The 56974-nt window shown below is 51.4% G+C and carries 51 protein-coding genes and 1 tRNA gene (1 of these 52 only partly in view); 29 read left to right on the top strand and 23 right to left on the bottom strand.

The features are described 5' to 3' along the window. Window positions 1-347 precede the first annotated feature (347 nt). The 5 genes from VGS11_10195 to VGS11_10175 form a co-directional block, all read right to left on the bottom strand. On the bottom strand, window positions 348-908 hold the full coding sequence (locus VGS11_10195) for a DUF367 family protein (protein HEV2120457.1): 561 nt from the start codon (window positions 906-908) through the stop codon (window positions 348-350). 203 nt (window positions 909-1111) lie between these two features. After that, on the bottom strand, window positions 1112-1849 hold the full coding sequence (locus VGS11_10190) for an RAD55 family ATPase (GenBank protein HEV2120456.1): 738 nt from the start codon (window positions 1847-1849) through the stop codon (window positions 1112-1114). Between the two features lie 132 nt (window positions 1850-1981). Continuing rightward, window positions 1982-2686, bottom strand: coding sequence for an RAD55 family ATPase (locus tag VGS11_10185; GenBank protein ID HEV2120455.1), 705 nt, complete (start codon window positions 2684-2686; stop codon window positions 1982-1984). Beyond that, window positions 2683-3729 (bottom strand): UbiA family prenyltransferase, encoded by a 1047-nt coding sequence (locus VGS11_10180; protein ID HEV2120454.1) that lies wholly within the window; start codon window positions 3727-3729, stop codon window positions 2683-2685. Before VGS11_10180 ends, VGS11_10185 begins: the two co-directional genes overlap by 4 nt. Window positions 3730-3966: 237 nt before the next feature. Beyond that, on the bottom strand, window positions 3967-4605 hold the full coding sequence (locus VGS11_10175; protein HEV2120453.1) for a hypothetical protein: 639 nt from the start codon (window positions 4603-4605) through the stop codon (window positions 3967-3969). 326 nt (window positions 4606-4931) lie between these two features. On the opposite strand from VGS11_10175, the gene VGS11_10170 reads away from it, so the two are divergent. Next, window positions 4932-5687, top strand: a complete 756-nt coding sequence (locus tag VGS11_10170; GenBank protein HEV2120452.1) for an ATPase domain-containing protein — start codon at window positions 4932-4934, stop codon at window positions 5685-5687. Window positions 5688-6882: 1195 nt separating this feature from the next. On the opposite strand, the gene VGS11_10165 is transcribed toward VGS11_10170, so the two are convergent. Beyond that, window positions 6883-7074: a cysteine-rich CWC family protein gene (locus VGS11_10165; GenBank protein ID HEV2120451.1), complete on the bottom strand. Its 192-nt coding sequence runs from the start codon at window positions 7072-7074 to the stop codon at window positions 6883-6885. Between the two features lie 279 nt (window positions 7075-7353). Here VGS11_10165 and albA point away from each other — a divergent pair, with 279 nt between their 5' ends. Next, a complete protein-coding gene (gene albA / locus VGS11_10160) occupies window positions 7354-7683 on the top strand; it encodes a DNA/RNA-binding protein AlbA (GenBank protein ID HEV2120450.1) in 330 nt (109 codons plus the stop codon). Window positions 7684-7972: 289 nt separating this feature from the next. Here albA and VGS11_10155 read toward each other — a convergent pair whose 3' ends face one another. Further along, entirely contained in the window at window positions 7973-8203 is a 231-nt protein-coding gene (locus VGS11_10155) for a hypothetical protein (protein ID HEV2120449.1), read from the bottom strand. A gap of 227 nt (window positions 8204-8430) precedes the next feature. Here VGS11_10155 and VGS11_10150 point away from each other — a divergent pair. From VGS11_10150 to VGS11_10140, 3 genes are all read left to right on the top strand, one after another. Further along, window positions 8431-8518: transfer RNA gene (locus VGS11_10150), tRNA-Leu, on the top strand. A gap of 129 nt (window positions 8519-8647) precedes the next feature. Continuing rightward, window positions 8648-9079, top strand: a complete 432-nt coding sequence (locus VGS11_10145; GenBank protein ID HEV2120448.1) for a hypothetical protein — start codon at window positions 8648-8650, stop codon at window positions 9077-9079. Between the two features lie 150 nt (window positions 9080-9229). Then, window positions 9230-9760, top strand: a complete 531-nt coding sequence (locus VGS11_10140; GenBank protein HEV2120447.1) for an OsmC family protein — start codon at window positions 9230-9232, stop codon at window positions 9758-9760. 79 nt (window positions 9761-9839) lie between these two features. Here the strand turns inward: VGS11_10140 and VGS11_10135 are convergent, their stop codons facing one another. After that, on the bottom strand, window positions 9840-12233 hold the full coding sequence (locus tag VGS11_10135; protein HEV2120446.1) for a M1 family metallopeptidase: 2394 nt from the start codon (window positions 12231-12233) through the stop codon (window positions 9840-9842). 206 nt (window positions 12234-12439) lie between these two features. On the opposite strand from VGS11_10135, the gene VGS11_10130 reads away from it, so the two are divergent. Continuing rightward, entirely contained in the window at window positions 12440-13216 is a 777-nt protein-coding gene (locus VGS11_10130) for a dienelactone hydrolase family protein (GenBank protein ID HEV2120445.1), read from the top strand. Beyond that, window positions 13194-13505, top strand: a complete 312-nt coding sequence (locus tag VGS11_10125) for a DUF6295 family protein (GenBank protein ID HEV2120444.1) — start codon at window positions 13194-13196, stop codon at window positions 13503-13505. Before VGS11_10130 ends, VGS11_10125 begins: the two co-directional genes overlap by 23 nt. A gap of 62 nt (window positions 13506-13567) precedes the next feature. Here VGS11_10125 and VGS11_10120 read toward each other — a convergent pair whose 3' ends face one another. The 3 genes from VGS11_10120 to VGS11_10110 all read right to left on the bottom strand — a co-directional run bounded on the left by VGS11_10120 (window position 13568) and on the right by VGS11_10110 (window position 15946). After that, window positions 13568-14068: a mechanosensitive ion channel domain-containing protein gene (locus tag VGS11_10120; protein HEV2120443.1), complete on the bottom strand. Its 501-nt coding sequence runs from the start codon at window positions 14066-14068 to the stop codon at window positions 13568-13570. A 51-nt stretch (window positions 14069-14119) separates the two neighbouring features. Next, on the bottom strand, window positions 14120-15307 hold the full coding sequence (locus VGS11_10115; GenBank protein ID HEV2120442.1) for an MFS transporter: 1188 nt from the start codon (window positions 15305-15307) through the stop codon (window positions 14120-14122). 66 nt (window positions 15308-15373) lie between these two features. After that, the gene (locus VGS11_10110; GenBank protein HEV2120441.1) at window positions 15374-15946 is read right to left on the bottom strand and encodes a PadR family transcriptional regulator; all 573 of its coding nucleotides are present in this window, start codon (window positions 15944-15946) and stop codon (window positions 15374-15376) included. A gap of 101 nt (window positions 15947-16047) precedes the next feature. Here VGS11_10110 and VGS11_10105 point away from each other — a divergent pair, with 101 nt between their 5' ends. Both VGS11_10105 and VGS11_10100 read left to right on the top strand, forming a co-directional pair. Beyond that, window positions 16048-16527: a chromate resistance protein ChrB domain-containing protein gene (locus VGS11_10105; protein HEV2120440.1), complete on the top strand. Its 480-nt coding sequence runs from the start codon at window positions 16048-16050 to the stop codon at window positions 16525-16527. A gap of 138 nt (window positions 16528-16665) precedes the next feature. Next, on the top strand, window positions 16666-17460 hold the full coding sequence (locus VGS11_10100) for a YncE family protein (GenBank protein ID HEV2120439.1): 795 nt from the start codon (window positions 16666-16668) through the stop codon (window positions 17458-17460). A 125-nt stretch (window positions 17461-17585) separates the two neighbouring features. Here the strand turns inward: VGS11_10100 and VGS11_10095 are convergent, their stop codons facing one another. Then, entirely contained in the window at window positions 17586-19796 is a 2211-nt protein-coding gene (locus VGS11_10095; GenBank protein HEV2120438.1) for a protein kinase, read from the bottom strand. A 99-nt stretch (window positions 19797-19895) separates the two neighbouring features. Here VGS11_10095 and VGS11_10090 point away from each other — a divergent pair, with 99 nt between their 5' ends. The 3 genes from VGS11_10090 to VGS11_10080 are packed head-to-tail and all read left to right on the top strand — an operon-like array spanning window position 19896 to window position 22557. Beyond that, window positions 19896-20639 carry an FHA domain-containing protein gene (locus VGS11_10090; GenBank protein ID HEV2120437.1) on the top strand — a complete coding sequence of 248 codons (744 nt, stop codon included), beginning with the start codon at window positions 19896-19898 and terminating at the stop codon, window positions 20637-20639. 47 nt (window positions 20640-20686) lie between these two features. Further along, entirely contained in the window at window positions 20687-21421 is a 735-nt protein-coding gene (locus tag VGS11_10085; GenBank protein HEV2120436.1) for a metallophosphoesterase, read from the top strand. Then, the gene (locus tag VGS11_10080; protein HEV2120435.1) at window positions 21418-22557 is read left to right on the top strand and encodes a VWA domain-containing protein; all 1140 of its coding nucleotides are present in this window, start codon (window positions 21418-21420) and stop codon (window positions 22555-22557) included. The genes VGS11_10085 and VGS11_10080 overlap by 4 nt, the downstream gene beginning before the upstream one ends. Before the next feature lie 8 nt (window positions 22558-22565). Here the strand turns inward: VGS11_10080 and VGS11_10075 are convergent, their stop codons facing one another. Both VGS11_10075 and VGS11_10070 read right to left on the bottom strand, forming a co-directional pair. Further along, window positions 22566-25727 (bottom strand): FtsX-like permease family protein, encoded by a 3162-nt coding sequence (locus VGS11_10075; protein HEV2120434.1) that lies wholly within the window; start codon window positions 25725-25727, stop codon window positions 22566-22568. A 199-nt stretch (window positions 25728-25926) separates the two neighbouring features. Further along, window positions 25927-26640, bottom strand: a complete 714-nt coding sequence (locus VGS11_10070) for an ABC transporter ATP-binding protein (GenBank protein HEV2120433.1) — start codon at window positions 26638-26640, stop codon at window positions 25927-25929. Window positions 26641-26785: 145 nt separating this feature from the next. On the opposite strand from VGS11_10070, the gene VGS11_10065 reads away from it, so the two are divergent. Continuing rightward, the gene (locus VGS11_10065) at window positions 26786-27196 is read left to right on the top strand and encodes an ester cyclase (protein ID HEV2120432.1); all 411 of its coding nucleotides are present in this window, start codon (window positions 26786-26788) and stop codon (window positions 27194-27196) included. 21 nt (window positions 27197-27217) lie between these two features. On the opposite strand, the gene VGS11_10060 is transcribed toward VGS11_10065, so the two are convergent. Further along, complete coding sequence (locus VGS11_10060; protein HEV2120431.1) at window positions 27218-27877, bottom strand: TMEM175 family protein; 660 nt, start codon at window positions 27875-27877, stop codon at window positions 27218-27220. Between the two features lie 87 nt (window positions 27878-27964). Here VGS11_10060 and VGS11_10055 point away from each other — a divergent pair, with 87 nt between their 5' ends. From VGS11_10055 to VGS11_10025, 7 genes are all read left to right on the top strand, one after another. Beyond that, on the top strand, window positions 27965-28417 hold the full coding sequence (locus VGS11_10055) for a peroxiredoxin (protein HEV2120430.1): 453 nt from the start codon (window positions 27965-27967) through the stop codon (window positions 28415-28417). Between the two features lie 76 nt (window positions 28418-28493). Further along, window positions 28494-28796, top strand: a complete 303-nt coding sequence (locus tag VGS11_10050) for a TfoX/Sxy family protein (GenBank protein HEV2120429.1) — start codon at window positions 28494-28496, stop codon at window positions 28794-28796. Window positions 28797-29038: 242 nt separating this feature from the next. Next, entirely contained in the window at window positions 29039-29491 is a 453-nt protein-coding gene (locus VGS11_10045) for a VOC family protein (GenBank protein ID HEV2120428.1), read from the top strand. 147 nt (window positions 29492-29638) lie between these two features. Then, entirely contained in the window at window positions 29639-30181 is a 543-nt protein-coding gene (locus VGS11_10040) for a winged helix-turn-helix transcriptional regulator (GenBank protein HEV2120427.1), read from the top strand. Window positions 30182-30231: 50 nt separating this feature from the next. Then, the gene (locus VGS11_10035; GenBank protein HEV2120426.1) at window positions 30232-30555 is read left to right on the top strand and encodes a hypothetical protein; all 324 of its coding nucleotides are present in this window, start codon (window positions 30232-30234) and stop codon (window positions 30553-30555) included. A 122-nt stretch (window positions 30556-30677) separates the two neighbouring features. Continuing rightward, window positions 30678-30887, top strand: a complete 210-nt coding sequence (locus VGS11_10030; protein ID HEV2120425.1) for a hypothetical protein — start codon at window positions 30678-30680, stop codon at window positions 30885-30887. A gap of 62 nt (window positions 30888-30949) precedes the next feature. Next, window positions 30950-31783 (top strand): class I SAM-dependent methyltransferase, encoded by an 834-nt coding sequence (locus VGS11_10025; protein ID HEV2120424.1) that lies wholly within the window; start codon window positions 30950-30952, stop codon window positions 31781-31783. Between the two features lie 66 nt (window positions 31784-31849). Here the strand turns inward: VGS11_10025 and VGS11_10020 are convergent, their stop codons facing one another. The 3 genes from VGS11_10020 to VGS11_10010 all read right to left on the bottom strand — a co-directional run bounded on the left by VGS11_10020 (window position 31850) and on the right by VGS11_10010 (window position 46156). Beyond that, a complete protein-coding gene (locus VGS11_10020) occupies window positions 31850-32698 on the bottom strand; it encodes an SDR family oxidoreductase (GenBank protein HEV2120423.1) in 849 nt (282 codons plus the stop codon). Window positions 32699-32778: 80 nt separating this feature from the next. Next, window positions 32779-33906 (bottom strand): bifunctional DNA-binding transcriptional regulator/O6-methylguanine-DNA methyltransferase Ada, encoded by a 1128-nt coding sequence (gene ada / locus VGS11_10015; protein ID HEV2120422.1) that lies wholly within the window; start codon window positions 33904-33906, stop codon window positions 32779-32781. A 91-nt stretch (window positions 33907-33997) separates the two neighbouring features. Beyond that, on the bottom strand, window positions 33998-46156 hold the full coding sequence (locus tag VGS11_10010; protein ID HEV2120421.1) for a hypothetical protein: 12159 nt from the start codon (window positions 46154-46156) through the stop codon (window positions 33998-34000). Between the two features lie 125 nt (window positions 46157-46281). Between VGS11_10010 and VGS11_10005 the strand changes: the two genes are divergently transcribed. Continuing rightward, on the top strand, window positions 46282-46833 hold the full coding sequence (locus VGS11_10005; GenBank protein ID HEV2120420.1) for a hypothetical protein: 552 nt from the start codon (window positions 46282-46284) through the stop codon (window positions 46831-46833). A gap of 206 nt (window positions 46834-47039) precedes the next feature. Here VGS11_10005 and thsB read toward each other — a convergent pair whose 3' ends face one another. Further along, window positions 47040-48704, bottom strand: a complete 1665-nt coding sequence (gene thsB / locus VGS11_10000) for a thermosome subunit beta (GenBank protein HEV2120419.1) — start codon at window positions 48702-48704, stop codon at window positions 47040-47042. Between the two features lie 96 nt (window positions 48705-48800). On the opposite strand from thsB, the gene VGS11_09995 reads away from it, so the two are divergent. Both VGS11_09995 and VGS11_09990 read left to right on the top strand, forming a co-directional pair. Beyond that, the gene (locus VGS11_09995; GenBank protein HEV2120418.1) at window positions 48801-49565 is read left to right on the top strand and encodes a class I SAM-dependent methyltransferase; all 765 of its coding nucleotides are present in this window, start codon (window positions 48801-48803) and stop codon (window positions 49563-49565) included. Beyond that, the gene (locus VGS11_09990) at window positions 49553-50341 is read left to right on the top strand and encodes a kanamycin nucleotidyltransferase C-terminal domain-containing protein (protein ID HEV2120417.1); all 789 of its coding nucleotides are present in this window, start codon (window positions 49553-49555) and stop codon (window positions 50339-50341) included. Before VGS11_09995 ends, VGS11_09990 begins: the two co-directional genes overlap by 13 nt. A gap of 401 nt (window positions 50342-50742) precedes the next feature. On the opposite strand, the gene VGS11_09985 is transcribed toward VGS11_09990, so the two are convergent. Continuing rightward, window positions 50743-50934 carry a hypothetical protein gene (locus tag VGS11_09985; protein ID HEV2120416.1) on the bottom strand — a complete coding sequence of 64 codons (192 nt, stop codon included), beginning with the start codon at window positions 50932-50934 and terminating at the stop codon, window positions 50743-50745. A 155-nt stretch (window positions 50935-51089) separates the two neighbouring features. On the opposite strand from VGS11_09985, the gene VGS11_09980 reads away from it, so the two are divergent. Further along, window positions 51090-52061 carry an aldo/keto reductase gene (locus VGS11_09980; GenBank protein ID HEV2120415.1) on the top strand — a complete coding sequence of 324 codons (972 nt, stop codon included), beginning with the start codon at window positions 51090-51092 and terminating at the stop codon, window positions 52059-52061. On the opposite strand, the gene VGS11_09975 is transcribed toward VGS11_09980, so the two are convergent. Beyond that, entirely contained in the window at window positions 52058-52426 is a 369-nt protein-coding gene (locus tag VGS11_09975) for a MarR family transcriptional regulator (GenBank protein ID HEV2120414.1), read from the bottom strand. The two genes, VGS11_09980 and VGS11_09975, sit on opposite strands and share 4 nt — an antisense overlap. Before the next feature lie 134 nt (window positions 52427-52560). On the opposite strand from VGS11_09975, the gene VGS11_09970 reads away from it, so the two are divergent. Both VGS11_09970 and VGS11_09965 read left to right on the top strand, forming a co-directional pair. Further along, entirely contained in the window at window positions 52561-53232 is a 672-nt protein-coding gene (locus tag VGS11_09970; GenBank protein ID HEV2120413.1) for an ankyrin repeat domain-containing protein, read from the top strand. A gap of 122 nt (window positions 53233-53354) precedes the next feature. Continuing rightward, window positions 53355-53501, top strand: a complete 147-nt coding sequence (locus VGS11_09965; GenBank protein HEV2120412.1) for a CxxC-x17-CxxC domain-containing protein — start codon at window positions 53355-53357, stop codon at window positions 53499-53501. Window positions 53502-53792: 291 nt separating this feature from the next. Here the strand turns inward: VGS11_09965 and VGS11_09960 are convergent, their stop codons facing one another. After that, window positions 53793-54380 (bottom strand): hypothetical protein, encoded by a 588-nt coding sequence (locus VGS11_09960; GenBank protein HEV2120411.1) that lies wholly within the window; start codon window positions 54378-54380, stop codon window positions 53793-53795. A 133-nt stretch (window positions 54381-54513) separates the two neighbouring features. Here VGS11_09960 and VGS11_09955 point away from each other — a divergent pair, with 133 nt between their 5' ends. Beyond that, window positions 54514-55803, top strand: a complete 1290-nt coding sequence (locus VGS11_09955) for an ammonium transporter (protein HEV2120410.1) — start codon at window positions 54514-54516, stop codon at window positions 55801-55803. 146 nt (window positions 55804-55949) lie between these two features. Here VGS11_09955 and VGS11_09950 read toward each other — a convergent pair whose 3' ends face one another. Beyond that, a complete protein-coding gene (locus VGS11_09950; GenBank protein ID HEV2120409.1) occupies window positions 55950-56477 on the bottom strand; it encodes a methyltransferase domain-containing protein in 528 nt (175 codons plus the stop codon). Here VGS11_09950 and VGS11_09945 point away from each other — a divergent pair. Then, window positions 56391-56687, top strand: a complete 297-nt coding sequence (locus tag VGS11_09945) for a hypothetical protein (protein HEV2120408.1) — start codon at window positions 56391-56393, stop codon at window positions 56685-56687. The two genes, VGS11_09950 and VGS11_09945, sit on opposite strands and share 87 nt — an antisense overlap. 92 nt (window positions 56688-56779) lie before the next feature. Beyond that, window positions 56780-56974, top strand: partial view of a hypothetical protein gene (locus VGS11_09940; GenBank protein ID HEV2120407.1) — the beginning only. The gene runs 324 nt beyond the window's last position; the window shows 195 of its 519 coding nt (coding positions 1-195); the start codon lies at window positions 56780-56782; the stop codon falls past the right edge of the window.

The raw sequence follows: 56974 nt of genomic DNA, 5'->3' as shown, positions 1-56974 counted from the left end.
TGCGACTCGCATGGCTTAGTCTCATCCCGATAGCAGTTGGGTCCGCCAGGATCAAGCGGAGTCTAGAACGATTGGAGTTTCGGACGCCATAATATGTACAGGAATCGGCTGGAGTTTAGCAGGTGGCTACGAGCCTATCTTAGACCTAAACGTTCCAGGGTATTTGACTGCCCGGGTTTCTTTGGGTCCGCATGATCTTTCGCCCACAGTGGAGGTCAATCGGTCATACACAGGCGTAACGCCCTAAGCGTCGGATTGACGCCGCCGCCGGGACCGTGGGCTACTATTCGACCTGCTATGCTACCAAAAAGGGGTACGAGACGAACAGCCGATTTAAACATTTACCCTCACCGCGAACCAAAAAATTCCCCTTCCAAAACCGAGATCTCTGAAGTTTTTGCACCTGCATAACTTTCCAGCGGATCTTGATTTAGCGAGAGAAAAGTTTCTCCCCACTTGAACAACGACAGAATGGCTTCTGCAGGTTTCCGATAACCCGTTAGAATGAGCGCTGCGGCAAGAGCTTCAGCAGTGCTTAGTCTGCCCGGAATCCCATAGTTTGTAGGATTCCCAGCCAGAAGAATAGGAAGTCTACGATTATCACCTGGAATGTTTCGATCGAAGATGTTTTCCGACAAGTTCCAAGAACAATCCAGCGCGACCAGCCCGTTCCGTTGGACAGGTTCTTTATCGTCGAGCGAGAGTGTCTTGCTGCTCGTTGGGTTCAATACGATGGCGGAGGAGGGGATTCGTTGCAGGTTCGGGAGGCTCTTTATCAACCGAAATTTTCTGAGTCTAGCGGCGGTGCACTTTTTCGGATCGTCCTGATGGAAGTCATACACCATGAGTGTTGGAAATGATGAGAGGGCTATTCGGGCAGTGCGCGGTAGGACGGATTCTCCAGGCAAAATTCATCGCAAACGAATTGATCTCTAGAGAAAGGGGCTCAAGTGCTAGTTGGACCTTTCTCTTTGACGAGGGATATCCTAAAGCCTGGGGCAAGATCTAACAACGCGGCAATCTCTTCACAAGAAATTTTGGATTATGATTCAGAAGTTCTGCAGCCAACGCCAATTCGTTAGTTCTATTGTCGGAGAAGTTGGAGCTGAAATCAGATAGGTGGAGCTGTGCTGATGACTATTCCTTGCGGTGTCATCTCGTAATAGTATCCTCTAGACGGGATCTGCGTCTTTCCCAGCTTTACCAGTCTTAGCGTTCCTCCCCTGCTGATACCTTCAGGCGTCTTTCTTCGCTCAAGCTCTAGAACGACGTCGGCGAAGTTGACCATGGCGTTCTCGATTGATTCATCAAGAACTTTGGTGTGAAGAGTTGCGACTCCGATGGCCTTTGCGAAGCGAGTTGCATATTTCAGAACTTGGCCGAACTGGAAGACTCTCTTTGCCTCCACCATGAGGAAGAAGGGCGTTAGTGAATCCATGATAACGAACTGTTTCTTTCCCAGATGTTTGAGTGTGAAGCTTCTGCCTTGAGCGACAAGGTCTGAGAACTTGAAAGTGCTATCTACAATTCTCTCTGGTTCTTCAACCGGATACGCTTCTGCTAAGCGTTCAACACCGAGAGCGAAGATATCGATGAAAGCCAGACGCCCTTCTTCTTCGTACTTCGGGACGTTGATGCCATAGGAGGAGACTCCTTCTCTAACGTCCTCAGCGGACTCGTCTATTGCATAGTAAAGTACCCGAAAATCCTTTTCGAGCATGTTGACTGCGAGCTGTCTGACTAGCGAGGACTTACCGCTGCCTACAGCCCCGATCAGGCCGACAGCTGAAGGCCTTGGAAGACCACCGGACAAGAGGTCGTCTAGAACCTTGATGCCAGTAGGCTCCACTGTCGTCACCTTATGACGCCCTCCGTTTAGCGTCATTTAAGCGGATTGTACCTTTCATCTGCGATAAGGTTAACACTGACTGTCTGTTGAAATTGAAAGCGAGACAGACCCCTGTCGACATCTTCACTTGCGTCAGTAGATTTTCACCGCTCTATCGGGTCCAATGAGAAGCCGGAACCACTTGGTCTCGTGCGCCCCTCTGTAACTGTATACTCTGACGAAACGCCGAAGCTCACCATCCATCTCGTCCAATTTCAAGTCGATCACCCCATCGAAGCTGGAGCGGACTTCGTTGTAGAATGAGTTGCTGTGAATTCCAAGTTCGATCGCGTAAGCACCTATGTTCCCGTGTTTCTTCATGCGGGCTAAGTGCGACTTCATGAATCGTATAGAGAGATCTTCCGAATTGTAGGAGAGGAGAGTTGACAGCGAGTCGAAGAGAACAAAGGATCGATCTCCGGCTGCTTCAGCCGCACTGGACAATACGACGCTGACTGATGCGACATCTGATGCATTGTCTATCTGGAATCTCTCCTGAGAGCGTTCTCCTAGAAGCCACGAGTACATATCGACGTAGATTATCTGGTCCACTCTTCCCGGTGCCAGTCCCATCGCACGGACCTGTTCTTTGATCAGTGAGACGGGATTGTTTGTTATGACGTAGAGACACCTCAAACCCGCTTCAACCGCTTCTTTGAGCAGACTCTGGCAGATGGTGGTCTTTCCTGCGCCGGGTGGTGCTAGAAGGGCAAAGTTTAGACCTGTAGTAATAGGGGTGATGACTAGGCCCTTGAGGAGGTCGAAGGATAGCTCCTTGTTGGCGAGAGCATTCTTCAATGGGTTTTCCTCTTCTGTTTCTCCCAGTCTCTGGACTCGACCCGAGAGTGGACGCTGACCTTGGCAACCGTCAGAGTCCAGACGTATGCGACAAGCACCATCACGAGCGATAGGAGGGTGGGAGATGTCAGGACAAGTGTGAATAGCACGAAGGATATCGCGTAAAAGAAGCCAAGAGTATGAGCCTTCTCAAGGCCGGCTGTGTCCTTGGCCCTCAGCATTTCGGTGATGACGAAAGCAAGCAGCGGGACCAATACAAGGTCCACAATGTAGATCGGCGCCAGAAGTCCTACCGATTCGAGCGCCATGAGAAGGATAAATGGTGTGGAAAGTAGTATGCTGCTGAAAAGAACAGCCTTCTTGACGTTCTTGAAGATGGTGGCCGAGGTCCTGATGCCCGCCTTCATGTCACCAAAATAATCCGGCAAATTCTTGACTGTCCCGTACGTGAACATGAACCATGTTAGGAGCCAAAGCATTGGGTTGAGAAGATCAAGAGACCCTCTAACACTGAGACCTCCAAGAAATGGGAGACCTAGGGCACCGGAGAAAGAGGCGAGACTACCAAATGGTTTTGCCTTGAATCTTAGAGGAGGCAACGAATAGAAGATGGAGTTTAGGATGCCGACGCCTAGAACCAGCGTGAAAAGGGACCCTAGGTAAACGGAAAGGGCGACTGCGCTGGAATAGAGTATTACAAGAAAGGCAGTGATTTGTCTCGAGCCGATCTGACCAAGCCAGAATAGGCGTTGGGGTTGATTTGTTGCGTCTTCCCTTCTATCTGCATAAGCGTTTATGATATTGGTTGCACACGTCACCAGAGATGCGACTGCTATGCCGATACCTATCTGAGATAGTTGCCCTCCGCCAACTACCGCATAACCTAGAATAAAGCTGAAAGACGGAAAGACCCACGTCCTCGGACCAGAAAGTCTAAACAGTATCGATAATGTGTGGGGGATAATTGGAACGCTTCCGAGCCCCGGGAGACTCGGGCCCTGCATCGTGTCGTATTGTTTGTTTCGTGTTTTTCTGTGGGGCACGCTCTCCACCGAGCAACTGAAGGCCTAGGCTGGAAGTTTGAGGCCTGAAGCACTTGGCCTTTCTCTATGGGCTAAGCAGGGTGTAACTAGGATTTCAGCAGACCAGTAACGTCTAGATCCCAGTGTGTCCCTGATGGACAAGGAATTTGGAAGGCGCCCGCTGAAAGTTTCCGCAGTTGCTTTCTCAGCATATTGGAACTCTATTGGTCGGGCCCGAAACTCAGCGAAGCAACCACTCTATCCACTAGGATCTCTTTGCTTTGACATTCGGTTAAGCTGCAGCCAGTACCCCCACCCGATCAAACCGAGTGAGAAGATAAGACCTGCAATACTGCCAATGATAAAAAAGACGAAGAAGCCGAGCGCGAGCGGGACAGCGAGGATGACCATCCAGAGAGACAAGCGTGGAACAATGGCTGTAGGCGGAATAATAGCTGAACGAAGCGTGGCAATAGCAAGGAGGAAAAAGCCGAAGCCATAGATAACCGTGATAAGTCCGACCGTCAACAACAAGGGATCGTGGAGCGAGCCTCCGAGATCTAGGAGTGATGGTGCCTGCGCTGCTATCAGAGGACCGATGACTGTGCCGACGACTAATAATTCGCCAGGCCTGTTAGCTCCACCAATGAAGGCTAGGAGGAAACCCGCTGACCCCAGGCGGCCTAGTTTCCCGGAGTATTGGCTGTAGAACCCAGCCGTTCCTAGAAGAATTAGCACCCAGGCAACCGCCCCTACGAAATGTGCCGGTGCCCAGATGCTGTTTAGGATAAATTGAGGTGTCTCTCCCAAGGGGTGAGCGAGGTAGTGTATGGCAAGAAGAAGCCCTCCAAGCATGAGTGTGGGTCCGCTCCAGCGGGTGAGGCTCGGAAGGGCCATGCGCGCGTCAGCCATGGAATCTAACATAAACTTTCAGTCACCGAACGCAAACTTTTCCGACCACTGGGGCAAGCGAGTAATGCGTCGAGTAATATAGAAAGATGTGATCGGTTAGAATTATCTCATCTTGCAGCCTGGCGCACGACCGACGTCTTTGGGTCTACGCGGATTTGTATTGTGGCTTCATCTGGAAATAGTAACTCTGGCGAGGACAGCGCGGTAACAATAGGGTTCAAGACAGGTTCTAAGGGTCTTGAATCCGAAGCGATTTATACCATGTTGAAAGTATCTGCTTCAAAGTTCGAATCTGAGGATGAACAATAGCAATGCCTATGGTTGATAGAACTCCAACCGGTATTCCGGGCCTTGACGAGATCCTGACTGGTGGTTTTCCACGGGGACGAGTCATACTGCTCGTTGGTGGCCCTGGTACTGGTAAGACGATCCTGACTTCGCAGTTCTTGATGAACGGGATCAAGATGTACGGCGAGAACGGCGCGTTCGTCAGCTTGGACGAGACGAAGGCGCACTTCTATCGCGAGATGAACCTGTTCGGCTGGAAGTTTGAGGATCTTGAGAAGGGGAAGAAGTTCGCTTTCATCAACGCATCACCGTTGCGACACATGCCAGGTGAAGTCAAGATTGGCAGGACCTCGATCGGCCGTAAGGATTTCTCGATCCTGAGCCTTATCGAGGGAATCAAGACTCATACGGAATTGATCAATGCGAAGAGAATCGTTGTTGACCCTGTCACATCTCTGATCTTCCAGTATCCGGAGATGGTTGAGCGGAGGACGGCGATTTTGGATCTTGTCGACGCACTCGTGAAGACCGGCGCAACTTGTCTAATGACGACAGAACTGCGCGCTATGGGACCGACGGTTGAGCGTGCGGTGCAACTTGAAGAGTACTTGGCTCACGGGGTTATGATCTTGTCCAATGCAAAAGTGGGCAAGACGTACAACCGGGTCATGCAAGTGGAGAAGATGAGAGAGACAGCTATCGACATGCAACCACGTCCATACAAGATCTCGACCAGTGGAATCGAAGTGTTCCCGAAGGAAACAATATTCGTCGACTAGCCGCTCCGTCGAGTCCGTGAAGGGCCCTCCTAGACAGGGCCCAAATCCTGACGATTGGCCTCCCGAGGATCATTTTCCCACATGGTCCAAGAGTGCCGCCCTTGCGACGCGGGACTCGGTCGCTAAGACCCCTATTTTCCAGAAACCATTTCCCGTTTGGTGCTGATTCCAATCGAGTGTTGCCGATCAAACCCTAACCTGAGCTTGGATCGGTCGGGAATTGTCCGCGTTTCCAGCGTGAAACAGCAGCTGTTCCAGAACTGCCTGTTCAGATCTTGAATCAGGGCTGAAAATGGGCGAATTCTTCTTCTCATGCAGGGCTTATTTTCCCTTCACGATTCCGCTCTCTACTGAGACCATCTTCAGGGACCCCTTCCCCAATTAACGAAGAGCGATGGGCCTCAAACAAATGATGTTTTGAGGAACGTCTCGCCCGTCCAACGGAAAGCGGGAAGTTCTGATCTCCAACTAATACCAACCCGTCTATTCACCGCGTTGGACAATAGTTCACTGCGGAGAGATTATGCCGGTAAGGAACATTACCAAGATGCAGCCGTCGAAAGTTTTGCAACTGGATTATTTTCAGGCCCCGCTGGGAAGGAAACTATCGAAACGGTCGGTGGGTGTGACAGGCTTTTTCGAAGAGCAATTGTGAAGAGGAAGAGCTCCGATGAGTTGGATCGGAAATCATCTCGCAAAAACCATGCGGATCATCAGGAAGATCTTCCCATAACATTCACCCCGAGACGACTAGAATCGCTCAGCCCGACACAACTGTCTAAAGGAAGAAAAATCTGCCTGCGATGTGCGGGTTGGCACAACGAACTGGTCCGGTAGGAAATATTTTGTCAGTAGAGATCATGTCTCCAAGAAAACAGGAGAATTCTTAAGCAAACACAATGGTGACTATGGAGTCGGGTGAACAAGCCGACGAACGCTAAGAAGAAAAAGTCGAAGAAGAAAGGCGGCATGTAGGACCAGAACCGTAACTCCTCACCCCAAGCCTTTCTTCTTTTTCTCTCCTTATCATCCGATGACGAGGTGGGCCTTCAAAGAAGGTTTGTCTTAGCGGAAGTCCAGGTGTTCTGCCAGATTTCAAGCGAAGGCCGAGAAAGAACCATGCCCGGTTCTAGCCACCATGCCTTGAGAGTCATAACAAAAATGAGACTAAGCCGCGAGCCTAGCAAAGTAGGTTCTATCTTTGTACTTCAGAAGGACAATCGGGACAAATACAATCCGAAGCCCGCCCAGAGAGTTCGGTTAATTGTTCGCGCGAAAGCTTCATGGAGCGACACCAACAACCAAGGAGACCCTTACACGCGAAGCTTGAGCCGCACAACTCACACTGTTTTGTCTCGGACAAAAGCCCTCGCTTTAGGATGCTCATTTTGATACTTAAGAAAGCAACCGCAGAGAATTCATTGCTCAGCAATTCGATTTCTTTCGCCATTTCCGTGGATAGGTAGGCGCTTTGGAAAAGCTGGGCTCAAATTTGGGGATTGAGCTGGTTCTGAGTGATTTCGGATAGCGCTGACTTAAGCCCCAGCAAAGTGTTTGTTGATTCTTACCTTTTCTGAGAGAGAAAAAAAAGGGTAGGCTCATAAGGGAGGTCGGCGCATAATGCCGTTTGCGTACAGCGTACTACCGATATCTCGGGGGTGAACCAATGTCAGAAGAACCAAAGAAGGCAGAGAGGGCTCCTACCCAAATGCGCAGAACCGATATCCCAGCGGACACTATACTGATCGGCAAGAAGCCGATCATGGCCTATGCTACGGCAGTCATGATGCACTATAACACGGGCGCCAAGAAGCTGACCCTAAAGGCTCGTGGACGAGCCATCAGCACTGCCGTCGACGTGGCCGAAGTGGTGAACAACCGCTTCTTCCAAGGCGGCTTAGCCAAGAATGTACACTTGGGTACGGAGATCGTCGGTGAAGGCCAGGATGCACGCAACGTCTCCACGATAGAGATCATCCTAGAGCGAACCAAGTAGACAATGGAATATCGCATCCTAGAAGGTGTGAAACTCCCACTTTTTAGAAGCACTTTTTGCTTCTCCCTACGAAGGAAGGGATGGTTGAGTAGTGTTGAACGTGGATCTCTTCGCGCTTCACGAAGGACGGGGCGCGCGAAAATCGACCTCCCTAGGGGATCGAGGGCTTTCAAGTAGATTTGGTTCAGAAACGTATGGATATGCCGTTGTCAGACGTTTAACGTCTTCATCATCCCCTATTGGTTCTTGGGGCCGGACGTTTTTCTACGCCGAGTTAGAAAGCAAGGGATCAAAACGCTCCTTGAAACGCCCTAACTGTTACGTGCAACGTTACCGGATCTAGCCCGGTTGGGCGCTGTTGGCGGCCGCCATCTGTTCTACGCATTTTCGCGTCCTGTCCGACGATTAACGCCACCCCTGACAATGCCAGGGTCTTTTGTAACAACATGAGTTTAGCGAGTCGAGCCATGTCGGAGAACATTTTCCGGTCGTCACGTCTGTTTGGGGATGATTCAGCCACAAGAAGAATTTAGTCTGAGACCAAATCTGCAGAGAGGATTCTCCATAAAAGAAACAAGACTGTAGGAGCGACGCTTTTCCGATTTGCCAAGAAGTATCAGAGATCGCACCGACACCGATCTCGGCGTTGGCTCCTAAAATGATTTGGAAGGGCTGCTTCTCTCACGCAGCTAAAGGCGCCGCCAACTCAAGCCTTTATCAAACCAGATTCCTTTCTCTCGTTTGTACGCGGGGGTTGCCAAGACAGGTCAAAGGCGCAGGGCTCAGGACCCTGTCCCGTAGGGGTTCGTGGGTTCAAATCCCACCCCCCGCACCAAGCAAAATCGGCCATATGACAAAGATTCTTGCATTTCGTTAATTCTAGACGATGACTCGACACAACGAAAACCGCGACGTGGTAGCGGCGTCAACAACTCTATTATGAAGAGGCGCATACTGATCAGGAATGAGTTCTTTCGATAACGCGGTCGAGTCTTACGAGAAGCAGCTACGAGATTGGCTTTCCAGATGTCCTCTTTGCGTTCTGTCGCCTCAGGTAATGTTGCATGCTCGCAGGGGAACGGCCATGGTCCAAGTTGGGCAGAGCTTCGAATTTGACGAGCGTCTTCACGCACGCGATAATCCGCCAAACCACATTCTTGCCCGCCAACTCGTCCAATACAACGGGAAAATCAAGAATCCGATAATCTTCTGGCTCAATTCTTCCTTTCCCTCAGACCAAGTCTACCAGTTACACAAACAGCCCGTTGTCCACCATGTCCTCCGTCTCGGACCAGGCTATACTTTCACGAGCGTCTTAGGAGGATTGAAGACCGCGCTCAAGGCCGAAAAAATAAATGCCGACTTTATCGACTGGGACCCCAAGAAACTGAAGTAGGCATATCACGAGCGCCTCGATACCGCTCAAACCTCCTTCGCGCTATTCAACAGCGATGACTTGTTCAACGTTTCTTGCTGACCAAGAGCGGCACTACCGACCGTAGCTTGTCGGAAAGGATTTTCTGGCACCGCGCGACCTCCGGAACTTATGACACTGATCTCCCCTGAGTTGAAACAAAGATTCGAAACACTTCGACAAACCATGGCAACATCTGACACAACGAACCATTTAGCCACAAACAAAGCCGAAGTCAGACTCATCAAAGACCAGCATTCGGAGGCAAAGGTCAGAGGATTCACGGTAGTCCAAGACGAGCCGGAAAGTATTGGAGGTACAGGCAAAGGCCCGACTCCAACGGACTATCTCATAACATCGGTAGGATTCTGCGAGAACCTGATATTCGTCAGAAACGCAAGTCTAGCGGGATTGTCATTGGACTCGCTTGACACGATTGTCACCGGTTCTTGGGATAGAAGAGGGCTGTTCGAGATCGATCACGTCTCGCCATACTTCAGCAGCATAACAGTTGAAACAAGAGTTTCGACTAATGACCCCGTTGAACTGGTTGTTGCAGTGGCGAGAGAGACTCATAGAAGATGCCCAGTCCATGCAACCCTAGCGAGAGCCACGGAGATCATGTTCAAACTAGTTGTGAACGGCAAGAGTGTCCCCCTCTAAGTCAACGGGCTCATCGACGGCCCGACAGTGCTATCCGGTGCAGCATCGTCTAAGTGCAAGCTGTCATTCGCTGGGCGAGCTAGGATCTTGTTATCTCCCCTGCAAGTCTGTCATGAATCTTCAATCTCTCAATCGTTGCGTCCGCCCCAGCCAGTTTGTGCTCGCTGAATAGTTTCTCGACCTCGCCAACTCGGCCAACGCCTATGATCGATATGTAGGCTCGCATGTACGCCGAGAGCGTCGCTGTTCCCTCGTACATTCTGTCCAGCTTCTCAATGTTGTCTCTAAACCACTCCCAGGTCACCTCGTGTGCATCAGGGTTCGAGGTGGCAAACTGGAGTAATCCACGTCCAATGTCCTGACGCTTCACGTTGCCCGCCATTGCGAAGTCCTGGACCTTTCTCACCAATTCTGGACGTTTGAAGCTCGTTAGTCCCTCTAAGTATCTAAGGCGGTCCTCGTCCGTGGTGCCCTTCTTGTATTGCGCAATTAGCCCGTCGTAGTCGTTGGATGACCTGGCATAGGCCACAATGACCGAACGCCTCATGTCGGGCGCTACAGATGCCAAGTCTTTGAATTTCGCACTCATCTCATGCGCGTACTCATCATCTAGAATAGCTAGCCGAGCGGCAATGGTTCCTCGAAGCAAGGAACTGTTCTCATCTCGTTTCCCCTCAAGGATTTTCAACTGTGACTTGTGGTATTTCCTAGAGAGATCCGCGACTTTCTTAGGGGCAATAAGGAATAGGTTTGTAATCCTTTCTGATACTTCGAAGGCAGGAAGATATTCTTCCTCTTTAAGGAACCGCTCGAGGAGACTCTGATACTCTTTCCAGCTCATTCTACTCGCATTGAGAAATGCCCAGCCATCGTTCGCGAGGCCATATCTGTCGAGCCCTGACAGCTTGCTTGACCAGACGAGTGCCTGGATCTTAGGGCCTCGGTAGTCTATTCGATAGAACCCTGTTCGGTCGACATTGAGCTTTAGGGACTTCGGATCTGAGACATTGACCTTAGCTTTTTCTTTGTCGAGCATGAGCTGCTGAGTCTTACCATCAACCATGATAGTGACAGGTATGGGCCAAGTTTGCTTCTCACGCGCCCCTGAGAGGAGAAACCTTTCCTGTTCCAAGACCAATTTTCCAGAAGAGAGTGACGCCTTGACGACGGGATATCCAACTTTGCTGATCCAGCCTTCCATGACGCTGCTAACATCCATTCCTGACGCCTGCTGGAGATGGGACCAGAGGTCACGTCCCGATGCGTTGGAATACCGGAATTGCTGGAGGTATTTGCTCACACCTTTCTGGAACTTGTCAGGACCGATGTACGCCTCAATCATTCGAAGAATACTTGCGCCTTTACCATAACTGATCTCGTCGAACAACTCTTCGATCTCCTCTGGAGACCGGACTTTGGCCTCGATGGGATGAGTGCTGTTCAAAGCGTCTCTGGCCATCGCTCCCCCTGTGCTGCTCTTGACAAAGTCTTGCCAGATCTTCCACTGTGGATAGGCCCAGTCAACTACCTTGTAGGCCATGAAGGTAGCGAAGCTCTCGTTGAGCCAGAGATCGTCCCACCATTTCATGGTGACGAGATCACCGAACCACATGTGAGCAATTTCGTGCGCAATGACTTCGGCGATGCTCTTCTTTGTCGATGTGCTAGTGTTCTTGTCGGCGTGCAACAAGATCTCTCGGAAAGTTATCGCGCCCCAGTTCTCCATCGCTCCATAGGCGAACTCTGGGACAGCAATCATGTGAAGCTTGGGCAGATCATAAGGAATACCGAAGTATCTTTCATAGAATTCCAGGGATTTCTGCGCTGCCTCGAAGGTGAGACCGGTCTTGATCTTGCCTTCAGGCTTGACGACAGAGGCTGTGAGCAACTCTGTCTTGTTATAGCGATTCTTGTCCTCCTCGAACCTACCGATTCCGAGGTAGAGAAGATAGGTTGACATCTTCGGGGTCTTCTGGAAGGTAACCGTCTTCTTGTTTCCCTCTTTCTTCTCAGATTCAATTGGCATGTTCGAGATGATAGAGAGATCATTTCTTGTGCGGACGCTTAGTTTGAAGTGGGCCTTGTAGGCGGGATGATCGATGCAAGGCAGTAGTCTACGGGCGTGTCCCGCTTCGAAATGAGTCGTCAAAATGTACTTCTCGCCATACGGAGCCTTGTAGAAGCCCGTTAGACTATCAGAGACTCTTCCCTTGTAGTCAACTTCTAGTGTTCCAGAGAATTGGCCAGTCTGAATATCCACGATGTTTGCATGATGTTTGAACGGTAGGCTTTGACCATTCGCCTTGACATTTGTGACTTCCAGATCGACTGCGTCTAGACTAATGTTTCCAGTTGAACTCATTTCGATTCTTACAGTTCCGGAGAATTTCAGATCGTCAAAATCGACATCTAGAAACAGGTCGTACTCTTTGACCTGTTGGACGGCTTTGCTAGCTTGAGTCGTTACTTGCATGATAATCGATCGCTGGGTTTTGCAATCTGGTACTTAAGGGCCACCGGTAAATGCCATTTGTTCGACTCTTCGCATAGTTGTTAGGCTTCAGGGCGACCATGGGTTTCACTTAGAAATCCATGGCGGTTGGTCGCGGTGTCGTCTCTAGCGTCTCGACGAAAAACTAAACAAGCTTACGCGTCTTCATGCGGGGAAGTGAGAACTGGATGCAAAAGTATCAAACAAGCATGTACGAAGGAATGTTGGCAGAGACCATAATGGTTCGCGGACACAATGGTACGGTTATCAACGCCTACTTTGCAAGGCCTCTTGGTTCGGGACCGTTCCCCGGAGTCGTGTTGATTCACCACGCACCTGGATGGGACGAGTGGTATCGAGAGATCACTCGAAAGTTCGCCCACCACGGCTATCTAGCAATCAGCCCAAACATCTACTACCAGTTCGGCCATGGTACGCCAGAAGACATCGCTGCCAAGGTAAGAGCAGCGGGAGGAGTACCAGATGATGATGTCGTGGGCGACATCGCAGAGGGTTTGGGTTATCTGAAATCTCTGCCTCAAAGCAATGGCAGGGTGGGAGCATTTGGCACCTGCTCTGGCGGAAGACAAGTAGTTCTTGTGGCTTGCAGAACAAAGGGCTTCGATGCAGCAGTAGATTGCTGGGGCGGACGAGTCGTCATGTCCAAGCAAGAACTCACACCAAAGTATCCGGTGGCACCGATAGACTATACGAAGGATTTGTCCTGTCCTCTTCTAGGACTCTTTGGGGAGGAGGATCAGTTTCCAACTCCCGAACAAGTTGCTCAACACGAACAGGAATTGAAGAAGTATGGGAAGACATACGAGTTTCACATGTATCCGAAGGCAGGGCATGGTTTCTTCTATTACGAGCGGCCTGGATACAGGCAAGAACAGGCTGTCGACGGCTGGAACAAGGTGTGGACATTCTTCGAAAGGTACCTTGGAACGCCAGAAAAACTTTGACCGACAATCTGCCAAGGAGGAAGATGTGAAAACCATGTGCACGGGAATCGTTGAGAATACAAGAATATCAGGCAGCGGTAAGGGTTCAAACGGCTGGTTCACGGTAGACCAAGCCAGCGTCTCCTACGACCATCCCGATCACGCCCAAGCTGAACGGGCAGTCATCATTGACATCCTTAGCGAGACGGCGGGGCCGAATTCAAGGATCGCGATAGAACTGACGCCTCAATCTGCGAGAGACCTGGTGCGTGCTGTTCTCGCCTCTCTGTCCCGTGGAGAAGGCGACTGATCGGACGCAAGAAGCGAGGAGACCTCCGTGACCGTCAACTTGTCTCTTTCCGGGAAGTCGCATCAGGGCTTCCCAACGAGACGTTCTTCGGCAGAATAATTGATGAAAGGTCCACTCATCAAAGTACTGTTCCCAATTATCGCAATGTTCCCCTCCTGAGTTCTAATCAGAGTTGACCTCAGACCCACTCTGACAACTGTACCCTTTATCCCGCTGTAAGAGATGACATCGTTCAATCGAAGAGTCTTGTCCGAGAAGAGAAGAACGCCTGCAATAATATTGGAAAGAGTCGTCTGAAGAGCCAAGGAAATTGCCAGCCCTGCCAGTCCTGTGAGAGTCAGAGCCTGAAACTCAGAGGCGACCCCTGTGACGATGAGAACGGCTGCGACAGCGACAACAATCCAGGCTATCCTGATGCCATCTCGAATGTTTCTGACGAGCTGCCTAGAAGCACCCGCCCTTTTGGCGAGAGCGATGAGCCCTCGACGAAACAGTTCGCCGATGATCGCCCAGAGGGCAATGACAGTGACGATTTGTACTAGAAGCGCAAAAAGATCCGACAACTCCCGTTCCTTCCTGAGACAATTGCCCGCGCGTGGTTGGAAAACTTTGGCCTAAGCTTCCTCGGGCGGTTTCATCTTGTGGAAGATCTTGTAAAGGGACAGGTCATAGACGAGTTTTAGTCCACCAGCGATAACGAAAGGAGATCCTAGCCACAGTGTGGCAATTGCGTAGCCAGCGATTGAGGGGCTAAAAGTCTGAGCAACACTTCGGGAGACATTAGTGAACCCGGCGGCGGGGGTGCGGTCAGTCTCCGGCACCACGCTCATCACATATGATTGACGAGTAGGCACGTCCATCTGAGAGAGGGATTGCCGAGAGAGAAGCAAGACAATGGCGATTGGCGTTGAAGAGACAAACGGAATGATCGTTAGCAAGAGATTCGAGGGAATATGAGTGTAGACCATCGTCTTGATCAGGCCAATCTGGCGAGCGATACGTTCAGCGACCAAGAACGAGATTGCTGTTACGATCTGTGTCCCAGCGAATAGCAACCCAAGCGAGCTGAGCTGGAAGGAATATTTCTCGTAGAAATAATACGAGAGGATGCTTATCCCTATGAAACCTCCACCAAACGAGTCCAACGCGAACAGCGCGGACAGTCTCCTGACGATTCGCTTAGAAGGCTCGGACAGGACCCTGATACTCGGGGAGAGAGTCTTCTCCTTCTCTATCCCTAGCGAGAGTCTAGAGTAGAGATATGCTCCCAGCAATCCTGACGCGAGATAGACTAGGAACAGGGGACGGTATCCTTCGATGCCAGGCCCGATGTATTGAGGTAAGCCGACCAGAAGTGCTCCGGCAGAAGATGAAACGTACCCCACGAGATTGTAGACGCTAAACCCCAAGGTTCTCCGCTTGCGATCAGAGGCTCCTGGAAGAATCGCCTGCTCCAAGGTCAGGAATGGGCCAACCTCTCCCGCGCCTACAGTCATGTTGCCGATGATCCCGGCAGCTACGGGAGCCCACAATGAATCAGACGAGAAGAGAAGAGCGCCAGCCAGTGCGTCAGTAAGGGCGAAGAAGATCAATGTCCGTTTGCGACCAAGGCGATCAGCGAATACACTCGCGACGAGAGTGTAGATCGCACTCGAGGCAACAGTCAACGCCAGAACTGCACCTATGAGAAATGCGCCGAGGCCCAACTGGCTCAAGTAGACGGAAAACAAGACCCCGAGGAAACCGTATGGGACTGTGCGGACCGCTTTCTCGACAAGGACAACTTTTCCGTCTTTGGTCATCCAGTCGAAAGGCAGTCAGCTCGCCCCTTGTTTGCTGTTCTAGATCCTAGAATTCGAGTGTTTTCTCTAACAAGCGGGAGTCTGTTTCTGGCGGGGCAACCATTCAAGCTCCATATGAATCTCGAACTTATGATTCTCCTTGGCGTACAGAAACTTCAACCGAACTGGGTCAGTTGGGGAAATCCGCGCCACGGTTTCTGACTCGGGAAACAATTTCTTGATATCAATTGATTTGCCGCGAAGGGATTCGGAGAACTTCATGAAAAACTCTGAGAGCTGGTTTTTTCGGAGCTCGGTTTTGTGACGGAATATCGACTGGTGCGTTTCCCGGTAGGTTTCGAGTATCTCTGTCATTCTCGTCCAATAGGCCATAGTGCTTGTAAGTTCACCGAGGCCCGTGTCTGTAAGCGCGTAGTGTTTCCGGTCGGGAGCTTCTTCTCGAAACTCAACTCGGCTTGTCAGCAGGTGGTTTTTCTCAAGTTTCTCGAGTGCAGGATAGATGGTTCCAGCCTTCGGTTTCCAATAGCCTGAGAACCTCTTCTCCAGTTCTCGGATGATCTCGTAGCCATACATCGGTTTTTCCGAGAGCAGGAGGAGCAGCCAGAGCGAGACTGCGCCTATCTTCATTCCATGGGGCATGAGTCTTGACAGCGATCGAATCCTCGATCAGACAATCGGTGAGTTAGCCTTATATGTGTAGATGTTCTATCTATGTAGAATATCTATAGGTGCAAAATTGTATGAAATGGGTAACCCGAGAAAAAGCAAAGGTGGACAGAATAGCCTGTCCTTGGTTGATCAAGAAGTTCGTGGACAACAATCCGGAGTTCCTCTTTGTCCCGCCGGAAAACATTCCACAAGTCGTAAAGGAAACTGGCGCGATACCCTACGACGCCAAAGGTGTAGAATTGACACACTACAAAGAAAACAGCCAAGAACGAGTCAGCTTCGACCACATAATCAAGAAGTACAAACTAACAGACCCGGCGTTGCTTGAACTAGCAAAGATCGTGAGAGGAGCCGACGCGAAGATTCCAGATGCCCCGCCTGAATCAGCCGGTCTTGAGGCCATAGCCCACGGTTTCCGAAACCTTGCAAAGGACGACTTTGACAACATGAGACTTCAATTCCCGACCTACGACGCACTCTACAAGTTCTGCCAGCTCAAGGTTGAAGGAACGCAGAACCTCGAGTACAATGTCTCCCAGCCCGCACGGTAGGGTCCAAGCATCACCCTCCGACACCTAGGATACATTGAACTCCCTCAAAATCAAGGAAAAGGGGGCTTCGACCACGGAGCGGTCCACCTCAAATCCTCAATCCTCTATGTAGCTCACACTTCGAATGACAGCTTAGACGTGATCGACTGCCGCCAAGACAAGTACCTCAGATCGATCCCAAACTTGGTGGGCGTTGCGGGGGCTCTGGTCTCCAACGAGAAGGACAAAGTATTCACGTCTAACCGCGGCGAAAATAGAGTCGGCGTCTTCAACCACGGAAAAGATCGGAGTTTAGAAAAGATCAAGGTCGGCGGCAGGCCCAATGGACTTGCCTTCGACCCCTTGAGGAACAATTTACTAGCTGCCAATGTTCCAAAGCCGGACAGCCAAGACCCCGTGACGGTGTCAATCGTCGATGTGGCTCAAAGGATGATGATAGCGGACGTGACAGTTCCTGGACGAACAAGATGGGCCGTCTTCGATCCCGATGGGGAAAAGTTCTACGTGAACATCGCTGACCCGGGCGAGATCGCAATAATTGACGCCGAGGACCCAGACGGGCTAGCAGGGTCATATCTGATTCCAGCTAAAGGGCCACACGGGCTAGACCTGGACCGACGCGGGAGACGTCTGTTTTGCGCCTGCGACGAAGGTCGCCTCTACCAGATCGACCTGGAATCAAAAAAAGTGTCAAAGTCATCGAAGCTAGCGGGAACCCCTGATGTCATATTCTTCAACCCAGATCTCGAACATCTCTACGTGACTATTGGTGATCCTGGGGTAATCGAAGTCTTCGACACGAAATCTATGCAGGTGATTCAAACAGTTGCGACTGAGAGTGGAACCCACACGATTGCGTTCAATCTAGATCTTGGCAAGGTGTATGCGTTCATGCCTGAAACTCATCGTGCCGCCGTCTACCAAGATTCATGAGGTGAGAACAGACCCATTAGTCTAGGCTGAACTCAGGCCTAATTTCAGTTTCTGAGGCAATCGTCGTTCATACGTGGCGAGCTCGCCCCAATATTCCGGTATTTCTCCGTCGGCCGTTTGATCGTCTATGATAACGCCTTATCTCCCAGGTCTTGGAGCAAGGTCGCTGCGGCCTGGGCAGACGGTCTCTTGCGGGGGTCCTTGTCTAACATTTTCTTGAGGACGGGGACGGTTGGCGCGAGCTTGGCAACCCTATCGAAATCGGGGCTGAATGAGTTCCAAGCCAACCTCAGATCGCTTGCAGTTCTGCTAGATCCTGGATTAGTCGTCGTTGCGTTCATCAACTCGATGAGCTTCTTCGAATTAACAGGGGTCTTCGTAAGCATATTGTAGAGTGTCGCTCCCAGAGCGTAGATGTCCATGGAAGAAGCGGCGCTATCCCCCAAAACCTGTTCGGCTGGAGCGTATTCCGATGTGAACTGGCCCACTTTGCCTCCGATACGGACGGCGGAACCGAGGTCTGCTAACTTCGGGACAAGAGCCCCAGACTTCATCCGATCTTTCATCTCCTGTCCGGTGGACGGGGGTTTGAGGTTGAACAGAATGTTCTGCGGCTTGACATCAAGATGGACGAAACCGGCACTGTGAATCGTCTCTAGCCCAGTAGCAATCATGTAACCGATGAGCATGACTATACCGCCCCATTTCTCCGAATAGTAAAGCGAATCATACGAAGCATCCTCAAGAATTCCCTTGGCGGCACCACCCTTCATCAGCTCCATCACTATCGCGGGAGGACTTCGCAGATACAATTGAGTGTCACCCTTCACGATCTCCTGAATATTGAGCCGATCAACTAAGATTCCTCTCAGCTGGACAACGTATTTCGATTGCTCTGACAATTCTAGGAGCCGCGTTGCCTCCGACATGGTCTCTTCGAGGGCAGCTGCGCCGGCTCCGGTTCTTAGGATGGGAATCTTTATCGCCATTTCGGTCCCCGCCTGTCCGAAGCTAGCACGAAAGACGTAACCGGTGAGGCCCGTCGCGAGGTGCTCCGTTATCTTGTAACTATGAACTTCCTGGCCGACCCAAACCCTTGGGTCCCAATTATCCAACCTTGGTAGACTGCCTTTGAAAAAGGGTATCGCAGGACGTGGGAGCTGGACGGGGGCGGGCATTACTGGAGGCGGAGGCGCTGGATGACTCTGAGGAGGTGGATTCGATAGCTTCGGGGGAGGAGGAATTGATTGGGGCGATTGGACATCGAAAGAGAACGATTCGTTTACGGTCTGTCGTTCCTTGCTTGTAGCCGAGATGTGGACAGCGTAGTTGCCTGAGCTTCCTGGTCGGTAGTGGATGCTGTACTCGCCCGGAGAGGCCGGTGATACCTTCAGAGATTCGGTCTTTCCTCCAGGCCGTGTGATTGTTGCTATGATCTTAGCCATTTTCATCGCGTGTCCACTGAATTGGGTTGCGATCTTGATTGTCTGTTCTTTGCCCTGTCGAACGATCGGTGCTCCCGTTATGGAAACTGTTGGTCTGAGGCTCTGTCCTGTTGAGATTCTCTGTGCAAGGTTAGTCGAGCCGACTCCGACCAATGCGAACGCAGGCAAGAATCCCAAAGACGAGACGAACGGGTACAGCTGGCTAAGATCTCGAGAAGCAACAAATCCAAGGACAGCTAGTAGATTGAAGGTGAAGAATGCTGTCGGCATCATTGACATCGAGAGATTCTTGGTCCGCCATAGCTTGTCGAGAAAGTGAAAGAGAATCATCTGGGCAATGTTCGCGGCTACACCAAGCGCAATGAAGACTACTATGGTGAGGGAGTCTACCGACAAGGCTGAACCGGCCTTTAGAGCCGACCCTAAGCCGAGCCCAACCGCAAGCGCTACGGACGCGACGACATTTGCCTTGATCATCTTGTAAGGGGTTGCTCGGGAGAAGAGAAGACCGGCTACGAGCACTGCGACCGAGGGAGGAAGAGCGACGAGGAGCAGGGACAAATCACCAAACGATAACGGAGAAAAACCCTGTCCAGCGACTGAATGTCCCATGACGTAGAGAGAGGCGAGAAACGAAACAGCAAATCCGACGCCAACCCTTGGAATACCACCTCGCAGATCTAGAGAGGTCAGAACTCCGAGGCTGACTAGTCCAATGATGTATGCTGAGGGATCGCCCTGTATTCCAAGCCCGAAGAGCAAAGCGATTGGCACAGAAAGCGCCACAGTGAAGAACGGTCCGAAGGAGTCCCGCGTGAAGGGAAGGCCGCGGGCTTTCTTCAACTGCGGCAATCCGGAGCATGCGCCTTCCTGAGAGTGGAACCTGCCCATACTCGAATTCCTAGTAATCAACGGTGTGACCGACCCTGGTCGGTTTTCGTTCCAGCGCAATTACATGCCCGCAACGCGCTAAAACCGAAGAGTGCAACCATGAAGCGTCCATCTATCAAACGTAAGGCGAAGCAAAAAGATCCTGATCTCGATGCGGAGTCTGTGGAGACTCTAATCTGGACGTGTTCAGCTTGCGGGGCCGACAATCCGGACTCTAAACAATCATGCATATCATGCGGCGGAGCTAGAGCTGGAGACACAGCGACACCAAAAGCAGCAGAATCATTAGAAGAACGAGGACCAGAAGAACCCGAAGAACCGGAACCATTGGAAGCCCCAGAAGCAGAGAAGACTGATGTGGAAGAAACACCGCCAGAACCGCCAATATTTTCCTTCGATACGAGTGAGAAAAATTCAGAGCCGCCGCTACCAGAACCTGAAATCACCCCCTTCCAGCCAACCCCTACCCCCTTCGCCTCCTTTACCCAATCGACCGCCACGCCGAGAGTCGGTCAGGGACGATACTACATGGTTTTCGTGAACACTCCCGCACAGTCCCTAATCAAGTCAAAGGTGCCAATCGAGTTCGATGACTTCCCCGTTGTCAGCATCGGACGAAGCCCAGAGAACGTAGTCGTCATCCCTGACCAAGAAGTCTCAAGAAAACATGCAGAACTCACCATAGATGGGTCCAAACTAATGCTGAAGGATCTGAACAGCAAGAACGGCACATACCTCTACAACGGAAAGGACTTCCAGCAAGTCCATGATAGCGTCGAGGTTAAACCGAACAGCATAGTAAAGTTCGGTACCGGCACTATCGTGAGGCTCACCAGTGAATGATTGAAGCCCTGGACACTCCCCAGCTCATCAACGAGGCGAAGGAGAAGATGGGAAAACCACTCCTTGAGCCCAGAGATGTAAACAGAGTCATCTTCGTCGGAGACACGCATACAGCAATCGATGTTACACAAACCGTATTCGACAAGTTCTACGGCGATGCTGACCTGGTCGTCTTCCTGGGCGACTATGTTGACAGGGGAGAGACCGGTGTCGAAAACCTGGGACTTATCGCCTCAAAGTTTCTCGAGGACCCGGGCAAGGTCATCATGTTGCGGGGAAATCATGAGAGTCCCTTGACGAACCCCTACTACGGCTTTCTTGAAGAGGTTACAGAGAAGTTAGGAGAGGCCAGCTATGATGGTTTCAAAGAGTTCTTCCAAGCCATGCCATACGCCGTAGTCGTGAACAACTATCTCTGTCTTCACGGTGGAATAGCCACAACTCTTGACACCGTGTCTCAGATCGCAGATCTACCATTCCCCGACCTGAACCCTGACGACCCTACTGCCTTCCAATTACTCTGGAACGACCCTAGGGACATGATAGAGGGCTTCATACCGAGCGTACGAGGGGATGGAGCATACTACTACGGAAGCGATGTGACGGAAAAATTTCTGGCTAACAACTCGTTGAAAGGAATCATTCGAGGTCATGAGGTCGTTGACGGATTCAGAGAGGACCTTAATGGCAAGGTTATCACGATATTTTCCAGCAAATACCATGGAGGGTCAGCAGGCGTATTGGTTCTCGATGGGGACAAGATGGAGCAGGTCAGACTATGACACTGTCGGCAAGAACGGAACTCAGCCACTCATACTCGTTCGACTCCAAGATTGATGCAATATTCAAGATTACACTGGTTGCCGAGAGACGGACAGAAGCGAAGGGATTCCACCACATAATAGTACTCGACACCAGCAAATCGATGGACGGCCAGAAAATCGAGCTGGCAAAGAACGGCGCACAGGAATACGTGAAGAGCATCCCCTCAGGAAACGTAGTTTCGGTCGTCCTTTTCTCCAGCACGGTCCAAGCATACCCTGAAACCAAACTCTCTGAGGTTCTTCCCAAGATTAGAGCGTCAGGATTGACTGCTCTGTACGCAGCGCTGCAATCAGCGTTCGAAATAGCACAAAAGAGCCGTCTCCCAGGATGGATTGTACTCCTCACGGACGGCGAACCCACTGACGTTACCAAACCCGAGCAATACTCGAAGCTGAAGATGCCGACCGGATTCCAGATGATCGAATTCGGAATCGGCGCAGACTACAACCAGTCAATACTGAAAGCTCTCGCAGACGCATCGGGCGGAATGCTCCACAACATCACGGACGCCCAGAAACTCAAGCTCCCCAGCCTCATGCAGGAGAGCGCAGTGAACGAAGTCGGTGCCAGAAACATTACCGTCGACTTTGGAACTCCCGATGTCAAGATTCTCAATTACAAAGGACCACCCGTTGCTATCAACGCGATAGAAACAGTTGCAAAGATCTGGGGCCGAGTCCAGATTCCCGCCGGGTTCAACGGACGACTCCTCAACATCCAAATCTCCTACTCTGACTCGATCGACGACAAAAAGAAAAATATCGGCGCCCCAGTTGAGGTCAAACTCGCGAAAAACGACGAACAGTTCTCAGAAGGCATCAACAACAACCTCGTCTCAGAATTCACATACTACCAAGGACTGGAGGAATACTACCAGCACCTTGCGGCTGGACAGCTGAAAGAAGCAACCAAGACGATGAACCAATTGTCCGCAAATGCGGAGCAAACAAGACGGACTGACCTTATCGAGGCGACAAAACGACTATCCGATCAACACGAACAAACTCTAAGGCTCGGAGGGAGCACCGAGAGCACCAACAGATTATTGAAAGAAGCTGCCAGTGAGACGACGAAGAGGACTAGGGGAAAGTAGAACCGAAACTACTCTGAGTAGCGAATAGCCTCAGCAGGAGGTATTCTCGCGGCCCTCCGAGCTGAGCCGATCGTTGCCAGCATAGAGAGCGCGTAGGCTAGGCCGACAATCTCCAAGATTTGTTGCCAGGGAACAACAAAGGTAAGGCCTGAGTTCGGACTCGCGGCGAAAGCGTAGCCCACATCAATTCCCAAGAGAATTCCGATCAGTATTCCTAGAAGTGAAATGTAGCTGTTCTCTAATACGAAGACAGCGAGAACCATTCTCCTTCTGAAGCCCAGAGCGCGAAGTATGCCGATCTCCTGCCTCCTCTCCGCAACCGACCGTATGGATATTATTCCCAAGCCCGCGATACCAACCACAAGTCCCAGCCCAAGGAATCCCTCAAGCAAGCCTTCAAAGGATTGTCCAATCTGAAGAAAAGCGCTCAAGACAACGGGAATGACAACGGTCTGCAATTTCAAATTCAAGAATTCCTTTCGTAATAGACCAGCTACGCTAGTAGGGTCTGCACCGTTTGCGACCTTGATGAAGGAGAGACCACCCGTACCGATCTTAAACGGATTCATCAGCAGTGTTTTCGTTCCCACGATTCCGTTGAGGAATACGCCGTTGACTAGCGCGACGACAGTGACGCTCTTCTGGACCGGAATCGTCCCGGGACCCAGACTACCAGTAAGAACGAGCACGTCTCCGACATTAGGGGTCGGTATCGAAGTCGGAGGCCCGCGGTTGCTCACCGCGCCAGATGACCACACGACGTTTGAGGAGTTGGTCATGACCGCCCTCCATACCTCGCTAGGAGTCTTGTACTGAGCCGTCATATTCACCACTTGGAACGTGTTAGTCAGGTAGAAGTTCGTCGCAGTTGAAGCATTCTGGTCCGCCCCGAGGAGAACGGGATAAGTGAAGTGCTGACCGGAAGTGGTATCGTTCGCGGAGAGAAGAATCGTATTGTTGAAATCAATTACCGCGGCGACTTTGTTCTGGAGAGCCGTGTTGTTCCGAACCATCGAGGCAAAGTTCGGGATTGGAACACTGGATTCAGTGATGATATCGTATCCCCCAGAGTCCGTCTTTACTAGGGTGTCCAGGGCGGCATTCTGTTCTGCAGTGAGAGAGGCGATGGCGGCCACTGTGAACAGTACCAGAGAGAACATCGCGACAGTGGCTGCTGTTCTGAACCTCTTGTTCTCTGGGTAAGCGAGAGCAGTTCTGAATATCGGAATCAAAGTCTTTCTCCGGCGATAGAAGCCGTGCAAGATCTTCAAGGCTACATCTGTGTTGTACATGACTAGTAGGACTCCTCCAAGGACCATGAGGATTCCTCCAGCGAAGTAGATCTCAACGCCGAAATTGTACTTTTGAATCAGGGGGTTGTTCCAGGATAGACTGGGTACACCCCACTGGATGAGCAACGCGATGCCGGTAATTGTGAACGCGTAGCGATTGCGCAAGAACCGTGAGAGAATGAGCCCTGCTCCGAAAATTACGATGCTGGGGCCGACCAGAGCCTCCGCGGCGGACTTGGCTGCGTAAGATGCCTCGAAAACAAACGCCCCAATGATAATCGCGACGATTCCCGCGATCGAAAGGACTGTGTACGTCCTCACTCCACGCGGTGGTTCAGGAATATTACGAATCGCTCGTATGATATTCAGCTTGCTAACTCGCCACGAAGTAAAGAGGATTGTCACGTAGGTGATGACTAGTCCTTCAGTGAAAGCCGTGAAAAGGCTTCCGGGAGTAAAGGTGAAACTCGCAAGTACTTGTGAAAGGTTGACCGGGAAGAATCTTGCGATAATGATCGCGAAAACGTAGACTATGACATAGGCTATCGCTATCCCGACGAAAACCCCGACGAAGGCGGCACCGGCCGAGTAGAGACTTCCCTCAAAGAGAAACATCTTGGTCAGCTGTCCCCTTCTCATACCGACGGCGCGAGACATTCCCATCTCCGACTTGCGCTCTTCAGCCAACATGACGAAGATGTTCACAATGAGGACAATACCTGCAACTATTACGAAAGTACTCAAGACTATCAGGAAACTGCTCAGGCTTTGGGCGCTAGTTGTAGCGCTGTTTACGGCAGCTTGTTTCTCGGAATAAGCGCAGAGTGTTGCAGTGGGACCAGCGGGCTGTGAGGGGTCTGTCTTGCATTTGTAGGCGGCGGGAGGATTGGTGATCGAGTTCAAGGTCTGATTTGCAGCGAGACCGACGACTTGGCTGTGTTGAATTGAGTCTCTTAGTCCACCCGTGTTCGTGATTGCTATGTAGTTGACGGATCCGGGATGGTTAGTGAGTTGTTGGGCGACATTCATTGTGACAAAAATATTGTCGTTTCCAGAAAAAGAGCCTCTAGCATCAGACACGGCGATTCCAACGAGCTTGAGGGTTGCTCGAAGACCAGAGTATACTGCGATTGAGTCGCCGATAGTCGCGTTCAGGTCTCGCGCAGTCTTATCGTTGATAACAGCTTCAGTATCCCGGAAAGTGGAAGAGATAACGGATCCACTGGATGAATGGAAGTCGCCGAGATTCTGTGATGCGTTAGAGAAAGTGCCGATTAGCGTCGCTGGAGATTGGACGTTTCCTGAGTTCAAGTCACTTAGGCCGACCGTGTCGAGAATCTCCGGAGTAGATCCTATGAGGAATTGGCTGGCTTGGGCATTACTAGCTAGTTGAGAAGAGAGACTCTGAGAGATGCTTGCTGGAAAATATTGATATCCAGCGCCAGTGATGTTAAAGGCGTAAATGACCTCGTCCGCGAAACCATACCCGTAGTACGCTCCTCGCGTAAACAACTCCGTGAAAGTGTCCTGGGTTACAAGTGAGCCCGAGATCATTGCTGTCCCGATCATTAGTCCGAGAATGACTATCGCCATGCTGGTTTTTCGACGGACAAAATTTCGCAGTGCCATTCTGAACGTAAGCCGATCCCGAAGCATCATGCCCACGGAGATCAGCACAAGCACGACTACGATGTAGATCTCAAGGTTAATCGTCGAGCCGCCGACAACGCTACTGAGACCGGCGAACCATAGGAGCAATGCAGCCAGTCCGGCGATAAATGGAGAGAAGGAGAGCACCCTCCTCGAATATCGTCCCGCTCTGCTAGTGGACTTGGCCCGAGAGAACAGATAGAACAGGAAAGAGGCGCCAACTCCCAAGACCAAAAGTCCAGTAGTCTGGACTAGAAGCCGGGTCTGGTTCTCGGAGACAAACTGGCGGAGGAAGAAGTTGTTTTGGTAGTTCAGAGATAGGGCGTACAGCTCTCCGAGGGCGATTATCGAGAGGAAGATAATCAGGGCGTGGAGGAAGCCTCTCCCATGGACCCTAGATTCTGTCGTCGGCTGACCGCCTCTATCTTCAGGACGTTGTTCCAGTTGCAGTTTCTTTCTCTATCTGCCCGTTCCTCATTGAGACTATTCTGTCAGTCTCCTTGGCGATTTGAGGATCGTGTGTAACTATCACGAAGGTCAGTCCATAGTCCCGGTTCAAACTCCTCAACAATTTGACGACCTCAGCGGAATTTTCCGAGTCCAAATTCCCCGTTGGCTCATCTCCCCACACTATCGCAGGCTTGTTAACTAGCGCACGAGCAATGGTTACGCGTTGCTGTTGCCCACCGCTAAGCTCGCTAGGCTTGTGAAGCCGCCACTCTTCTAGCCCAACCATTTTCAAGGCACTCGAGGCCTCTCTGTGAGCATTGGACTCTGAAACCCCGGCGAGGAGCAACGGAAGCTCGACATTCTCCTGAGCGTTTAGCACAGGGAGAAGATTGTACGCTTGAAAGATGAACCCCATCCTTCGAGCCCTAAACCCTGACTTTTGATCATCAGACATAGTCGCAAGGTCAACGCCCTCGATAGAGACTTTGCCCTTGGTGATGTCGTCGAGTCCCGAGAGGCAGTTGAGAAGTGTGGTCTTACCACAGCCCGAGGGACCCATTACAGCAACCATTTCGCCCTTTCGAACCTTAAGGTCAAGACCCCGAAGAGCCTCAACCTTCAACGAACCTGTCTGGTAGACCTTCCAGACAGCTTGGGCTTCAACCATGGAAGGAACGTCACGGCTAGCCAATCACTTCATTTCCCAAGAGTTTACATTCGCGGGAATTGAAATCGTGCTTTAAGGACATTACCACATAACACGCAGAACCAAACCGTCCTTCTCATCTTGTCTGAACGACTCAATAAGCCGCACGATATTCCTTTACTCGATCGAGATGATCTCCAATGAGAAAATGCTGGTCCGACGATTCTATGAAGAGATAATCAACGAAACAAGATTCGACAAGCTGGACGAGATCCTAACTACAGATATGATCTTGCATGACCCTCTACTCCCGACCAGCGAGGTCCACGGTATGGAGAGTTTCAAAAATACCCTGGAGGTATTTCGATTGGCCTTTCCAGACTTGCACATCACTATCGAAGATCAGATGCAGGAGGATGAACGAGTAGTCACTCGTTTTGCCATACAAGGCACCCATGGAGGCGACCTGATGGGCATTCCAGCAACGGGTAGGAAGTTCAAGATCTCGGGAATCAGCATCATACGCTTCAGCCATGGTAAAGCTGTTGAGGAATGGATCGAGGAAGATGGCTTGGCCTCATGCGACAGCTTGAGATTGTGAAGTAGAGGAACTAGTCCCAGGCTAGTCGTGGGAGCCTCCTCTGAAATGAATGTCGATGTGGCTTGGTCGGATAAAGAACGGAATGAGAAGCAGGTAGAGTACTAGACTTATTCGAGTGTCAAGAAAGGAGAAGCCAATTCCAACAATAGAGACCACTGGCCCAATCAGAGTTCGCCTTTGAGCTAGACCTACGATGTGAGAGTCGAGATCTTTCTCGACTAGACGATGCTGGCTGGTCGCATACCACCATACAGCATAGAGCGCCAGCCCCGTTGCCGTGAGATTTACGCCATAGATTCGGACCGCAGTAGGCGAGAAAGGGTACAGCCCGAGTAACGATGTCGAAAAGGGCACGAAACCGATGGTTAGAAGGAAGAGAATGTTGACCCACAAGAAAACCCGGTCAGTCCGTTTGACGTAATGAAACTGATTGTGATGGCCTATCCAATACACGCCCAAAACGACAAAACTGAAAACGTACGCGAGAATATGTGGAAAGAGATTCACGATCTCACCCTCAACTCCCGACTCGGACAGACCCGCCAAAGGAAGATTGAGTCCTAAAACTAGAACCGTCATCACTGTGGCAAATATCCCGTCTGTCAGTGCCTCAATACGGGTTTTCGTCAGGCCCGCTTGTGCTATCCCTGAAATGCCCAATTTCTCTGAGACGATTGCCATTGCGAAGTGCGCTTAGCTCTTTCCTAGACATATTCAACGAAAACCTCTTCTTCTTCAATCCCACACATTGTGTAGGAAGTTTGGAATTTGCTCGCTGTTGGTGATAGCGCACCAAATTTCCGCCTACCTACCAGCAATGGTAGTTACGTTTCTTTGACGGATTTTCTCGGAGAGAAGAACATGGTCGTCTATTTCTATCCGAAAGACTTCACGAGCGGCTGTACGGCCGAGGCTTGCAGCTTCCGAGACTCCTACGAAGCATTCAAGGATCTGGGTGCGGAAGTGATTGGCATAAGCTCCGACAGCCAAAACTCTCATCGAGATTTCGCTCAGCATCATCATCTGCCTTTCATCTTGCTTAGTGATGTGGACGGTTCGGTGAGGAAGGCCTACGGGGTCAAGAAAACACTCGGTCTGTTTGCTGGCCGCGTAAGCTTTGTAATCGATAAGAAAGGAATCATCAGACATATCTTCTCGTCTCAGACCCGCGCGACAGCGCACGTTGGAGAGGCGCTGAACATATTGAAATCGATCGAATAGCAGTTTATGATTTCGAGGCTTTCATGTGATTATCCCACGTGCTGACGAAAAGTCCAAGGAGTTTTTCAGATCCCTCTTGCCAGAAGATGCTCGTGTCACGATTCGGCCGATATTCGGGAACATTTCCTCGTTTGTAAACGGAAACATGTTCGCGGGACTGTTTGGAAACGACATATTCGTCAGACTATCAGAGGAAGACCGTCAAGAACTTCTCGAACAGAAGGGAGCCGCATACCTTGAGCCTATGAGAGGAAAACCGATGAAGGAGTATGTAGTCATCCCCAAGCCCTGGATGAATGAGCCAGCGACCATTCGTCTGTGGTTGTCCCGATCGTTAGATTCTACCAGCAAGCTGCCACCGAAAAAAGCAAAGAAATAATCTATCCCTCCAAGCTATGAAGACGAGGACTAGCGTGATAAGAAGCCTGAACCCTCAACGCAACATTCGTTGCGCTGACTGCAACTGTAGCCCCCAAGAGTGTCGACTCTCAAGCGCCCCGACAACCTGTCCCCTTTGTCAGCTCGAGATCTGCTGTTGTTGGTTCGTCACTCAGCAATCGGAAAACTGAACGTACAAAGAATAGGAAGGCGGACATCGCCTTCTTCGTATAATCTAGCCCCATGGAGGGCATGTTTAAGAGAAGCATCACCTCTCTCGCCAGTCGAGCAAATATGGAAGCAGCAACAACCACAACTCGGCCTCAACCAAAACTCCACACCCTAGTTCATTTCGAAATACCCGCCAGCGACCCCGGCACGATAAGTAAGTTCTACGAGCAACTGTTCGACTGGAAATTCTCCAAATGGGGAGAACAAGACTACTGGCTAATAGCCCACAAAGACGCCCCGGCAAACGAGACAATGGGCGGACTCTTCAAGCGCAACGCCCCAACCGAGCAATTCCTCAACTACATCTCAGTCAAATCTGTAGACGAATCCGCGGCCAAAGCCACGAGCCTAGGCGCCCAAGTGGTCACACCAAAACAAGAAATCCCAACAATTGGATACTTCGCAGTTCTGAAAGACCCGGACGGAAACGTCTTCGCCCTATTTCAGTCCACAGGCGGAATGTAATAGCATACCCTGGCCTTCCCAATTCCCTTTTTTCTTGTTCGATCACTAGATACCCGGCACTCCTTTCCTTATTCGGTAACCGTCCTAGGAAGCATCCCGCTTAGAGCGCATCCCAAACATTTTTCACTCAACCCATTCGCTGTATACGTGGAGCGTGCCAAGGCGCAAGCTGCCGAGGTAGTACAGATTGAGGACTCCAAAAGGGTCCGCATACTGCAGTTCATCAAAGCGAACCCCGGCACCCACCTCAGAAAGATCAAACGAGAACTCAACCTCGCGATGGGTGTCATTCAGTACCATCTGTACAGACTAGAAAGAGAACGTATCATTGTGTCGGCTCGCCATGGACTCTACAAACGCTACTATGCGGACCAAGGCCCTAGAATCGAAGAACGCGCCATCGTGAACATCCTCTTCCAAGAGACAGAGAGAGACCTGATACTCTATCTTCTGGAGAACCCGTGGGCGACTCAGAAGGAGCTCTCCCAGTTCGCCAGAATCTCGCCGAGCTCAACTAATTGGCATATGAAGAGACTATCCCAGGCGGGCTTCGTGGAGGCCCGAAAAGAAGGCGCGTTCGTGTTCTACAAGGTAAAGGGAGACCCGGGGATGATTATTGCACTTCTCAAGAGCTATCATCCAAGAATCTGGGATAAGTGGGCTGAGAGGTTGGCCGACCTCATTACATAACCCTCGGAGCACGGTAGCGGAGAAATCATGACCCGAGCAGACTGTAGCTGATGATAGTCTTCCAACCGCCAATACTTTCTTCAACCGGGTCATCCACTGACCCGACCGAAGTACTCGAATTGGGGAGAGGCGTTTTCGCATGGGTGCTTTTCACAATCTCGCTCTACGCTTGGTCTAAGAGAAAGCAGCCCGCGCTACTAATTGTAGCAACAGCCTTTCTACTATTTTTCGCAAAAACTGTCCTAGAGATCCTCTTGCCAACATCCACGCTGCTTGACTTTATGCGGCCACTCATTGATTTCGCAGCGCTGGCCCTCTTCTTCGTCGCGATCGTAGTTAGACCAAGAAAAGACCCTGGAAAAGAAAGCGCCTGAACCAATTCGAACCTGTTTTTCAAAAAATCCGAGAGCGCAACCAGAAACCGCGAGGCTTTGACAATTGTACCATGATACCTAATATCCTCCGCGCACAAACCCCTCAAACACTACAGAGGGAAATGCGAGTGCCCTCAGTCGGACCCTTCGAACTGACAGACGTAGAGTTCGTTGGGCTCGAATTCATGAGACAGGAAGACGAGAGACAGCTCAGAAAGACAGGCCTCCGCGCAACATGGTCTGGCAGAGAGCTCAGTATCAAGGCTGAGTACCCAGCAACGTTGATATCCGATATCAAAGACGGGGTCGCTTCTCGGGCCTTGCTCTACTAACGAAGTTGTTATGGACACCGGCTGCCGCGAATATCTAGGCCGGAAACGAGTGTCCTGAGAACATGAAATTATTCCTTGCCAGCGAAAATCCCGTGACGTTGGATCGCCCTCCCATATTTCCCGAGGGCGCATCCGAGCAAGATATCGAATCTAGCGCTTCTCTCTTCATTTTCAAACATGATAGGAATCTCGCCCTGAGGCTAATATCAGTCATAGACAAACAACTCGCAGGACGAGAGCGATTAATCGATCTCGGAGTCGGATACGGCTTCATCGCCAAGTCACTGAAGGAAACACTCGGATTCCAGGAAGCGCTGGGTGTAGATGAGGATGAGAAACGGCTAGAAGTTGCCAGAAGCAGAGGAATCATAGCATACCAATTGGACCTAGAGAAGGATCCGCTACCGTTTCCGGCTCAGACAGCAGACCTAGCTACCAGCTTTGGACTCCTGAACTACTTCAAGTCTTACGATAGTCTGCTTAGCGAAACCAACAGGGTCCTGCGGCTTGGCGGAATCTTCGCCCTCTCTGTGCCAAATCTAGGATGGTGGGTTAACAGAGTGAGTCTCGGGCTGGGTTACCAGCCCCCGAACATTGGGGTGTCTATGAAATACACGGTCGGAATGCCAAATTTCTACCCGAGACAGACGCCAACGAAATACGTCCACACGGTAACATTAAGGGCACTCAAGGAGCTTCTCGAGAAATACGGTTTCAAGACAATCAAGGTCTTCGGCGGAAGGGAACCTAGTTACGATGACATAAGGAATCGAATCGCAAGAGGATTTGTCAAGACAACAGACCGTATCCTCTCAAAGAGCGTCGGCTTATCCGTCCGACTCTTCATTGTCTCGAAGAAGATCGGGCCAAATAGAACAGAACCAGTCAATCCCTGAACCATCTATTACAGGCTCCTGAAGCCACCCCGCTCTTGGAAGAGAGCCAGCATAGGCCGCACGGAATTAGGCTCGGGGAGACAACTTAGCAAGCTGCTCGCTCACTAGCCACAATCGTTTGGCCGAGTCATCATCGTAGGATTCTTGAGAAGATTTTGCCTCATGCATCTTGGTGAAGTATTTGCCCGTCACGCCATCCAAGGCTGGAGACGTTGCGACGTAGAGGATTCTCTTGGCAGATGTTTCGGGGCTTATGAAAAAAATCCCGAGAAATCTGAAACCTAACATGACAAGCCCGCCATTGTTCTTTGCAAAGTTGGTACGAACAACGCCGGGATGCGCGCTGTTCACCGTAACACCGGTGCCTTCAAGTTTCTTTGCCAACTCATGCGTGAAGAGAATCATAGCCAATTTTAACTGACCGTACGTTTGCCATCCTGAGAATCTCTTTTCACCTTGGAGATCGTCGAAGTGGATATTCGCGCCATTGTGAGCATCGGATGTCACATTAACAATACGGGAAGGAGCACTCGCCTTCAGGACGCCAAGTAGAAGATCAGTCAATAGAAAGGGTCCGAGATAGTTAACCGCGAAAGTCGATTCGAGACCATCAATCGTCGTGGTGCGTTTGGTCAAGTAGACTCCAGCATTGTTGATCAGGAGGTCGAGCTTCTCGTGTCGGGCCTTGAATTCGTCAGCTAAATTGTGGATTGAGTCCTGGGATGACATGTCAGCCTGTATCATTTCGACGTTCCGGTTTCCACTTTTCGCAATGATATCAGCCACTGCGGTCTCACCCTTTTCCTTATTCCGAGAAACAATTACGACGGTCGCTCCCATCCTAGCCAATCCCAGAGCCGTGGCCCTGCCTATCCCAGAATTCCCGCCTGTAACGAGGCAAATCTTACCCGCCATATTGACGTCTGAATTGGCCAGGCCGAACCGCCTTTCCCCGTTAGGTTGCTGATGAGGTTCTGAGCCTTTTAGGATTCCGCTCAAGAATCGGTTTGCTTGCTTTCCGACGCTTTCCCTTCTAGATCGAGAAGGGCGAGCTTTCTCTCGTTGCCCCAGCGATAGCCATGCAATCCTCCATCTTTGCCGATCACGCGATGACAGGGAATCACTAGCGCGACAGGGTTTGTGGCACATGCTCGAGCTACGGCACGAGAAGCCTGAGGAGCTCCTAACGCATCTGCAATCCCGCTGTAAGTGGCGGTCTTACCATATGGGATGGACTGGATTTTCTTCCAGACCTTCCATTGAAACGCTGTGCCTGTCACGTCTAGAGGAAGTCTTAGAGAAGAAGATCGGCCGGCGAGATACCTCAAGAATGCGCCGGCCCATTCCTTCATTCCCTTATCGTTGCGATGAAGACTTGCTGCGGGATAGTCTTCAGCGAGTACCATCTCGACTGTTCTGTCTGAGTCTCCCATGCAAACGGCACATACTCCCCGCTCGGTTGCTCCAATCAACAACCGTCCTATGGGTGAGGCAACGATGGTGTACTGGATCCGCAACCCTCTCCCTCCTTGGCGAATGGCTCCAGGGTTCACGCCGAGACCACTCGCAATTTTTTCGTAGACTCGGCTTCGGGAAGAGAAGCCTGCGTTGTAGAGCGAGTTGTTTACCGTATCTCCATCTCTCAGAAAACGCTTCATCTTAGCGAGACGACGCGCCTCAACATACTGACGAGGCGAAACTCCCAAGACTTTCTTGAAGGTCCGTTGGAAGTAGAATGGGCTCAGCTTTGCCTGGGCGGCAAGGGTTGAGAGGGTTAGTCTCTTGCCAAGGTTCGCGTCGATAAAAGCGCAGACCTCGTAGACCCATCTGTCTCCGGACAAACGCGCCGCGTCTTTAGGATTGCAGCGACGACAGGCTCGAAAACCAGACCGTTCCGCCTCAACAGGACCCGCGAAGAATACTGCATTCTCTCTTTTCGGCCGTTTGGCTGGGCATGATGGTCTACAGTAGATTCCGGTCGTGCGGACTCCGAATACAAATGCTCCATCGTAGCTGGCGTTTCTGGATAACACTGCAGCCCATTTCGCATCATTACTCAGAGCGTTTTCTAGGCTTCCATTGCCGCTCTGCAATTCTGGACGACACTGATCGAGCGTTAGCATGAGCATGTGATTAGCGTGAGAAAATAAGTAGTTTGACTCCGTTTCTTGCTGTCAAAGCATCGCTACAAGAACGAGACAAAGCTTGCCTAGATTATTTTCGAAATCGCCTGAGAAGAAGGGGGGCCGCGAGCACTATGGCTGTTCCCGCTACAAGGGCGATAACGAAGTACGGAATAGCGTTATTTAGAGAGCTCGACCTGTTAATCCCATTTACGTGAATCGTGACCGGGGAATTCGTCTTGCCCCCGTGCCCATCATCGACTGTGAAGGTCACTTTGTAATCGGCTGAAGCTTGAGAATCGGAGGGCGTCCAGGAGAAAAGTGCTGACGCTTTCCCAGTGAGAGATTGAGCGCCTGGGAAGGTGGATCCGGAAGGAAGTCCCGATGCTGTGATTGTGATGTTGTTCCAGGAGGGGTCAGTCGCGTTGACTGTGAAACGAATAGGGGAGCCAGAATTGACTGACATGGGACCGGGGACCGAAAGAAGTGGTGGAGCAGTCACGGTCAGCACTCTACATGACCCCTTGGCTGGAGTATTATTATTGTCTCCACTATAGGTGACATTCCAGCTGAATTTTCCGTCGGTTGCGAAAGTTTGCGAAGACGAAGAAGGTACAACACTGTTGTTCACAGTGACAGTGGCCACAATGGTGGGATTTCCAGTGCAATCTGAGGAGGAGAATTGGTTGTAGGTTAGTGTTCCTCCTGCTGCGAATCCACCAGTTAATGTTGCAGAGCCGGATACCACGTCACCCTTCGTAATCACGTTGGCTGAAAGCGTCGTTGAAACGGTCGGAGTCGCCTTGTTGACCAAAAGCGGCCCACATGAGCTGGTAGCATGACCGTTGTTCGGGTCGCCGCTGTACACGGCGTTCCAACCGAAAGATCCCGCGGAGGTGAACTGGTAAGCCCTAGACGGTTGAGCTGATCCACTTGTTACGGGTACAGTCTGGACCGGAATAGCTGTCCCCTGGCAGTTCGCGGTAGTGTAGAGATTGTATGTGACAGTTCCACCGGCATTGCCGGTGGTCCCCAGAAGTGTAGCGGACAAAGACAAGGAGTTTCCAACGGTAATTGCTCCTACTTGTGGCAGGGTTAGACTCGACACTGCCTGGACGACTGTTAGAAGCTCGCAGGGACTGGTGGCCTGATTGTTGTTTGAATCTCCGCTGTAGACCGCGTTCCAGCCGTACGTGCCAGCAGTGGCGAAGCTCTGAGATGCAGAGTCTGGAACAATTCCGTTTGTGACAGCGACTGGAGATCCGACGACAGTTCCCGATCCACTGCAGGTCGAGCCGGTGTAGAAACTGTATGTGACTGTCCCTCCGGCCAGGAAACCACCGGACATGGTAGAAGAGTCATGGATAGAATCACCGGCGCTGATCGTTGGGAATGCAAGATTGGACGCGATCGTGGGAGTGGTCTTGGTGACAACCAAACCCGCGCAATTACTGGAACCGAGGTTGTTAGCGTCGCCAGAGTACGCCGCCTTCCATGACCAGGAACCTAGCGAGTCCGGGGTCGCAGGAGACGATGAGGGAATACCATTACTGGTTACTGTGACTGTTGAGGTTGCGGTTTGAACGCCAGAGCAAGAATTGCCCGTGTAGAAAATGTAGGTGACCGTGCCACTAACCTGGAATCCGCCGGTTATGGAAGCTGAATCATAAACCGGGGACCCGATGGCAACGACATTCGACGATAGGCTAGTCGTAATCGTTGGACTGGCCTTGTTGACTGTTAGAGGTGAGCAAGAGCTGGTTATCGGATTGTTGTTGGTATCGCCGGAATACGAGGCTTCGAAGCCATAGGTTCCTGAGGGAACGGGAGTAATTTGAGGCGAACTTGGAATCACGTTGTTGGTAACCGTGACCGAGGACACCATAACACCGGTCCCTGAACAGGTACCTGTTGAGAATTCAAGGTAGGTTACTGAGCCGCCTGCCTGGAAGCTACCTGTCAGTCCCGCTGATTGAGTGATAGACTGACCGACAGTAATCAGGTTAGTTGATAGCGAGGTGAAAATCGATGGGCTTGTCTTGCTCACTGTCAAGGGTTCGCAGTTGCTAGAGGCCACGGAGTTGTTAGAGTCGCCACTGTAAAGAGCGTTCCAGCTGAACGATCCAGCTGTGTTGAAGGCCTTGGACGCCGAGCCCGGAACGTTACCGTTGACGACAGTGACAATTGACACAATTCCAGACGGTCCGGCGCATGATGCGGTCTGGAACCAGTTGTAAGTGACAGTTCCTCCTGCTCCAGACGTGACTCCTGTCAGCGTGGCAGAATCTGTCACCGATCCACCGACGGTGATACTCGATGAGGAAAGAACAGTGAAAATTACGACTCCCGAAGTGGGGTTGACAGTGAGAGGCTCACAAGCACTTGTGGCGCCATTATTGCTAGTATCGCCGGAATAGATAGCGCTCCAGCTGTAGGGTCCTGCGGAGTTGAAAACTTGGGACACCGAGTTCGGCACCTGGCCACTTACCACTGTCACAGATGGTAATACTGTCAGCGCCCCATTGCAGGCAACACCAGTGAACCAGTTGTAAGTAACGGAGCCTCCTGCCTGGAAGCCAGAGGCTATGGTGGCAGAATCAAAAACTAATCCACCGACCGTTATCGGATTCTGAGAAAGAGCTGTAGTGATGGTCGGGTTAGCCTTGTTGACAGTAAGAGGTTCGCAAGGGCTCGCGTTCCCGTTGTTATTCGGGTCACCGTTGTAGACCGCGTTCCAACTGTACTGTCCCGCAGGACTAAAGGTCTGGGAGGGAGAGCTAGGCACAACGCCATTTGTAATGGTCACGGGTGAACCTACAATTGTGCTGGGAGCGACACAGTTTGAATTCTGGAAATAGGAGTAGGTTACTGTTCCTCCAAGGTTGAAACCACCTGCAATGCTGGCGGAGTCGAAGGCAGAGCCGCCGACTGGGATCGAGTTTGCTGAAAGTGTTGTTGTAATTGATGGACTGGCCTTGTTTACTGCGAAGGGTTCGCAGGTGCCCGATGCGCCGTTGTTGTTTGCATCACCACTGTACGATGCTTGGAACGAGTAGGGTCCGGCTGTAGACGGTGTTACAGGTGCTGAATCAGCTACAACCCCGCCTGCTACATTTACTGGATTGCCAACTGGAGTGCTATTGCCCGAGCACGCATTATTGCTGAAGACGCTGTAGGAGACGGTCCCTCCCGCGTTGTACGCTCCGGCCAGAGTGGCAGAGTCGTGGAAGGCGCTGCCAATTGTTGCAGATGCAACCGAAACGGTGGTAGCGAGTGTAGGATTAGCTTTGTTTACGGTAAGGGGTTCGCAGAGACTTGTTGCAGGAGCGTTGTTAGGGTCTCCACTGTAAACCGCGTTCCAGCTGACTGGACTGGTGTTGTTGAAAATGACGGACCTGGAGTTCGGAATCGTTGAACTGGTTACAGTAACTTTGGAGATAGATGCAGGGGATGCGGAGCATATTCCGCTAGAGAAGAGATTGTAGGTAACGGTTCCACCAGCATTGCTAGTAGCACCCGTCAATACTGCAGAGTCGAATGCTGAACCCCCAACGATTATCGCGGTTGACGACAGAGAAGTTCCAATCGCCACGCCCTTCGGATTGACGGTAAGAGGTTCACAGGGACTGGTAACGGGGTTGTTGTTTGCGTCGCCACTATATGCAGCGTTCCAACTGAATGCTCCAGCAGCGCTAAACGTCTGAGAAGATGAACTGGGCACGATTCCATTTGTAACAGTGACTGGAGTTCCAACAACGGTCGCGGTTCCGGCACAAGTTGGGCCTGTGTAGAAACTGAACGTGACCGTTCCGCTTGCCAGGAAGCTGTTGGTTATCGTCGCCGAATCTGAGACCGGGTTGCCAACTACTATGGTGGTTTGTGATAGGTTGGTGCTTATTGCTGGACTCGCCTTGTTCACCGTAAGAAGCTCGCAAGGACTGGTCGACGCGTTGTTGTTGGCGTCCCCGCTGTACCCAGCGTTCAAGCTATACAGACCGGCGGTGTTGAAAGTTTGAGGAATAGAGCTAGGTATGACGCCATTGTTCACGGTAACAACAGAAACCTGACTTTTGAGACCCGTGCAATCAGCCGTCGAAAACAGGAAGTATGTCGCAGAGCCGCCGGGCTGGAAACCCCCGGTCATAGTTGCGAAGTCGGATACAGAGCTGCCAACTGTTACTGGATTCGCAGAGAGACTTGTGCTAATGGTTGGACTTGCCTTGTTTACGGTGAGCGGCTCACATGGACTAGTCGCAGGATTGTTATTGGAGTCACCGAAGTAGCGGGCGTTCCAGCTGAAGGAGCCTGCGGAGGAGAAAAGCTGAGGAGATGAACTTGGGATGGCTCCATTGTTGACGGTTACTGTGGAAACCGTTGCCGAAGAACCAGTACAGTCGCCCGTTGTAAACCAGAAGTACGTAGCGGAACCTCCCGCTTGAAATGCGCCCGTCATGGTAGCGGAATCGTATACCGAGCCGCCCACGGTTATTGGATTCGCAGAAAGAGCCGTACTGATCGCGGGGTTGGCCTTGTTGACAGTGAGGGGTTCGCAGGAACCGGTAACGGGGTTGTTGTTTGCATCGCCACTATAGACAACGCTCCAGCCGTACCCGCCCGCATTGTTGAAGGTCTGGGGCGCGGACCCGGGTACGATCCCATTCGTTACAGCGACTGGAGACCCGACGGTAGTGGGACTCCCCGTGCAGGAGCTCCCTATGAAGAACACATAGGTTACGGTGCCACTGGGCTGGTAACCGCCAGTCATAGTGGCGGAATCGGAAACAGAGGATCCGACAGGGATTGTTGTTAGCGATAGAGTTGTTGTGATTCCTGGACTTGCCTTCAGCACGTTGAACGGTTCGCACACGCTTATTGCGGGTTTGTTGTTCGCGTCACCGGCATAGGATGCTTGGAAGCCGTACGCGCCCGCTGGGGTTGGGCTTGTCGCTGAAGAGTCTGGAACGACACCGTTGGTGACGGTGACTGTTGAGATGACTACTCCGGAGGCAGTACATCCCGTATCGGAGAACAGTGTGTATGTCACAGAGCCGCCGGCGTTAAACCCGTTCGACAGGGTGGCGGAGTCATGAACAGGAGTCCCGACTGGGACGTTGGCAATAGAGACGGTAGTTGTTATGCTTGGAACGGCTTGGTTCACATTGAGAGGCTCGCAAAGACTCGTGGCACCTCCATTGTTTGCGTCACCACTGTAAATGGCATTCCAGCTAAACGAGCCAGCAGAGCTGTAGGTCTTTGATGCTGATCCAGGAACTACCCCGTTTGTAACGGTAGTTGTTGACACTGCTCCAGGTGTTCCGGTACATGTTGCTGTCTGGAACGAGTTGTAGGTTACGGTTCCTCCAGCTCCAGACGTGACGCCGGTGAGTGTTGCAGAATCGGATACGGACCCGCCTACTGTGATACTTGAAGAGGATAGCGTTGTGGAGACCGTGATTCCGGTCGTGGGGTTGACCGTGAGAGGTTCGCAGGGGCTGGTGGCCAGGTTGTTGTTCGCATCTCCACCATAGACCGCGTTCCAACTGTAGGGTCCTGCCGAATTGAACGCTCGAGCTGCAGAACTTGGTATGCCGCCACCAACCAGGGCCACGGTCGAAACAACATTCGCTGCACCGCTACATGTATTGCCAGTGAACCAGTTGTAAGTAACAGTCCCTCCAGCCTGGAAACCCCCCGTCATAGTAGCTGAATCGGAGACTGAGCCACCGACAGTTATTGGATTCGTGGAGAGTGTTGTACTGATAACGGGGCTAGCCTTATTGACCGTTAGAAGCTCGCATGCACTTGCAACAGCATTGTTGTTTGAATCGCCATTGTAGACTGCGTTCCAACTGTATGGTCCCGCAGAACTAAAAGTCTGAGAGGGAGAACTAGGTACTAGACCACTGGTCATGGTAACAGGAAGACCGACGGTTGTGCCGGGACCAGCACAGACGGAGCCTTGGAAGTAACTGTAAGTAACTGTTCCGCTGGGGCTGAAACCGCCAGTGACAGTGGCAGAGTCGGAAGTGGATCCGCCAACCGCAATCGGATTGGTTGCAAGCGCGGTGGAAATAGTGGGACTAGCCTTGGTGACCGAGAAGGGTTCACAACCACTCGACACAGCGTTGTTATTCGCGTCGCCGCTGTAAGAGGCCTGGAACGAGTAGGGTCCTGCTGGAGACGGAGTTACTGAGACGGAATCAGGCGCTGTTCCCCCGGCAACGATTACTGGATTCCCAACCGGAGTAGCGTTTCCAGAACAAGCATTGTTGCTGAAAATGCTATAGGAGACAGTTCCCCCAGCGTTGTACGATCCGGTCATTGTTGAGGAGTCGTGGAAAGCACTACCTACCGTTCCGGATGGAGCGGAAACAGTTGTGGAGAGTGTTGGCGAAGCTTTTTGGATAGTGAGCGGTTCGCAGAGACTTGTTGCTGGGGCATTGTTAGCGTCTCCACTGTAGCCCGCGTTCCAGCTGAACGCGGTCGTACTATTGAATATGACCGTCCTAGAATTCGGGACAGTTGAACTCGCTACCGTGACTTGCGAGATAATGGAAGAAGTCCCGGAGCATATGCCATTCAAGAAGAGATTGTAGGTGACCGTTCCGCCGGCATTGGTAGTGGCACCGGTCAATACGGCGGAGTCTGATGCTGAGTTTCCCACGACTATGGTTGTCGAGGAAAGGTTAGTCGTGATTGCCACACCTTTTGGATTGACGGTCAGAGGCTCGCATGTACTCGTGGCTGCGTTATTGTTGGCATCACCGGTGTATACTCCATTCCAGCTGTATGGTCCCGCGGCGTTGAAAGTCTGAGATGCAGAGTTCGGGACGATTCCACCCGCCACCGTTACAGGAGATCCGACGATGGTTGCGGGTCCTGCACATGTTGAACCGGAGAAGAAACTGTACGTGACAGTCCCACTCGCCTGGAAACCGTTAGTCATCGTCGCCGAATCTGAGACTGAGCCGCCAACTGTTATGACGCTCAGCGAGAGGGTTGTGCTGATGGTTGGACTCGCTTTGCTCACGGTAAGAAGCTCACAGGGACTGGTCGTTGGGTTGTTGTTGGAGTCCCCACTATAGCCAAGGTTCCAACTAGCCAGACCGGCTGAGTTGAAGGTTTGAGAAACAGAGTTGGGTATGACTCCGTTGCTCACGGTGACAATGGAAACCTGGATTTTGGAACCGGTGCAGTCGGCCGTGGAAAAGAGGAAGTAGGTTGCGGACCCGCCTGCTTGGAAGCCCCCGTTCATGGTGGCGAAATCGGACACTGAGCCACCTACCGTAATGGGATTCGCAGAAAGAGCCGTAGTGAGTGTAGGGCCGGCCTTGCTGACTGTCAGAGGCTCGCAGGCACTTGTAATTGGGTTGTTGTTGGCATCGCCACTATACGCGGCGTTCCAGCCATAGGAGCCGGCGCTGTTGAATCCCTGAGACGAAGAGCCAGGTACGACGCCATTCGTGACTGTAACCGGTGAACCGACACTGGTGGCAGTGCCGGTGCATGAACTTCCCGTAAAGTATGAGTAGGCTACAGTCCCACTTGGTTGGTAGCCACCAGTCATAGTGACCGAATCAGTGACCGAGGATCCAACAGGGATTGTTGTCTGCGAGAGACTTGTCGTGATTGTTGGACTGGCCTTGTTGACTGTCAGAGATGAGCAAGAGCTGACTATCGGGTTGTTGTTGGCGTCTCCGGAATAGGATGCCTCGAATCCGTAGGTTCCCGAAGGAACAGGATTGATCGGGGATGAACTTGGGATAACATTGCTCGTCACGGTCACGGTGGACGCGACAGTGCTGCTGCCTGAGCAGGTACTCGATGAGAACTCTAGGTAGCTTACTGATCCTCCGGCTTGGAAGCCACCTGTGAGAGTTGCGGACTCGGTGACAGGCTGACCAACAATAATCGAGTTAGAGGACAGCGAAGTGGTAATCGTTGGACTTGTCTTGCTTACTGACAGGGGTTCGCATGGACTCGGAGCTCCTGAGTTGTTTGGATCGCCGCTATAGATCGCGTTCCAGCTGTACATTCCAATAGAACTGAAGGTCTGAGGAGAAGAATTGGGAACTACTCCATTTGTCACGGTCACCGTCGAGACAGGGGAAGCGGACCCGGAACATGTTCCGCCTGTAAAGAGATTGTATGTGACTGTTCCGCCCGCGGTGGTTGTAGCACCTGTTATCGTGGCGGAGTCGAACACTGAGCTTCCCACGGTAATTGTCGTCGAGGACAGGGTTGTGGCGATGGTTACTCCCTTCGGGTTAACAGTTAGAGGTTCACAAACGCTAGTGACAACATTGTTGTTGGTATCACCGCTGTATGCTGCATTCCAGCTGTATGGTCCCGCGGCGTTGAAAGTCTGAGATGCAGAATTCGGGACGATTCCATTCGATACGGCAACCGGAGATCCAACGACGGTTGCAGTTCCACCACATGCAGAGCCAGAGAAGAAACTGTAGGTTACTGTCCCTCCGGCTTGGAAAAAGTTAGTTAGAGTTGCAGAATCTGTAGCTGAGTTACCTACGGTTATTGGGTTCTGCGAGAGAACGGTAGCGATTGTAGGATTGGTTTTGCTTATTGTAAGAGGCTCGCAAGGACTAGTAGCAAGACTGTTGTTTGCATCGCCACTGTAAGCGGCGTTCCAGCTGTAGAGGCCAGCTGCGTTGAAGGGTTGTGAATTGGAATTGGGGACAACGCCGCTTGTGACGGTGACGGGTGACCCTACCTGGGTCCCAGTTCCCGTGCATGAGCTTCCCGCGAAGAACTTGTAGGTAACAGTACCACTTGCCTGGAATCCGTTAGATATGCTTGCCGAGTCAGACACCGAGCCTCCGACAGTGAGGCTGGACTGCGATAGTGTCGTCGCGATAGCTGGAGTTGTTTTGTTCACGATCAGAGACTGGCAAGAACTGGCATTGGGATTGTTATTGGCGTCGCCACTGTAGGCAGCTTGCCAATTGAAGGTTCCAGTAGAATTGAAGATAACGGAGAATGGACCTACGGAACTGGATACCAGGGTAAACGTCTTACTTTTCACAGGCGACCCTGGGCAGCCAGTTCCGGAGAAAATACCGAGGGTAACTGTTCCAGTTGGGTTGAAGCCTCCCGATAGTGTCGCGTTGGCATTTGCCGAATTCCCGACAATGATTGTTGTTGCAGAGACGGTCTCAGCAATCGCAGGAGAAGCCAATGCAACAGTCAGGGTCTCGGTTCCACAAACACTTGTAGCTACACCATTGCTTGCGTCTCCACTGTAGACGGCTTGCCAGTTGAAAGTACCAGTGCTGTTGAAGACTACACTGACAGGGCCTGCGGACCCTGAAGCTAATGGAACAGTCTTCGTCGCAACGGCCGTGCCGGAACAGGCACTGCCCAAGTATACATTGAAGGTCACGGTTCCTGTTGGCGCGGTCCCGCCTGTCACCGTTGCAGTGTCACTGGCGGAGTTCCCAACGACTACAGAATTGGGCGAGAGTGAGGTGGTGATCGATGGCGTGGCCTTCCCAATAGAGAGGGATTCCGAGCCGCAAAGGCTCGTCGAAAGACCATTGTTAGAATCCCCACTGTAAATAACCAGCCACTGGAAAGTACCAGTAGCATTGAACTGCACATTCCTTGAGTTGGGAATCGCTCCACTCACTGAGTTTACACTCACCGTCTGGGTGAAAACGAGTGTCCCAGTGCATCCAGTCCCAGCAAACACGCTGTAAGTGGCCGTGCCACCCGTGCTGAAGCCGCCAAAGAACCCCGTCAGCGTAGCAGAATCTGAAACTACTCCACCAGGAACGATCGATAAAGCCGAAAGGTTAGTCCCGACAGTTGTCGCCGTCTGTTTGACTGTCAGAGCCTCCGAGCCGCACGTAGTGGGTTGTGGAGGATTATTGTTCGGATCGCCGGTGTACGTGGCCTGCCAAACGTAAGACCCTGTGACATTAAATTGAACAGCCCTTGAGCTGGGAACTATGCCATTTGTGACTGGTACAGCTTGAGCAAAGACTGGTGTGCCGGAGCAGATAGCTCCTGAGAACACACTGTAGGTGACAGTGCCCCCCGCCGTGGTTGTAGCACCGGTTAGAACCGCTGAATCGCTCACTGAGCCACCTGCGGAAATCGATGATGCTGAGAGAGTAGTCCCAATTGTAGGGTTGGCTTTAGTCACGGTCAAGGTTACAATTGTGGAGTGGAATAGCAACCCGCTCGTTGCGGTTATGTTGATGCTGTAAGTCCCGGAAATCATTCCAGCGTTAACTGTGAGAACCGTCGAGTTCGTTCCATCGTTTGTCGGTGTGGCCTTCAGTTTGAGACTCGAAGATCCAGGTGTTGCTGTGGGACCAGAGGGAGTCACAGAAGCGGCTAGATTGACGGTCCCTGAATACTTTCCAGAGCCTATCAGTGTTATGATAATCGAGCTATCAATCGTTCCAGGGCTCAGCGTCAACGCGGTCTTGGTAGTGCTCATGGTAAAGTCTCCTAGGACCCGGACTTTGACTATCGTCGCGTGAGACGTGGGTCCACTTGTTGCGCCAACTGCTACAGTATAGTTACCCGGAGCCGACCCAGTCACAGAGAGGGTCGCAGATCCCGAACTCTTTGAGGCAATGGGAATGCTTGACGGGCTAATTGAGAACGTGAGTCCCGACGGCGAACTTGTGGGAGAGAGGGTTATGGTCCCAGCAAAATTGTTCAGACTGGCCAGGTTGATCGTAGACGTGTCTGAGGCGTTGAAATTGAGCGTAAGAGCAGGCTTGGAAGCAGAGATGCTAAAGTCTTGAACGCTAACCGCAACTTGGGCAGAAAATGAAAGCGTGCCAGATGTCCCCGTCACTGTGAGCGTTACGTTACCTCCGGGAGACAGCCCAGTGACTTGAAGTGACGCCGTAGCCGTCGGGTTCTGAGCGGTAAGATCAACACTACCCGGCGTTATCATAGGACTTGCACACGCACACCCTGACGCGGTCAAGCCAAGGCTTACTATGCCAGTGAAGCCAGCTTGGCTGGTAACGGTAATAGTCGATGAGCTGGATGCTCCCACCTGAAGTACGAGCGACGTGGGACTGGACGACATAGTGAACGCCTGTCCTATGGTGAAGCTATCTTGGAATGATCCTGAAAACGAGCTTTTCGCGTCTATCCGACTAGCGGATACCGTGTATTGCATGAAACCATGCCCGTTGCCGGGCGTGTTTGTCCCCATTAGCTTTGTAAAATACGGAGCTTCCGCCGCGCAGGGGCTACAACCACCTAAGGACGTGTCGTTCACCGTGTTGAAGGGAGCTCCGAAGGTTCCTTGAATGACAACCACGGTGCCAGCTCCAGGAGTATAGACTCCAGCAGACCCGTCGTTGACAATACAGTTCGGATTGTACGTCGCATAGCTATTGCTAGTTGTAATCTTAGTGCAGGTGCTAGTGTTGAAAGCAAGCTGCTTGCTTCGCTGGTATGAGTGATCATGACCTTCCAAAATGAGATCCACTTTTTTGGAAATCATCAGGTTCAACAGATCGGGACCAATGTTACAGGTTTGATCTCCCGCGCTAATGCAGACCTTGTGCATGCCAACAAGGATCCATTTGATGGTGCTTGATGCCCGAGCAGAGTCGATCGTGCTTGACACCCAGCTGTAGTGGGGATCGCCGAAGTTGTAACCCCAGCATCCAAACGTATCAGTGCAGGTGGTGCCCGGCCAAGAAGCGTTGCACCTGATAGTGGTTAGTGGAGTGCAGACTCCAGTAACGTTGTAGACAACCGGAGAGATCATTATGAATCGGGCAATGGGGTTGACAGCGGGATAGTCGAAGTAGTACTCTTTCCCATAGCAGTTGAGTAGGACGGGACCACAGCTCAAAGGTGAAGGAGTGAGAGTGTAGGGGCACCCATTGACGTACCTCTCATAGCTTCTCGTAGCTTGAGCGGTACTATTTTCTTCCCCTGTGTCGTGGTTCCCGGCGAGAACTTCGACATTGTTGTATGAACCCTTGAACTGGCTGCACCAATTCGTACCATCTATCGCGCCATCGTAGCTCAGATCTCCTATCGCTAGATAGAAATCCGAGCCAGAGGCTGCCAGCCGACTCAAACTGGCCGCCGTGTCGCCTGCTGTCAGCGAAGCGCCATGATCTCCTCCAACAGAGAAAGTGAATGATGTCGCGGTCGCGGCGTGTGAAACGGGAACGGTAGTGCCAGTAGCTGAGAGGGCGATCATGCAGATGAGTGCAACTAGCCCCAGAGGTAACCTGTTTACCAACGTGAACTATCGCGGAAGTAAGCTAGCCCTACATAATAAGTTACAGACGTTCAATGCAGAGCAAACGATCCCATGATATAGAAAAGTATACAAAGAATGCTCCTCCGCAAACGTTTTTTCGGACCTTGACCCAGAGGTTGAAACTATCATTGCGCAATAATAGAGCCAAAGCCGCAGGCAAGACACAGGGAAAAGCGAACGGCGGGACAAAGAAATGGCGAAGAAAGCTACTGATCTTTGTGATCGTAATCGCCGTGGCGTCCGTCTTCACATCCACAGCTTACGGGTTGGCGTTTTCGGATAGCCAAAATGCGATAAATGGTCTTAGTGTCTACTGCGAAACCACAGTTCGCGTCTACCACCCACCCTCACCCGACCACCCGTTCTCACACTTCATCGCGACCTTCGGAATCAAGAATCCTTCCTCCACGGATGTCAACGCCCACTGGTTTGTCAGTGCTTCCGATGCATCTCAAAACTACTACAATGCAAACGGCGACGCGTCATTTACCATCCCGCGACGAGCTTCGTCACGTCCCCAAGTCTCGATTTTCATTGGGATAGCCAACATTACAGCCCCCCCACCAGGCTTCGCCATTAAAGCAGACTACAGACTTTCACTCTTCAGCTTCCAAGAAGACCTCGCGATCAATAACGCGATGGCAGCATGCACCTGAGAAAGCGTATATGCCGAAAAATAGCACCAGTTGACGATTCATGACTCGTCCGGATTGGCAAAAGAAAAAGAAGAAAATGGCTGGCAGAGAAGGCCCGAAAAAGGGCAAAAATCGCTAGAAAGACTCACCAGTCGGACATCCAACACTCACAGGCGTCCACACTAGCCGCTAGTACACCGGGGTGTGGATGCCAGACGTCTTGTTTGTTACATTCCGCCCATCATGCCGGGAGGCATACCGCCGCCCATGCCAGGAGGCATTCCTCCTGGACCGCCAGGACCAGGGCCTGAGGAGCTTCCACCTTTCGACGCGAAGACATCGTCAACTCTGAGAATCATTGTTACCGCTTCCACTGCGGACTTGATTACTTGCGTCTTAACTCGCAAAGGCTCGACAACATCCATCTTTAGCATGTCGGCCGCCTTTCCTGTCTGGGTGTTGACTCCGAACCAGATGTTCTGCAGGCTGTTGTGTTTGGATTTGAGATCGACGAGAATGTCTATCGGGTTGATGCCCGCGTTCTGCGCAATCGCAACGGGTATCGATTCAAGCGCTTCCGCGAAAGCTGTGACAGCGAGCTGCTCTCTACCTCCGACCTTGATCGCGTACTCGCGTAGACGCTTAGACAATTCTATTTCTGGAGAACCGCCACCCGCAACTATCTTCCCGTCTTCAACCGCATTTCGGACAACGGACAGGGCATCATGGAGCGAGCGTTCAGCTTCGTCGACCACGTGCTCAGACCCACCCCGTATCATGATGGTTACCGCCTTCGGATTCTTGGCCTCGCGGACATAGACGAGCTTGTCATCTCCAATCTTTACCTCCTCAACTAGCTTAGCATAGCCGAGAGCCTCCTTGGAGAGGTCTCTGGTAGTTCCGACTACACTGCCGCCTGTCGCCTTGGCTAGCTTCTCCATGTCGCTGCTACTGACGTTCTTGACGGTAAGTATTCCTTTCTTGGAGAGGAGAGACAGAACCTCGTCGTCAACGCTTTTTTCTGTGAAAAGCACATTTGCTCCAGTCTTGGCCACTTGATCAGCCATGTCCCGGAGAAGCTTCTCCTCCTCCTGTATGAACTGGTACATTTCTTCCGGCTTGTTGATGTTGATCTTGGCATCTGTCTCAGTCTTCTCGATCTCCAGCTTCGCATTCAACAACGCTATCTTGGCACCAGCCACGCTCTTAGGCATTTGTGAGTGAGAGACTTCCTTGTCAATAATTATCCCGCTGACCAGCTCGCTTTCCTCTAGACTCTTTCCGTGTTTCTTCATCACCTTGACAAGATCAATGTCGGCCTTTACCTTACCATTGTTCTTCTCAGTTACCTGCATGACAGCCTCGACCGCAAGCTCGGCGAAGCGATTCTGAGAGCCGAAGATACCTTTGGTATTAAGAGAGGTCATCGCGACCTGCTTCAGACGTGCCTCATCATCCGGTTTGATAGCGATTGCAATCTTCTCCAGAATCTCCTGGGCTTTGCCCGCAGCATTCCTGTAACCGTCAATAATCGCGTTGGGGTGAACATCCTTGTCAAGAAGAGTCTCTGCACCCGCCAGTAACTCGCCTGCAAGAACAACTGCTGTTGTTGTTCCGTCACCCACCTCGCTGTCCTGGGTCTTGGCGATCTCAACAATCATCTTAGCGGCTGGATTCTGCACATCCATTTCCTTCATAATAGTAGCCCCGTCGTTTGTGATCACGATGTCGCCCATACCCGCGACCAGCATCTTGTCCATCCCTCGGGGCCCAATGGTAGACCGGACAATCTCCGCAACTATCTTAGCAGCCATTATGTTGCTTCTCTGGGCGTCTCTCCCTCTTGATCGGGAGGTGCCCTCTCTCAGAATTAGAACGGGTGTTTCCGACATATCTAATCAGACTCTGTTTACCGGGTTGTTTTGCGTCCTAAGATAAACATATGCAGGCAGATTCTTCAGAATAACAAGAGACCGTGTCCCAGAACCTTGAGCGAATCACTGGAAAAGAGGGGCTTCGAGCGTTCAGCGGAGAGGATTATCGCCAGAGTCCCGGCATACCTTTCGAAGGCTTGGGCGAGGTACTACGATCGCCTAGCCTCGCACTTTGTTGAACAGATCGGTCGGCGACGGTTCCAAGTGATCTTAGAAGCTGGGTGCGGGAAAGGACAGCTGACAATACCCCTGCTCAGAATGCTTCCAGCAAGAGTCAAGATGATCGCCATCGATTCGTCCAGGGGACCCTACGCGGGCTGGTTCAAGGAGCTAGGTCGGGAGCTTCGAACTGCAGGATTTGAGAAACGAGTTCAAGCAATCAAATCGGACGCGAGAAGGATCAAAGACGTCGAAGATTCGAGCGTTGACATTGTAGTTTCGAACGAGTTACTATGTGACCTACCATACGATTCGAAGCTCGAAAAAGCTCTAAGGGAGTTTCATCGGATCCTCCGACCAGGCGGCTTTATGATCCACGGTGAATGGTCATCCTCCCCAGCGGCCGAACCTCAAGCGTTTCTCATCAAACACTGGCCATCATGGACTCCGGACCAGCTCTTTGCAATAATGCGAAAAAACGGCTTTCACGAGTTTAAGACAACGTATTTCGGAACTACGATCCACTTCGGATATGAGACCGCGGTTGCACAGCTTCGAACCTGGGGTGCCACGGAAACATTTCTCAAACGACATGATAAGATGCTAAAGCGAAAAGGGATTGAACTTCCATACGAGCACGTAGTACAATGCGAAAAATAGAAGAGAAATCCTCCTACCCAAAGTTCCCGCTCCATAAGGTTTCTCACGAAGAACGGATTGAACTAGCAAAGAAGATCGCCTCCCAAATCCTTGATACCTACAAGGGTGCAGTCTTGGCTATCTGCATCTACGCGTCCACTGCTAAGAGATTAGACCGTCCTTACTCAGACCTCGAAATATTCTGTGTGGCCACGGATGGTCTAGAGGTCAAAAACAAGCGGTATGTCTACGATGGTCTACTAGTCGAAATAGATTATTTCCAAGCATCAAACTTTCTCAAAGAGGCCGCCCGAGTAGGCTGGGATTGGCCACTCGGGGCAGACCAATACCGAAACCGGATCGTATTATTCGAACGCGACAACTGGCTGAAAAAACTGGAGAAGGCCATCGCGGAAAACGACACCGCAGATTTCACTGAGGAATACCGGTGGGCCATCATGTCCATGACAGAGTCCCTCGCTGCCGTCCGCAACGCGCGACTCCAAGGCGACCAGCGAGACCTCAGAACCCGAGCGTTCTATATGGCGTGGGATACTGCAAGAGTCGTGTTCTACCACAACAGAAAATACGTCCTTACAACAAGCTGGTTTTGGAAACAGCTTTTCGAGTGCCAAGAACAACCCAGAGGGTTTCGAAAACTCATCGACCTAGTAGCAGGATTCGAGAAGTCGACGAATTCAGAACTTGTCGACGCCACTGAAGAACTCTGGCGCCAAACGATGATGATGGTTCAGCCTCGCAGGATCTCCATAGAGTCGGGAAAGATTACGGTTTGAGGGAGAGCGTTGGGGATTTACTGATTTGGACATGTTAAGCGTGTAGAACCCGAAAAAAACGTGGGTATTAGATTTGATAGAGAGAAAGAAGCCTACTTCTACTTCTTGCTCTTCTTCTTTGGCTTACTAGACGTCCGAATTCACCTATTAGCGTGATAATCCGATGTCAAGTTATAAAACTATTGTATTCCGAGCTTGTAGAGCGAAATAGCCCTCATTTCAAGTCAAAATCACCGCAAATTACCATTTTCCGAACTATTTCATAATCCACAGGCAAAAGAATTCGTTTTACGGCAAATACCGTACTCCAAGAGTGAACAGAATATTTGTCGGAGCAATGTTGGAGGACTTGCAGAGATACAATGATCCGAAAAGGATTTCGAACCCAGTTGATTGCTGAGTTAGTCTCTCTTAACAGGTTGAGCTAAGGCGCCCTGCTCGAGGATGGATCCGCACAGAATGCATCGTTTCCCTTTCTCCATGTCAGCCATCAATTGGTCCCGCGGAATGCCCAGTGAGGATTCCAGCTCAACAATATCCTTTGGAAAGTCCTGAGACTCTTCACACTCGTTGCAGATCAACGCGTCACGCATCTGCCACTCTAATAGGGGAAAACGGCCTAGTTATACTCCTCTCTAACCACCCCATGAGTAACTTGTTTGTCTGCGACCTTCAAGAGAAAGAAATACCCAGTGACGCTAAAAAACGCAGAAGGGTCATGGGAGAATAACCATGGGGCCGGTAAATTTTGGAAACCCGAAGTCTGGGAAAGAGCAGTCTTAGAATTACAAAGGTTGGAGTCGGGACCGCGCCCATTGGCTCGACGCCAAAGTGGAGAATCTACTGGGGACCACAAGACGAGAAGGTAGCAATCAGAACCATCCAGACAGCAATTGACCTCGGCGTGAACTGGATAGACACTGCCCCATTCTATGGCTGGGGAAGAGCAGAGCAAATTGTCGGACAAGCGATCAAGGGACGACGCGACCAAATTCACATCTTCACGAAGTGTGGAACGTTGCCCGATGGCAAAGGAGGATGGTCGGACAACCTCAAGCCCGAAAGCATCAGAAGAGAACTTAAGGAAAGCCTCCAGCGTCTGCAAACAGACTATGTAGATCTTTACCAGTTCCATGACCCAGATCCCCGGACACCGATCGAGGAATCATGGACAGAGATGCAGCGATTAGTCGAGGAAGGCAAAGTCCGATACGGAGGATTATCGAATCATTCCACGGATCTGATCGAGAGGGCCCTCAAGGTAGGACCGGTAGTGTCCAGCCAGAACCAGTACAACCCTCTGCAGAGACGGGCGGAGCGAGAGATATTCCCCTTCTGCCTAGGGCATGAGATCGGAGTTCTCGGATGGGGGTCCCTCTCTGAGGGCGTCCTAGCCGACAATTTTGACATTGACAAGCTGGACCGGAAGGACTTTCGAAGACGACAGCTCTACGCCCAGCCAGAGAATCATGCTATGGTTCGAAAGATAAGGGATGCTTTCGGAAAAATCGCCAATGCACATGCTGGGACAATGGTGAACGCTGTCGTCGCATGGGAACTAATGCATCCGGCCCTCACAGGCGCGATAATCGGAGTTAGAAGCCAGAATGAAGCTGGTGAAATGATAGGGGGAGTCAACTGGAAATTAACACCAGACGAAATGCGTGTAATAGAGGATGCAATAGCACCCTGGGAAAGACTCAGGGTCTTCGGACGCTAGGAATGTTCTGTGATCAGGATTTTTGACAGAATCTTCGAGGCTCTTCCTAGGCATTGGACCTCGTCAGAATCAAGTTGGGACAGTAGTTTGATCAATCGTTTCTCTCGCCGGTTTCTTCCTTCATGCAAGGTTTTCGTTCCCTTTTCTGTCGGTGAGATTATGACAGACCGTCTATCATGCTTGTTTGCTTCCCTTCGGACCAGTCCTTCTTTGACGAGCGCTTCGACTATACGGCTCATAGTTGGCGGCTTAACCTGCTCTGCCTCAGCGAGCTCGTTCAATTTGAGCGGCCCGCCAAAGACAGCAACTGACAGAGCGGAGGCTTGCGCGGGTCCGATTCCCATCGCTGAATCTTCAGTTCTCACATGACGTAGCAGATGAATCGCATTGCTATGGAGGCTTCTGCCCACTTCTTCGAGGTTGAGTTCTTTTGTCAAAGCACGACGACTAGTATTATGGCATCGCCAAGCATATATATTAGCATGCCTAATGATTAGCTATGCTAAGTATGCAAACCGACGAGTTTCTTGAAGCCGTCCAGAAAGGCAATGTAACGAAAATCAATCAGCTTCTAAATACAAACCCAACCCTTGCAAAGAGCAAGGCCGAGAATGGAGTTTCGGCCATCCTTCTTGCACTCTACTACGGACATCAAAACGTCGCACGCACAATAGCCTCTAAGAAACATGAACTGGACATTTTTGAAGTGTCGGTCTTGGGAGAGCTTGCAAAAGTCAAAGCTTTGATAGGCCAAGATCCCTCACTAATCAACTCCTACTCTGCTGACGGGTTCACTCCCGTTGCCCTCGCCGCATACCTAGGCCAGAAAGACGTTACAGAGTATCTCATTCTGAAGGGCGCGAATGTGAACGCAACAGCGAGGAATGCAACCGGTTTCACCGCTTTGACCGGCGCCATTTCCAACAACCATGTGGAAATCTCCAAGATACTCGTGAAGAAAGGCGCCGATGTCAACCACCGGTACGAAGACGGGGTTTCACCTCTAATGGAGGCATCCCTAAATGGGAACATCGAACTTGTGAACTTCCTCCTAGAGAACGGAGCTGACCCTAATGCAAGGACGAAGGACGAAAAGACCTCGATGGGCTTTGCCAAAGAGAAGAATCACGCTGAGGTTGTCGAGGTGCTGAAGAGACATGGCGCTGTCTAGAAGAGTCCAGTCGAATGCCATTCCTGAGTACGATTTGGCTACGGTGTAGGCTTTCCGAAGGTCTATAACCTAGTAAAGGTGCTGGAAGAGTATCGCGGATTATAGGAGGTGTACTAGGCCGAATGAGTCGTGGTTCGTATGGTGGTCCCAGAACAATGCACAAAGTCGTCTGTTCTGACTGCGGTAAGGAGACTGAAGTTCCTTTCCAGCCAACAGAAGGTAGACCAGTTTACTGCAGGGACTGTTACCAGAAGCATCGAAGGTACTAGAAGCCCCCTCATGGGAGGCCTAGGTACCCTTCCCTCATTTTTTTATCGGACGAATTTTTTCAGCGACGAGAGTTCCTAGTGGATTTCTTAGTCCCGGCAGAATTAGGTTTCTTGCCCTCAGGGTCTCTATTGTCCCGAACCGGCGGTCGCACATTTTCTGTCGAACCCTTCTTTCTGGTTGCGTAAAGCCGGAAGAGACGGTTTAGCTGGGTTGGCAAATTCATTATAATGACGTATCTTGGTCATTGTAAGGTGTCTGTTACTGGCCCGCGCACAGCTTGACCGTATGTGCTAGTTTGCAGTGTGCAGAGGAATCTTCTCGCGCAGATAACGGAAACCGATGATGATTGCTAGTATCCCTGCCAGAACGAAGGGTACCCCGATCCATTCTTCATCAGAGGCGAAGAAGAGAGTTGAGAACCCTGCAAGAAAGAGCCCGACAAGACCGGCGGCCTCCCAAGGCTTTATCCTCTTGAGATCTTTTCGCAGTCTCTCTCCGAAACGAACGGCTAAGGCTCCGAGAACTATCAGACCAATGGCTCCAACGAAAATCTGATAGGTCAACTCGGAATAGTAGTTTCCAAATGTTAGAAGTAGGCCTACCTCGTCTCCGATGAGACCGAGCCCGAGGCCGTATACGAGTGCGTAGGCTCGGTCCAATCTTTCGGTTCTCCTCCCAACTATCGCGAGCCAACCGGTGAGCGCGACCATTCCAATTCCGTACCAGAAATGGTGAAAGTGTATCCCGCTGCCAACCACTACGCACGTGGGGCAGACTGTTGCGAATAATCGCGATCCGAAAAAGCTGACTAAGAATGCCGCAATGGCTATGAAAGCTAGTGCGTGTTTGAACGGAATTTTAATAGACTCTCTCGACATGATACGCTGTTGAACTAGAGGATTCCTTACTAGTAAGACATTGTGGACACTACCTCTTAGGGCGAACTGCTAGAAACATGCGCCCAGCTTAAATCTCAACACGATTCCAGATTGAGCACGGGATAACGAGACGATGGCTCTGCCGCTGCCGTTAGAAGTTGTGCTTGCGAACAATCTCTGGGTCATCATCTGCGGACTCCTCGTTTTCATAATGACCGTCTCGGTCGGGTTCCTCGAAGTGGGGGAGCTGGGCTCTGAGATGGAAGTTAGCCTTCTGAAGACGATGCTGATCACGGGCTCCGCCATATTCTTCATGGCCTTCATCGGTTTCAACACCGGTTTCGCCCCAACGATCAATGGGATAATTGGAAACCCCAGCTACAACGGATTCTTTCTTGGAGGATTTTCCTCCGACGCGAACCAGCTACTCACTGGAGCATGGTGGTCTACAGCCGGACAAGGTCTGACCACTGGGACCTATTTTCTTTTCGAGACAGCCTTTGCCGCTGTCACCCTAGCCCTCGTGGGCGTCGTTGTTTTGGGTAAGATGAAGTTACAGGCCTTCTTCGCTTACTCGATTGTTTACTTCATTCTGATTTGGAATCTCCCGGCAGCGTGGATCTGGAATCCCCAAGGCTGGCTTGCTCGAATTGGCATGGCCGACTTCGCAGGTGGACTAGTGGTCCATGGGGCTGCGGGAGCGGCGGGGCTTGGAATCGTTCTTCAGATCTGGCGTGAGGAACAGAGGAGGGGACGCATTGAGAGCGTTCAGGTACCGTACAAGTTGAATAGTGGGTGGCTGACCCTTTCGATTCTGCTTCTCTGGATTGGATGGTTCGGCTTCAACCCCGGCAGCGTTCTGGCATTCAACAATTCGGCAATGACTGTTGTCCTCACGACATTCCTCGCTGCGGCGTCTTCCTTCTTGTCGATCATGTACTTCAGGTATCGAATGATCAAGAAGATGCCGGATCTAATTTATGCGACTAACGGCGTTCTCATGGGACTCATCATCATAACCCCCCTTGCCGGATTCGTTAGTCCAGGTAGCGCGGTGATTCTAGGGCTGATCGGCGGACCTCTCTTCCTTGCCGGTGAGAAATGGTTCTCAAGGTTCAAGTGGTTCTCCGACCCCATCGGCCTCTTCCCAGGACACTTGCTCGGCGGGTTATTCGGCGTCCTGATGATCGCTTTCTTTTCCCAGAGAACCTTCGCGATTGCCTCTGGAAACCCTGTCGCGCCCGGAATATTTCCCATTCCTGACGGACTATTGTTCGGCGGGGGAACAGCGGCCCTCCAACAGTTGTGGATCGAGGCTTTGGGCATAGGGGCCGTGATGGCTACAGTCTTCATTCTGTCATACGTGTCCGTCTGGATCATTAGCAAGGCAATGCATGGGATCCTAAATCGAGAAGACCTCTAGCAGGTTCTCGTTTCCGCAACTATTTTTCTCTTAGCTTTTCTTTTTCTGCTGACTAATCTATGCCCCCCCGGTGGTCGATTTTCCCGCCACTCGCCCTTCGCGAAAACATACTAAACCTGTAGATTCTATTCGACATCGCTTCCGTTTCACTGCACGACATCCTTCCAGACCGAGAATCTGTCAGCCTCGAAGACAACCATCCCTCCAAGAAGGAAACTCTTCAATGCGCAGGGCCCGAATGATTGTTCGATAAGATCGGAGAGTCGCTTGTTGGTCTGCAGCTTCTTCCAAGTTGGAATAATCATCTTGAACGGATTGCCAGCCATCCTCTCGCGGATCGATAAGCGGGCCAGAACCGGCATTATATGTGAAATGTAGAAACCGATCAAGACTCTCGAAAATCCGCTGTCGGGCTTACCAATATCAACGACAGCGAGAGCACCCCCGCGCCGAGTAACACGCGCGAACTCATCTAGACTACGATCCAAATTTACTACATCCCGCAGCGAGAAACAGGTGATCACAGCTCCAATAGAACCTGACTGCAATGGAAGGTTTTCAGCAACTCCAACGATAGGACAGAACCGATGGCCGAGACGAGACCTCGCATATCTGAGCAGTCGAATCGACGGGTCCAGGCCTACAATGTTCTCGAAGCCATCCTCCAGCAACATTCTGCTGGAGACCCCAGGGCCTGCGCCAGAATCCAAAACGCATTCTCTGCGATGCGAGCGGAGAAACGCGATACCTCTCCGTCGCAACGGGCCTGCGAGCCACAAGGATATCCGCTCGCTAGTGGACTCGTAGATCGGCGACGCGTCCTCAATTGCACGGACGACGCTACTCCACTCGTCTCTACTATTGCCCAGGGAAACGTCCTCTGATTGGATGATGGAAAATCCAGTCCTTATATAGCGCTGAGACCAAAATCAATCTAGAGCACGTTGGACGACGTGCTTAGGAAGAAAATTCTCGAATGGAATCACCCCAAAACAACATGGATGTGTCGGAGAGCCTTGATCGAAGCTTCAACTTTTCAGAAGTATTCCAACTCGTCAAGAGATCCGTAAAGACCAGTATTGGCCGGCGACGCACCGGACTAATGCTGGGACTCGCTGATCTGCCCGATTACATCGGAGCATTCCATCAAATGGGGTCCAACTTCATCGTC

This window comes from Candidatus Bathyarchaeia archaeon, assembly GCA_035935655.1.
Lineage (GTDB): Archaea > Thermoproteota > Bathyarchaeia > 40CM-2-53-6 > 40CM-2-53-6 > 40CM-2-53-6.
Note: the sequence above shows the minus strand (reverse complement) of the source record. Positions and strands in the feature narration are given on the sequence as shown.

Excerpts from the sequence above, each read along its gene's own strand:
- VGS11_10175 (HEV2120453.1), bottom strand. The coding sequence starts at position 4,605 with ATGGCCCTTCCGAGCCTCACCCGCTGGAGCGGACCCACACTCATGCTT.
- VGS11_10170 (HEV2120452.1), top strand. The coding sequence starts at position 4,932 with ATGCCTATGGTTGATAGAACTCCAACCGGTATTCCGGGCCTTGACGAG.
- VGS11_10165 (HEV2120451.1), bottom strand. The coding sequence starts at position 7,074 with ATGAGCATCCTAAAGCGAGGGCTTTTGTCCGAGACAAAACAGTGTGAG.
- albA (HEV2120450.1), top strand. The coding sequence starts at position 7,354 with ATGTCAGAAGAACCAAAGAAGGCAGAGAGGGCTCCTACCCAAATGCGC.
- VGS11_10145 (HEV2120448.1), top strand. The coding sequence starts at position 8,648 with ATGAGTTCTTTCGATAACGCGGTCGAGTCTTACGAGAAGCAGCTACGA.
- VGS11_10140 (HEV2120447.1), top strand. The coding sequence starts at position 9,230 with ATGACACTGATCTCCCCTGAGTTGAAACAAAGATTCGAAACACTTCGA.
- VGS11_10135 (HEV2120446.1), bottom strand. The coding sequence starts at position 12,233 with ATGCAAGTAACGACTCAAGCTAGCAAAGCCGTCCAACAGGTCAAAGAG.
- VGS11_10130 (HEV2120445.1), top strand. The coding sequence starts at position 12,440 with ATGCAAAAGTATCAAACAAGCATGTACGAAGGAATGTTGGCAGAGACC.
- VGS11_10115 (HEV2120442.1), bottom strand. The coding sequence starts at position 15,307 with ATGACCAAAGACGGAAAAGTTGTCCTTGTCGAGAAAGCGGTCCGCACA.
- VGS11_10110 (HEV2120441.1), bottom strand. The coding sequence starts at position 15,946 with ATGCCCCATGGAATGAAGATAGGCGCAGTCTCGCTCTGGCTGCTCCTC.
- VGS11_10105 (HEV2120440.1), top strand. The coding sequence starts at position 16,048 with ATGAAATGGGTAACCCGAGAAAAAGCAAAGGTGGACAGAATAGCCTGT.
- VGS11_10095 (HEV2120438.1), bottom strand. The coding sequence starts at position 19,796 with ATGGGCAGGTTCCACTCTCAGGAAGGCGCATGCTCCGGATTGCCGCAG.
- VGS11_10090 (HEV2120437.1), top strand. The coding sequence starts at position 19,896 with ATGAAGCGTCCATCTATCAAACGTAAGGCGAAGCAAAAAGATCCTGAT.
- VGS11_10085 (HEV2120436.1), top strand. The coding sequence starts at position 20,687 with ATGGGAAAACCACTCCTTGAGCCCAGAGATGTAAACAGAGTCATCTTC.
- VGS11_10080 (HEV2120435.1), top strand. The coding sequence starts at position 21,418 with ATGACACTGTCGGCAAGAACGGAACTCAGCCACTCATACTCGTTCGAC.
- VGS11_10065 (HEV2120432.1), top strand. The coding sequence starts at position 26,786 with ATGATCTCCAATGAGAAAATGCTGGTCCGACGATTCTATGAAGAGATA.
- VGS11_10060 (HEV2120431.1), bottom strand. The coding sequence starts at position 27,877 with ATGGCAATCGTCTCAGAGAAATTGGGCATTTCAGGGATAGCACAAGCG.
- VGS11_10045 (HEV2120428.1), top strand. The coding sequence starts at position 29,039 with ATGGAGGGCATGTTTAAGAGAAGCATCACCTCTCTCGCCAGTCGAGCA.
- VGS11_10035 (HEV2120426.1), top strand. The coding sequence starts at position 30,232 with ATGATAGTCTTCCAACCGCCAATACTTTCTTCAACCGGGTCATCCACT.
- VGS11_10030 (HEV2120425.1), top strand. The coding sequence starts at position 30,678 with ATGCGAGTGCCCTCAGTCGGACCCTTCGAACTGACAGACGTAGAGTTC.
- VGS11_10025 (HEV2120424.1), top strand. The coding sequence starts at position 30,950 with ATGAAATTATTCCTTGCCAGCGAAAATCCCGTGACGTTGGATCGCCCT.
- VGS11_10020 (HEV2120423.1), bottom strand. The coding sequence starts at position 32,698 with ATGGCGGGTAAGATTTGCCTCGTTACAGGCGGGAATTCTGGGATAGGC.
- ada (HEV2120422.1), bottom strand. The coding sequence starts at position 33,906 with ATGCTAACGCTCGATCAGTGTCGTCCAGAATTGCAGAGCGGCAATGGA.
- thsB (HEV2120419.1), bottom strand. The coding sequence starts at position 48,704 with ATGTCGGAAACACCCGTTCTAATTCTGAGAGAGGGCACCTCCCGATCA.
- VGS11_09990 (HEV2120417.1), top strand. The coding sequence starts at position 49,553 with ATGCGAAAAATAGAAGAGAAATCCTCCTACCCAAAGTTCCCGCTCCAT.
- VGS11_09985 (HEV2120416.1), bottom strand. The coding sequence starts at position 50,934 with ATGCGTGACGCGTTGATCTGCAACGAGTGTGAAGAGTCTCAGGACTTT.
- VGS11_09970 (HEV2120413.1), top strand. The coding sequence starts at position 52,561 with ATGCTAAGTATGCAAACCGACGAGTTTCTTGAAGCCGTCCAGAAAGGC.
- VGS11_09965 (HEV2120412.1), top strand. The coding sequence starts at position 53,355 with ATGAGTCGTGGTTCGTATGGTGGTCCCAGAACAATGCACAAAGTCGTC.
- VGS11_09960 (HEV2120411.1), bottom strand. The coding sequence starts at position 54,380 with ATGTCGAGAGAGTCTATTAAAATTCCGTTCAAACACGCACTAGCTTTC.
- VGS11_09955 (HEV2120410.1), top strand. The coding sequence starts at position 54,514 with ATGGCTCTGCCGCTGCCGTTAGAAGTTGTGCTTGCGAACAATCTCTGG.
- VGS11_09945 (HEV2120408.1), top strand. The coding sequence starts at position 56,391 with ATGGCCGAGACGAGACCTCGCATATCTGAGCAGTCGAATCGACGGGTC.
- VGS11_09950 (HEV2120409.1), bottom strand. The coding sequence starts at position 56,477 with ATGTTGCTGGAGGATGGCTTCGAGAACATTGTAGGCCTGGACCCGTCG.